The organism is Pseudoalteromonas sp. 68 DY56-GL68 (genome assembly GCF_041414825.1).
Classification (GTDB): Bacteria; Pseudomonadota; Gammaproteobacteria; order Enterobacterales; family Alteromonadaceae; genus Pseudoalteromonas.
The window spans coordinates 265,251-322,921 of record NZ_JAOCZL010000018.1; the positions used below are offsets into that span (position 1 = coordinate 265,251).

At 41.1% G+C, this 57,671-nt stretch carries 50 protein-coding genes (1 of these 50 only partly in view); 24 read left to right on the top strand and 26 right to left on the bottom strand.

Going from position 1 to position 57,671, the window contains the following annotated elements; translation table 11 throughout:
- Positions 1 to 83: 83 nt before the first annotated feature.
- Both pgeF and rluD read right to left on the bottom strand, forming a co-directional pair.
- Positions 84 to 806: a peptidoglycan editing factor PgeF gene (gene pgeF, locus NYF15_RS09690; RefSeq protein ID WP_371353422.1), complete on the bottom strand. Its 723-nt coding sequence runs from the start codon at positions 804 to 806 to the stop codon at positions 84 to 86.
- A gap of 5 nt (positions 807 to 811) precedes the next feature.
- Positions 812 to 1,789 carry a 23S rRNA pseudouridine(1911/1915/1917) synthase RluD gene (rluD, locus tag NYF15_RS09695; RefSeq protein WP_130151256.1) on the bottom strand — a complete coding sequence of 326 codons (978 nt, stop codon included), beginning with the start codon at positions 1,787 to 1,789 and terminating at the stop codon, positions 812 to 814.
- A 124-nt stretch (positions 1,790 to 1,913) separates the two neighbouring features.
- Between rluD and NYF15_RS09700 the strand changes: the two genes are divergently transcribed.
- Positions 1,914 to 2,672 (top strand): outer membrane protein assembly factor BamD, encoded by a 759-nt coding sequence (locus NYF15_RS09700; RefSeq protein WP_130151255.1) that lies wholly within the window; start codon positions 1,914 to 1,916, stop codon positions 2,670 to 2,672.
- Between the two features lie 325 nt (positions 2,673 to 2,997).
- Here the strand turns inward: NYF15_RS09700 and glnB are convergent, their stop codons facing one another.
- A complete protein-coding gene (gene glnB / locus NYF15_RS09705) occupies positions 2,998 to 3,336 on the bottom strand; it encodes a nitrogen regulatory protein P-II (protein ID WP_062570524.1) in 339 nt (112 codons plus the stop codon).
- Positions 3,337 to 3,475: 139 nt separating this feature from the next.
- Between glnB and NYF15_RS09710 the strand changes: the two genes are divergently transcribed.
- Together NYF15_RS09710 and NYF15_RS09715 are read left to right on the top strand one after the other, a co-directional pair.
- On the top strand, positions 3,476 to 4,021 hold the full coding sequence (locus NYF15_RS09710) for a GspH/FimT family pseudopilin (protein ID WP_371353423.1): 546 nt from the start codon (positions 3,476 to 3,478) through the stop codon (positions 4,019 to 4,021).
- 71 nt (positions 4,022 to 4,092) lie between these two features.
- Positions 4,093 to 4,626: a GspH/FimT family pseudopilin gene (locus NYF15_RS09715; protein ID WP_165381489.1), complete on the top strand. Its 534-nt coding sequence runs from the start codon at positions 4,093 to 4,095 to the stop codon at positions 4,624 to 4,626.
- A 7-nt stretch (positions 4,627 to 4,633) separates the two neighbouring features.
- Here NYF15_RS09715 and NYF15_RS09720 read toward each other — a convergent pair whose 3' ends face one another.
- From NYF15_RS09720 to murJ, 13 genes are all read right to left on the bottom strand, one after another.
- Complete coding sequence (locus NYF15_RS09720) at positions 4,634 to 5,056, bottom strand: type IV pilin protein (protein WP_237119460.1); 423 nt, start codon at positions 5,054 to 5,056, stop codon at positions 4,634 to 4,636.
- Complete coding sequence (locus NYF15_RS09725) at positions 5,040 to 8,225, bottom strand: pilus assembly protein (RefSeq protein ID WP_371353617.1); 3,186 nt, start codon at positions 8,223 to 8,225, stop codon at positions 5,040 to 5,042. Before NYF15_RS09725 ends, NYF15_RS09720 begins: the two co-directional genes overlap by 17 nt.
- Positions 8,226 to 8,238: 13 nt before the next feature.
- Positions 8,239 to 8,721: a pilus assembly protein PilX gene (locus NYF15_RS09730; RefSeq protein ID WP_371353424.1), complete on the bottom strand. Its 483-nt coding sequence runs from the start codon at positions 8,719 to 8,721 to the stop codon at positions 8,239 to 8,241.
- Complete coding sequence (locus tag NYF15_RS09735; protein WP_371353425.1) at positions 8,709 to 9,698, bottom strand: PilW family protein; 990 nt, start codon at positions 9,696 to 9,698, stop codon at positions 8,709 to 8,711. Before NYF15_RS09735 ends, NYF15_RS09730 begins: the two co-directional genes overlap by 13 nt.
- Before the next feature lies 1 nt (position 9,699).
- Positions 9,700 to 10,248 (bottom strand): type IV pilus modification protein PilV, encoded by a 549-nt coding sequence (gene pilV, locus NYF15_RS09740; RefSeq protein WP_130151248.1) that lies wholly within the window; start codon positions 10,246 to 10,248, stop codon positions 9,700 to 9,702.
- Positions 10,249 to 10,361: 113 nt separating this feature from the next.
- Entirely contained in the window at positions 10,362 to 11,069 is a 708-nt protein-coding gene (locus NYF15_RS09745) for a LytR/AlgR family response regulator transcription factor (protein ID WP_371353426.1), read from the bottom strand.
- Positions 11,066 to 12,094 (bottom strand): sensor histidine kinase, encoded by a 1,029-nt coding sequence (locus NYF15_RS09750; RefSeq protein ID WP_371353427.1) that lies wholly within the window; start codon positions 12,092 to 12,094, stop codon positions 11,066 to 11,068. The genes NYF15_RS09745 and NYF15_RS09750 overlap by 4 nt, the downstream gene beginning before the upstream one ends.
- Positions 12,095 to 12,132: 38 nt before the next feature.
- A complete protein-coding gene (gene ispH / locus NYF15_RS09755) occupies positions 12,133 to 13,062 on the bottom strand; it encodes a 4-hydroxy-3-methylbut-2-enyl diphosphate reductase (RefSeq protein WP_130151246.1) in 930 nt (309 codons plus the stop codon).
- Positions 13,062 to 13,502, bottom strand: coding sequence for an FKBP-type peptidyl-prolyl cis-trans isomerase (gene fkpB, locus NYF15_RS09760; protein WP_062570514.1), 441 nt, complete (start codon positions 13,500 to 13,502; stop codon positions 13,062 to 13,064). The genes ispH and fkpB overlap by 1 nt, the downstream gene beginning before the upstream one ends.
- Positions 13,499 to 13,999, bottom strand: a complete 501-nt coding sequence (gene lspA / locus NYF15_RS09765; protein WP_062570513.1) for a signal peptidase II — start codon at positions 13,997 to 13,999, stop codon at positions 13,499 to 13,501. Before lspA ends, fkpB begins: the two co-directional genes overlap by 4 nt.
- A 9-nt stretch (positions 14,000 to 14,008) precedes the next feature.
- Entirely contained in the window at positions 14,009 to 16,834 is a 2,826-nt protein-coding gene (gene ileS, locus NYF15_RS09770) for an isoleucine--tRNA ligase (RefSeq protein ID WP_371353428.1), read from the bottom strand.
- Positions 16,835 to 16,859: 25 nt separating this feature from the next.
- The gene (ribF, locus tag NYF15_RS09775) at positions 16,860 to 17,786 is read right to left on the bottom strand and encodes a bifunctional riboflavin kinase/FAD synthetase (RefSeq protein WP_130151244.1); all 927 of its coding nucleotides are present in this window, start codon (positions 17,784 to 17,786) and stop codon (positions 16,860 to 16,862) included.
- Positions 17,787 to 17,858: 72 nt separating this feature from the next.
- Positions 17,859 to 19,439: a murein biosynthesis integral membrane protein MurJ gene (gene murJ, locus NYF15_RS09780; RefSeq protein ID WP_346729903.1), complete on the bottom strand. Its 1,581-nt coding sequence runs from the start codon at positions 19,437 to 19,439 to the stop codon at positions 17,859 to 17,861.
- Positions 19,440 to 19,682: 243 nt separating this feature from the next.
- Between murJ and rpsT the strand changes: the two genes are divergently transcribed.
- The gene (gene rpsT / locus NYF15_RS09785) at positions 19,683 to 19,943 is read left to right on the top strand and encodes a 30S ribosomal protein S20 (RefSeq protein ID WP_036967030.1); all 261 of its coding nucleotides are present in this window, start codon (positions 19,683 to 19,685) and stop codon (positions 19,941 to 19,943) included.
- An 84-nt stretch (positions 19,944 to 20,027) separates the two neighbouring features.
- Here rpsT and NYF15_RS09790 read toward each other — a convergent pair whose 3' ends face one another.
- Positions 20,028 to 20,411, bottom strand: a complete 384-nt coding sequence (locus NYF15_RS09790) for a response regulator (RefSeq protein WP_130151243.1) — start codon at positions 20,409 to 20,411, stop codon at positions 20,028 to 20,030.
- A gap of 166 nt (positions 20,412 to 20,577) precedes the next feature.
- Here NYF15_RS09790 and NYF15_RS09795 point away from each other — a divergent pair, with 166 nt between their 5' ends.
- From NYF15_RS09795 to smrA, 3 genes are all read left to right on the top strand, one after another.
- Complete coding sequence (locus NYF15_RS09795) at positions 20,578 to 21,021, top strand: hypothetical protein (protein WP_341804083.1); 444 nt, start codon at positions 20,578 to 20,580, stop codon at positions 21,019 to 21,021.
- Between the two features lie 101 nt (positions 21,022 to 21,122).
- A complete protein-coding gene (locus NYF15_RS09800) occupies positions 21,123 to 21,368 on the top strand; it encodes a hypothetical protein (RefSeq protein ID WP_130151241.1) in 246 nt (81 codons plus the stop codon).
- Positions 21,369 to 21,516: 148 nt separating this feature from the next.
- Positions 21,517 to 22,098 (top strand): DNA endonuclease SmrA, encoded by a 582-nt coding sequence (gene smrA / locus NYF15_RS09805; RefSeq protein ID WP_371353429.1) that lies wholly within the window; start codon positions 21,517 to 21,519, stop codon positions 22,096 to 22,098.
- Positions 22,099 to 22,137: 39 nt separating this feature from the next.
- Here the strand turns inward: smrA and NYF15_RS09810 are convergent, their stop codons facing one another.
- Positions 22,138 to 22,272, bottom strand: coding sequence for a hypothetical protein (locus NYF15_RS09810; protein ID WP_267136365.1), 135 nt, complete (start codon positions 22,270 to 22,272; stop codon positions 22,138 to 22,140).
- Positions 22,273 to 22,364: 92 nt separating this feature from the next.
- A complete protein-coding gene (locus NYF15_RS09815; protein ID WP_371353430.1) occupies positions 22,365 to 23,285 on the bottom strand; it encodes a 2-hydroxyacid dehydrogenase in 921 nt (306 codons plus the stop codon).
- A gap of 125 nt (positions 23,286 to 23,410) precedes the next feature.
- On the opposite strand from NYF15_RS09815, the gene NYF15_RS09820 reads away from it, so the two are divergent.
- Positions 23,411 to 25,126, top strand: coding sequence for a lysophospholipid acyltransferase family protein (locus tag NYF15_RS09820; RefSeq protein WP_371353618.1), 1,716 nt, complete (start codon positions 23,411 to 23,413; stop codon positions 25,124 to 25,126).
- Positions 25,127 to 25,202: 76 nt separating this feature from the next.
- Here NYF15_RS09820 and dapE read toward each other — a convergent pair whose 3' ends face one another.
- Positions 25,203 to 26,369, bottom strand: coding sequence for a succinyl-diaminopimelate desuccinylase (gene dapE / locus NYF15_RS09825; protein WP_371353431.1), 1,167 nt, complete (start codon positions 26,367 to 26,369; stop codon positions 25,203 to 25,205).
- Positions 26,370 to 26,439: 70 nt separating this feature from the next.
- Positions 26,440 to 27,858, bottom strand: a complete 1,419-nt coding sequence (locus tag NYF15_RS09830; protein ID WP_371353432.1) for an MATE family efflux transporter — start codon at positions 27,856 to 27,858, stop codon at positions 26,440 to 26,442.
- Positions 27,859 to 28,090: 232 nt separating this feature from the next.
- On the opposite strand from NYF15_RS09830, the gene NYF15_RS09835 reads away from it, so the two are divergent.
- Complete coding sequence (locus NYF15_RS09835; RefSeq protein ID WP_130151236.1) at positions 28,091 to 28,744, top strand: OmpW family protein; 654 nt, start codon at positions 28,091 to 28,093, stop codon at positions 28,742 to 28,744.
- 54 nt (positions 28,745 to 28,798) lie between these two features.
- Here NYF15_RS09835 and NYF15_RS09840 read toward each other — a convergent pair whose 3' ends face one another.
- Positions 28,799 to 29,329 carry a thioesterase family protein gene (locus NYF15_RS09840; protein WP_062570502.1) on the bottom strand — a complete coding sequence of 177 codons (531 nt, stop codon included), beginning with the start codon at positions 29,327 to 29,329 and terminating at the stop codon, positions 28,799 to 28,801.
- 109 nt (positions 29,330 to 29,438) lie between these two features.
- On the opposite strand from NYF15_RS09840, the gene NYF15_RS09845 reads away from it, so the two are divergent.
- Positions 29,439 to 29,927: a hypothetical protein gene (locus tag NYF15_RS09845; RefSeq protein WP_371353433.1), complete on the top strand. Its 489-nt coding sequence runs from the start codon at positions 29,439 to 29,441 to the stop codon at positions 29,925 to 29,927.
- 80 nt (positions 29,928 to 30,007) lie between these two features.
- Here the strand turns inward: NYF15_RS09845 and tyrR are convergent, their stop codons facing one another.
- The 3 genes from tyrR to bcsE all read right to left on the bottom strand — a co-directional run bounded on the left by tyrR (position 30,008) and on the right by bcsE (position 35,046).
- Entirely contained in the window at positions 30,008 to 31,564 is a 1,557-nt protein-coding gene (gene tyrR, locus NYF15_RS09850; protein ID WP_062570500.1) for a transcriptional regulator TyrR, read from the bottom strand.
- Between the two features lie 103 nt (positions 31,565 to 31,667).
- On the bottom strand, positions 31,668 to 33,251 hold the full coding sequence (bcsG, locus tag NYF15_RS09855) for a cellulose biosynthesis protein BcsG (RefSeq protein ID WP_371353434.1): 1,584 nt from the start codon (positions 33,249 to 33,251) through the stop codon (positions 31,668 to 31,670).
- 169 nt (positions 33,252 to 33,420) lie between these two features.
- Positions 33,421 to 35,046: a cellulose biosynthesis protein BcsE gene (bcsE, locus tag NYF15_RS09860; RefSeq protein ID WP_371353435.1), complete on the bottom strand. Its 1,626-nt coding sequence runs from the start codon at positions 35,044 to 35,046 to the stop codon at positions 33,421 to 33,423.
- A 121-nt stretch (positions 35,047 to 35,167) separates the two neighbouring features.
- Between bcsE and bcsR the strand changes: the two genes are divergently transcribed.
- From bcsR to NYF15_RS09920, 12 genes are all read left to right on the top strand, one after another.
- Positions 35,168 to 35,383, top strand: coding sequence for a BcsR/BcsP family cellulose biosynthesis protein (gene bcsR / locus NYF15_RS09865; protein ID WP_130151233.1), 216 nt, complete (start codon positions 35,168 to 35,170; stop codon positions 35,381 to 35,383).
- Between the two features lie 3 nt (positions 35,384 to 35,386).
- Entirely contained in the window at positions 35,387 to 36,106 is a 720-nt protein-coding gene (bcsQ, locus tag NYF15_RS09870; RefSeq protein WP_371353436.1) for a cellulose biosynthesis protein BcsQ, read from the top strand.
- The gene (gene bcsA / locus NYF15_RS09875; protein WP_371353437.1) at positions 36,099 to 38,762 is read left to right on the top strand and encodes a UDP-forming cellulose synthase catalytic subunit; all 2,664 of its coding nucleotides are present in this window, start codon (positions 36,099 to 36,101) and stop codon (positions 38,760 to 38,762) included. Before bcsQ ends, bcsA begins: the two co-directional genes overlap by 8 nt.
- Complete coding sequence (gene bcsB / locus NYF15_RS09880; RefSeq protein WP_371353438.1) at positions 38,759 to 41,008, top strand: cellulose biosynthesis cyclic di-GMP-binding regulatory protein BcsB; 2,250 nt, start codon at positions 38,759 to 38,761, stop codon at positions 41,006 to 41,008. The genes bcsA and bcsB overlap by 4 nt, the downstream gene beginning before the upstream one ends.
- On the top strand, positions 41,008 to 42,123 hold the full coding sequence (gene bcsZ, locus NYF15_RS09885) for a cellulose synthase complex periplasmic endoglucanase BcsZ (RefSeq protein WP_371353439.1): 1,116 nt from the start codon (positions 41,008 to 41,010) through the stop codon (positions 42,121 to 42,123). Before bcsB ends, bcsZ begins: the two co-directional genes overlap by 1 nt.
- Positions 42,114 to 45,926, top strand: coding sequence for a cellulose synthase subunit BcsC-related outer membrane protein (locus NYF15_RS09890; protein ID WP_371353440.1), 3,813 nt, complete (start codon positions 42,114 to 42,116; stop codon positions 45,924 to 45,926). The genes bcsZ and NYF15_RS09890 overlap by 10 nt, the downstream gene beginning before the upstream one ends.
- A gap of 242 nt (positions 45,927 to 46,168) precedes the next feature.
- Positions 46,169 to 47,599, top strand: coding sequence for a peptide MFS transporter (locus NYF15_RS09895; RefSeq protein WP_130151228.1), 1,431 nt, complete (start codon positions 46,169 to 46,171; stop codon positions 47,597 to 47,599).
- Positions 47,600 to 47,714: 115 nt separating this feature from the next.
- Positions 47,715 to 50,438: a metallophosphoesterase gene (locus tag NYF15_RS09900; RefSeq protein ID WP_371353441.1), complete on the top strand. Its 2,724-nt coding sequence runs from the start codon at positions 47,715 to 47,717 to the stop codon at positions 50,436 to 50,438.
- 316 nt (positions 50,439 to 50,754) lie between these two features.
- Entirely contained in the window at positions 50,755 to 51,801 is a 1,047-nt protein-coding gene (gene hppD, locus NYF15_RS09905) for a 4-hydroxyphenylpyruvate dioxygenase (protein WP_055021474.1), read from the top strand.
- Positions 51,802 to 51,944: 143 nt separating this feature from the next.
- A complete protein-coding gene (gene fahA, locus NYF15_RS09910) occupies positions 51,945 to 53,258 on the top strand; it encodes a fumarylacetoacetase (protein ID WP_237119480.1) in 1,314 nt (437 codons plus the stop codon).
- Between the two features lie 131 nt (positions 53,259 to 53,389).
- Complete coding sequence (locus tag NYF15_RS09915) at positions 53,390 to 54,535, top strand: M23 family metallopeptidase (protein WP_371353442.1); 1,146 nt, start codon at positions 53,390 to 53,392, stop codon at positions 54,533 to 54,535.
- Positions 54,525 to 55,013: a polymer-forming cytoskeletal protein gene (locus NYF15_RS09920; protein ID WP_062570489.1), complete on the top strand. Its 489-nt coding sequence runs from the start codon at positions 54,525 to 54,527 to the stop codon at positions 55,011 to 55,013. Before NYF15_RS09915 ends, NYF15_RS09920 begins: the two co-directional genes overlap by 11 nt.
- On the opposite strand, the gene NYF15_RS09925 is transcribed toward NYF15_RS09920, so the two are convergent.
- Positions 55,010 to 55,486: a hotdog fold domain-containing protein gene (locus NYF15_RS09925; RefSeq protein WP_371353443.1), complete on the bottom strand. Its 477-nt coding sequence runs from the start codon at positions 55,484 to 55,486 to the stop codon at positions 55,010 to 55,012. The genes NYF15_RS09920 and NYF15_RS09925 overlap by 4 nt on opposite strands.
- 186 nt (positions 55,487 to 55,672) lie before the next feature.
- Between NYF15_RS09925 and NYF15_RS09930 the strand changes: the two genes are divergently transcribed.
- Together NYF15_RS09930 and NYF15_RS09935 are read left to right on the top strand one after the other, a co-directional pair.
- Complete coding sequence (locus NYF15_RS09930; protein WP_371353444.1) at positions 55,673 to 56,842, top strand: multidrug effflux MFS transporter; 1,170 nt, start codon at positions 55,673 to 55,675, stop codon at positions 56,840 to 56,842.
- 200 nt (positions 56,843 to 57,042) lie between these two features.
- Positions 57,043 to 57,671, top strand: partial view of a S8 family serine peptidase gene (locus NYF15_RS09935; protein WP_371353445.1) — the 5' portion only. The gene runs 1,210 nt beyond the window's last position; only the first 629 of its 1,839 coding nucleotides appear in the window; its start codon is at positions 57,043 to 57,045; its stop codon lies beyond the right edge, outside the window.

A 57,671-nucleotide genomic window follows, 5' to 3' on the forward strand; every position in this document is an offset into this window, starting at 1 on the left:
AAAAAATCTAATTGCTTAATTAATGGGTATGCTTAATGATTTGTTCAAGTAAGAGACGATAATTTAATCGCAAAAAAGTGGTATTAATTGCGCCAGATCAAACTTGCCATACGCCCTGTTTCGCCATCGCGGCGGTAAGAGAAAAACTGAGACTTATCACTAACAGTACAGTGCTCGCCACCGAAAATATTTACCACACCTAATTGCATTAATTGCTGGCGAGCAAGTAAATAAATATCAGCTAAATATTTATCACCTCTAGGCGTAAATGCATGTTGATGGTTAGCATTTAGCTCACAAAAGCACGCTTTTACTTCTTGCCCTACTTCAAACTCTGAAGGGCCAATGGCAGGGCCAAACCAAGCAATAATATCGTTTGGCAAGGCTTTAAAATGGGTAAGCGTATTGGCCAATATGCCTTGTGCTAAACCTCGCCAGCCGCCATGTATCGCGGCTATTTCATCACCAGAGGTTGAGCTAAGTAACACAGGTAAGCAATCCGCGGTCATTATCGCAAGCGGCTGTTTTGCTAAACGGGTGTAGAGCGCGTCAGCAGAGCGGACTTGGTTTAAGTCACTGCGTTCATCAATCACCACGACGTCACTGCTATGAATTTGATTTAACCACACAGCAGGATTTGGCAACTGATTTGTTAGCAGCTCTCGATTTGCAAGCACTGCTTGCTCATCATCACCAACATGTAACCCCACATTAAAACTATCAAAGGGTGCAACAGAAACACCGCCTTTGCGGGTGGTACTCAGTGCGCTAATTGTTTTTGGGGCAGTCCATGCTGGTGTGATCATAACGCTTAAAACTCGATATTTGGGTTTGCTTTGGTGTCTGCGCGTAAAGCTTCTGTCATCGCAGCCATATCATCAGGAATCGGTGCCTGCCATGTCATCATCTCGCCAGTGATCGGGTGAGCAATTGACAGCTTAACTGCATGCAATGCTTGGCGCTTAAACTCACGAAGCATTTGAAACAACTCTGGTGTTGCCCCTTTAGGTGGACGTGGACGGCCTCCGTATAATTGATCGCCTACTAGCGGGTGATTCAAATAAGCCATGTGTACACGAATTTGGTGAGTACGACCGGTTTCTAAGCGTAAACGTAAGCGTGTATGTGCTCTAAATTTTTCTGCAACCCGATAGTGAGTAACCGCGGGTTTACCCATCTCATGCACGGCCATATGAGTTCGTTTAGTTGCATGACGACCAATTGGTTTTTCAACCATGCCACCAGCTGTCATTGAACCATTACAAATTGCTTCATATTCACGGGTGAAGTTTTCACGCTTTTGTAAAGCGGATACCAGATGTGTTTGTGCAGGAATTGTCTTTGCTACCACCATTAAACCTGTGGTGTCTTTATCTAAACGGTGCACAATACCAGCACGAGGCACGTTAATGATATCAGGATAATGGTGTAACAATGCATTCAATACGGTGCCATCAGGATTACCCGCACCTGGGTGGACTACTAAACCCATTGGTTTATTGATCACTAAAATATCATCGTCTTCATAAACGATGTTTAATTTGATATTTTGTGCTTCGTACTCACGCGGAGCTTCGATGGTTGTTTCGACACTCACCGTTTCGCCACCGAGTAGTTTTTCACGCGGTGTGTTTAATATTTCACCGTTAACGGTTATTTTATCATCTAAAATCCACGTTTTTATACGTGAACGAGAATAATCAGGGAACAATTGTGCCAATACTTGGTCTAGACGTTTACCGCCAAGGTCTATTGGAACCTCGGCTTGGAGAGAAATTTGCTCTGACATTAGTAACTTTACCCAATTTACCAGTGCAAGCTTTGCTCGACTGGGTTAGAATCGCTTTAATACGTATAGTTTACTCGGTTTTCCTCACTTGGCCTAGCCGAAGACATCAAAGGTAATAAATAAAATGATAAATAAAATAGGGAAACGTGCGTTCGCCATAGTTTTTTCAGTTTCATTACTTGGCTTAGGTGCCTGTTCATCAGCGCCTGATCAAGAAGATATACAACGCGTTCCTAATAAATCTGCGCAAGCTTTATACGAGGATGCAAAAGAAACATTAGACTCAGGTCTTTATGCCCGTGCAATTGAACTTTTAAGCGCAATTGATTCACGCTATCCATTTGGACCTTTGTCAAAACAAGTGCAAATGGACTTAGTGTATGCACATTATCAATCAGGAAATACCGAGCAGGCACTGGCAACTATTGACCGCTTTATTCGCCTTAATCCAAATCACAAAGACTTAGATTACATGTATTACATGCGTGGCTTAGTTAATATTAAAGCGGATGAAAATGCATTTCAGGAATATTTTGGTGTAGACCGCGCTGACAGAGACGCAAATCGTACTCGTGTTGCATTTACTGACTTATCAACACTACTAAAACGCTTCCCTGATAGCGCTTATGCCCCAGAAGCTAAAAAACGTTTGGTATGGCTTTTAAATAAAATGGCTCGCTATGAATTAAAAGTAGCGCAATACTATTATGAACGCGAAGCTTACCTTGCGGCTGCAAACCGTGGTAAATATGTAGTTGAGCATTACTCACAAAGTAGCTACTTAGATCAAGCTCTTGAGATCATGGTAAAAAGCTACGATAAACTTGGCTTACCTGAACTAAGTGAACATGCTAAAGCAACGCGAGAAGCGAATAATCGTTAAAATTGATTGAAAACTAAAAAGGCGCCAAAGGCGCCTTTTTTAATGTTTGCGATCGAATATACCCAAACCACCTCAAGGTGCGAGTTTCAGTTGGAATTAAAAGCGATTTAGCCAAGGCATTGATTGCAAGTAATAGTGGTTCTATTGTTAAAATCAATAACGCAGTATAAATCGCTTTTAAACCAACCCTTTGGGCGCTCACAGGCACTTACTCTCATCGTTGTTACTTCTTAAAAGGGACTACCATTCTTGCAAAGTAACGCCTTGATATTAAGCACCTGTAAAACGCTGAATTCTGCATCTTGAGGTGGCTTGAGTATACTAATTAAATCGCGTCTTCATCTTCTTCAGCAGTACGAATACGAACTACACGCTCAACGTCAGTAACAAAGATTTTACCATCACCAATTTTACCTGTTTGTGACGTTTTAACGATAACGTCAATTGCTCTATCGACATCTTCATCGGCGAGCACGATATCTAATTTTACTTTCGGTAAAAAATCAACCATGTACTCAGCACCACGATAAAGCTCTGTGTGCCCCTTCTGACGACCAAAGCCTTTAACTTCGCTTACCGTCATCCCTGTAATACCCACTTCTGATAATGCTTCTCGAACATCATCAAGCTTAAATGGTTTTATGATTGCTTCAATTTTTTTCATTTTTTGGGTTACTTTTTATTTCTTAATTGCCTCGATTTTAGACAATACCGACTCTGATGGCAAACAAAGCTATGAATTTCGGTGATTAAATCAGCAATCATGATATTATTAAATGAGGCGTTTGATAATAGAGACAACAATGAAATCATCACAACAAGGTTTTACGCTTTTAGAGCTTATGGTCACTATCGCAATAGTGGGTATTATCGCTGTTATAGCATTGTGGGATAGTTCTGATCTACTCGAAAAAGATCGTGCTGAAAGCTATCTTCAAGAATTAAAACGTAATATTAGTTTCGCAAGAGCCAAAGCCACCAGCTCCGACTCTTTAGTTGTTGTGTGCGCAGGAAATACCACTAACATTGAAAATAATAGTCGCGTTACTTGTTCAAACTGGCAGGAAGGCACTGTATTTGTATTTTATGATGCTAACCAAAACGGTGTCTACAACCCTGCTCAAAACGATAAAATTCTCAGAGTAATGAAAGAGCTTCCAACTAGCAGTAGGCTCCAATTTACAGGTGGTAATTCATTAATCTTTGATACAAGCGGGATGATCACAACAACTGCTGGCGCTTTTATCTATTGCCCTTCAAAAGCAGACGGAGATAACAATAAAGAGCTTACCGTAACTCAATCAGGGACTGCTTTATATAATGGAAATACGACTAAAAGCTGTAATTAGGCAACTTATTTGACACCAATAAAGGTACGTGAATATAGTTGAAGAAACTATAATAAATGAGATCTTCACGGATGGAGACAAAAACGTATTGGTGGAAATTAAAAGGCACAACACTTATAGAAAGCTTAGTTGTGTTGTCTATTTTAGCTATTCTTCTTAATATAGCATTGTTTGAATATACCCCTTTGCTTGCCAAAAATCGCCTAGAAAACAAAATGCAAGAGATTAGGCGTGCGCTGGGGATAAGCCGTCATAATGCACAAACTAACGATGCATTCATAACATTTTGTGCTCTAAAAGATAATCACTGTAACAAGGACTACTGGCACAAATCACTCACCGTATTTGTAGATAATAATGAAATTGGTGTACTTGATAGTAACGATACAATCATCCTTGAGCTAGAGGCAGTTAACAGACTTGATCAACTCACCTACCCTCGACATGCTATTACTTTTAGGCCTAATGGTACCCCTATGGGCTTTAATAACGGCACTTTTATCTATTGCCCTGAGTACAAAAAAGCAAGCCTGAAAGGGCTTGCTATTTCGTTAAGTTTTACCGGCCGTACTCGTTTAAAAGATACTGATAAGTGCCAGTTATAGGCTCTTTTTATCGGCCCCAGCACTCTTTCGCATTTGCTGAGCCTTTCGAGGTCTTTAATCCGGTATCTGAGATTGATAAAGAAGTACATTCGGTATCTTGTAGCACAGGTCCCGATGCAGGTGTGGCGGTAAACTCAAATGTCCCCGCATCGTTATCAACAGTCACAGACACCGTATAGAAGTTATTCTCTGTTTTACTTGCAACACCTAAATTAGCCAGCACTGTTGTATATTCCCTATTATCAACAAAGAATTGCTCCTGCTTATTTGCAGCATCTAATAATGCCGTTATAGCTTCTGTCCTGGCTGTGCGTTTGACGTGCTGAAAATAACTAGGCAAGGCAATACTGGCGATAATTCCCAAAATAGCCACTGTTATCATGAGCTCTATCAGTGTAAAGCCAGCGTTCGCTTTATTGACTTTTATCATTTACTTCTCGCTTATAAATATAGGTTTGTTGTGTTTCGAAGCCAAAGCCAACAGGATCTGTATCGCTTACAAGCTTAATTTTACCATCTTCTTGAGTGAGATTTGGCCCGACTATTTTTTTAACTTTGAATGGGTTCTGCTGACCTTTAATACCAGGGCCTATGGTCATAAACTGGCTTTTTTCTTCCACTTTTATATTTGTATCTTTAATTACGTCAGGGTTTTCAGTATCAGATAAGTCATCACAAAAACCATTGTTGTTTCTATCAACACAACTATCACCAACACCAAAGTATAACTGTGGCGTATCTGGTACATCATTTGATGTAGTAAATTTTAATTCGTCATAAACCTTGGTGCCATAATGCAAATGAAATGCATACAGGCCACCTGCCCCACCAGTTAATGAGCACTGGTTTACCGTTTCAGTGGCAGAAGAAGGAGTATAACTTGTAAAATAAGCAACACCACCAATCACCGTGCTAGCAGCCAGTGACTTCTCACCGGCAGCAGGTAAGTTGTAGTACCAACCGTAATACTCAGACAACTCAACTTCAAGCTCTGTAAATTCATCGATATCGTCTAATGCATTACCAAATGGGTCTGAATCCATATTCATTAAGTCTGATTGCGTAATGGCGACGGGGACGTCACTACCTTGGAACGATTGTGTAGTTGTATTGATATCACGGATCATATAAAGCTGATCGTTCGCCGTGGTGGCTGTAGGCTTTGAGCGATTGCCGCTACCAATTAATACCGCATCATACGGAGTGTCCAGACGGGCAATTGTCGATTGGCCATTCACTGTTGTTTTTGTCACTTTGCTGAATACTGTTCTGGCCACTGACGGTTTATAGAAGAAACGACGATCTTGTGTCGATAAAGTATTGCCTAGACTTGCTAGTTTAAAATGAGTCCATGGCTGTTTCGAATCGTTAGGAGTGTTTGAAGGCATATCTACGCGCCAGACATTGCCACCGGTATCAGTGGCGTATAAACGGTCAACGTAGCCATCATAGTCAGAGTCCAGTGTCGTTATGTCAGAAGCTATGCTGTGATTTCCTTGAAAACCATTTTCAGCTGGCGTGAGTGCCCATACCTTTTTACCCGTTTGTGCATCGACAATATAAATACCTCGGCCTTTGCTATCAGCAGTCCGAATGACATTATCTTTATTGGTATCATAACCTGCTCCAAAAACCAGCAATGGACGATCTTCGTACCCTTCTAGATTTATATAGGTCACCGTCGGTTTAGACCAAGATTGGCCAAGCTCTTTAAAATCAGCAGAACCACCCACAATAGGCCCATTCCACATAAGGCTTGGTGAGTCAGGGTTAGTGATATCAAGACCATAATAGTAACTACCGCCGCGTCTAAAGCCAAAGAAGGCCCATACGCGGTCACTACCGTTAACGATCCCATCACCATTTTTATCATCAAAGAACACTGAAATAGGACCATCGACGCCGTACACTTTTGTGTTGGACTGATTGTCTCTTAACGGTTTCACTATTTTATATAAGCTACTTGGCATAAATGCCCAGCTTTCTTTTAGCACGTCATTTTTATCTTGGAAAAGATGCATAAAACCTGCGTTGGTGCCAATTAGAATACGTATATCGTCATTACCATAATCTATTGTCACAGGCTTTGAGTGCAGTGGATCACCGAAAATATCTTGGCGTTGATCAATTGAAGATGCATCTTCATCCTCATTATCAACATCGATTCCCCTTGCCCAATCAATCGTTTTTTGCAATTGAGACTTATCCACTCCAAATGCAGCTGCCGCTTTATCATCTCCGCCAAGTGCATTAGATACATTACTTTTCGTGAAGCTGATTAAAGCTGACGAGCCTGCATCAGTATAAAGTTTTCGACTTGCAAGACTACTCAACAGCAAGTTAACACCGCCACGTTGCACTGTGTTACCGTCAGCTTCTTCGTTATCTGGTAGCCAATATGTACGTGCTTTATTTGATATAAGACCGTCTTCATTTAAAGCTGGTTTACCTGTCGAATCAATAATTTGTTCACCAGACACTTTTAGTTTTTTTAGATTTCCTCGCCAACGAGCACCTGTTTCTGGATAAAACATCGCATAATATATATCTTCACGGCTACGAGTTTGATCAACGTTATTACTCGCGATGGACGGAGAGGTAAAACTATCGTTTACTTCACGAATTTGAGTTATGGTGTTTTTAAGTGCCTGCGATAGCTGCTCAGAGGTGTTGGCATGTAGGTATTGTCCGCCACCTAGCTTTGCAGTCTCTGATAGTAAGCGTTTACCATTATTACTCATACCGCTACCAAAGCCGATTGTGTATACTCGCCCTGTTTCATGAATATCCGGTGTTGAAGGAAATAAATCCACGTCAACATCCTCAGTACCGTGAATTATCTGAGCAAGCTTGTGTAGGTATACACCGGCTATTTTGTCTGTACTAGATAGATATTGATTAAAATGAGTGTTATACAAAGAGCTAATATTACTATTTTGCTCGCCATCTTGGTCAGCAGAAGGATCCCCATCGGTCATATAAATAACGTTAACTGAATTATCACAACGTTTGGCTTCTTCTGTAGTATCAAAAGGTGAGTTATAAGTATAGGTATACCTAGGTCGCCACCACGGTCCTGATTGAACCCTTGTTTCAATAGTTGTGTCACGCTGGGCTTCACTGACGTTTTGTCCATAAAATACGCTTTGCCCTGTAATATAGAGATATGCCTCCCATAATGTCTCCGTTAGGGGCGTACCGCCATCAGCAGGGAGAGCTGAAAGAGTTTGCTTTAAAAGTGATGTCGATGAGCCAATACCTGCGAGCACATAGCCCCCTTCTGTACCATTAAATCTCATCAAGCCAAAATCAATATCGTCATTATCATCAACCAAGCTGGTAATTGCACCCTGTGCAACCCCCAAGCGACTATCAGGACATACTACGTAGCCGGTATAATAGTTATAGCCACAACTGTTACCTGTGGCTGTTGAAAATGCCATACTTCCTGACGTATCAAACACAATCAGAACGCGTGGTCTCTCATCTAAATCTACATTATGGTTAACATAGAGCTCAATATCTTCTGCTTGCACCGACATACCAGATAGCGTTATGAAACCGAGCAGTATACTGCGAGTTAAACATTTAATTTTCATCATAAATCTCCAGTTAACCACCCGAATTCACGTTCGCCATCTCTTGGGCAACACCTGTGACAACGGTTAATGTGTGCTTGCTCTTGGAACCATAAGTAAGGCTTGTGTCAATTTGCACCATATTACAAACAATACCGGGGGTCGGATCAAACTTGCGAGGGCAAAGTAGTGCTGATGGCCCTTTGTTCATATTTTTAAGTGTGCTTGTCTCATTATCAACTTTCTTCATTTTAAAACCCTCAGCGGGTATTTTTGCGGGTTTCAATAAAAATGCACTTTTACCGTCTTCGAGCGCTTCTTTTGCAATAACCTCTTGAACAATACCGATTAGTTTGTTCTCTGCGGCATCCCGCTCTTGAGCCGCATTCGTAATTTTTATGTCAATGCTACTGCTACTCATTAAAGTAACCGCTATTCCAGTTACAGCTACAACCATAATCAAGGCAACAATCAGCACAACACCTTGCTGTTTTTTTATCGATACTAAATGCGCCATAGGTTTGCTCCAACATTATTTAAGCGGATCGTCGTGGTGAACAATGCACGCCTGAAATTATCATTAAATGTAAGCTCTCGCTTATTTGCATCTTCGCCCAACGTGTAGGTTTGATTTTGCAACTTTAGATTTGCATCAGGTATTAACGACCTTGTGAGTAAAAAGACTTGAACGGTTAAAATACTTTGACGATTTTCCCAATCAGAATTAGTCATGTTTTCAATGCTTTTGTAGGTATCAACTCGGCTGTTATTTGTTGTATCTAGGCCAAATACAAAACGTATGTCTTCGACCCCTTCCATAATGGTTTCAGTCACCATTCCTGAGCCAGGTCTTAATCGTTTGCGCATCAGTACAGGTACAGAGACTTGCTGTTCATTGATGGTGAATGTTTGTTCAGAAATATAGTAAACATGGTGACGATAACGCCATACAGTCGCATTACCACTTATGCTAGCAGCATCAACAGGACCCCGACGAAACTCACCTCTATCTTGTTCAGCAATAAAATAGTAAAAATTATTGTTTGTATCAGCAGGTGCTATCTCTAAGCCTTCTAAAAACTTTACTTGCAGAACATCGGTATCTTTTTTTGCATTATTAATGCAGCCTAATGCGGTATTGTCGGTTGTATTTACCGCATAAACAGAGCGAAAGTTAGTAACGGATGCCGCGTCAGGGAAACTGCCGTTATTGAGCCCCCCAAAACAATCGTTACCTGGATTGGTTAAAGTATCCGTATTTTCAGATGTCATTGATTTTTCGTAATATGTTCCCCAAAAACCTATTTGCTCAATGTCACGCTGCATTATATTGATTGCAAGGCGGCCTGTTTCTTGAAGCTCGCCTATTGTCATTGTGTCTCGGGTTGTGACTTTCATGCTCAAATAAGTAAACATGACTCCGCCCAACACAAGGCCACCTATAAACAGTGCAACCATCATTTCGACCAACGTAAAGCCAATATGCTTTTTCATATCAAGACCTTAGATATATATAACTTTCAAGTACAATTAAGCGTCGTTTATCATTCAATGCGCCGCAATCAACCGCTGCTGTATCGCTGTTTGCTTTGATCTCTTGACGTCCTTGCCAACTGATAACCACTTCAATATTAAATTCATTTGCTGTGCCCAGCGACGCTGCATTTATACACACGGTTGCATCGTCTAAAGCGCCGGTATTCTCACGCGCTTGAATAGCTCTCACCCACTGCTGTTTATCAAGTGCTGCCACTTGCTCTGCAGAGCAAGCGTTATTAAAGCACTGTAAATTAGTATTTAATGGTGTGTCACTGGTTAATGTTCCGTTGTAACGACCTGCAAATCCTGCCGTATCGTTTGCACGCATTCGCTGGATAATATCGTTACCCAATGCAATAGCCGCTGCACGCTGCATTGAGTCAAAACTCGCTTGCTTTGCCTTTGCTTGAAGTGCCACAGCCCCGAGTAAACCAAAACTCAAGATCACAAAAGCAATAAGCACTTCGATTAGCGTAAAGCCTTGGGCTTGTGATTTGTTTAACATGATGAATTCAACTCATACTTTTCCATAGATTTAGCATAAGATGGGGTCAGTAAATAGCAATATAAGAATGGATGAACGGTCGTTTTTATTGATAAGCGGTACATTGAGCCAAGCTATTTACCCATAATAGCCTTAACCGTCTTTACTTCACGCCGACTAATGACGAATTTTGTCGACGCACCATCTAGCATCAACGAGTGCACACCATCATCATGAGTCATACTGTAAATTCGGTTTTTATTCACCAATGTATTTCGGTGAATGCGCATTAATTGCGCTGGGTACTGCAGCTCTAGCTGCTTTAAACTTTGCTCGACTAGGGCCTCGCCTCCGTCAAAGGTTAAACGCGTATATTTTTGCTCAGCTGTACAACAAATTATATCTTCAATATGCACTCGCTTAATGACCCCTGCAAGTTGATAGCTAATATAAAGGTCATCACTTTTACTCACTTGGGCACGGTTTAATCTTCTCAGTTGAGACAGCGTTTTCGATAAAGCATCCGCTGTAACAGGTTTTACTAAATAACCATCAACAGCAAGCTCAAAAGCTTCGAGTGCGTGTTCAGGGTGTGCTGTTAAAAACACTACGGCAGGTGGAATAGTAAGCTGTTTCAACACAGCAGCAACGTCCATTCCTGAGCACTTTGGCATATTAATATCTAAGAGTACTAAATCAGGTTGTAACTGTCGGCATAACTTAACTGCCAACTCGCCATTCTCTGCATCGGCTATCACATCATATTGAGGATGTGCTGCGAGTAAGCGTTTTATACGGGCCCGTGCTAGCGGTTCATCATCAACAATTAATGTACTTATCATTGTATTTTTAGCCTTGGTAGCACAAGTTTCACTCTAAATTCCCCCTCTCTTTGAGTGGTCAGTAACTGGGCTTTATAGTTATAAAAAAGCCCTAAACGCTGGCGAATATTTTCAAGCGCCATACCGTTACCACTTGGCGAAGCACCCTTATTTTTGTAAAGAGGATTAGTAATTATAAACGTGTAACTTTTCTCTGAAACATGCATAGAAATATTAATCCTCGCTCCCTTATCTGCCGGCTCGACACCATAGCAAACAGCATTTTCAATCAGGGGCTGAATTGTTAAACAGGGAATACCCAATGCTGGTATTTCATCAGGTAATTGCCAACACACCACTAAGCGCTCACCATAACGCCATTTTTCTAAGCTAATATATTGCTGACATAAGCTTATTTCATCACTTAAACTAATTGCCTTACCGCTTCTCATTGCTGCCTGCGACAAGGCGGCTAGAGCTAAAATAGCCTGCTCAGCCGCATTAGCATCATGGTGGGTCAGTTCTGCCGCGGTATTTAAACTGTTAAATAAAAAATGCGGTCTAATACGTGCCTGTAAAGCATCCAGCTCTGCTTGGATTAACGCTTTTGTCTGCTGCTCTTTTTGATTATGAATAGAAATAAACTGTACAAAAAGCACTGTCACTAAAAAGATAATCAGCATATTGCTTGCTAAAAAATGAGCTAGGGAGTCAACCTGATAAAGCCCATCAAAAAGACTGAGTACAAGAAAGCTGTACAAGCTTGTTAGTAAAAGAAGTAAGGAACTTAAAACAATGACTTGCCATGCATTAGATAATCTAACGAGCTGCCCTCTCGATAAATAAAGCACGGCAACGCTAGTCAGAAAAACAAGGTGTAAAAAGAAACTAAAAACAGCTAGGCGAAGCCATACATCGCCATAACTGGCAGGCGAAAAAGCCAATAAAACAGCAATAGTTTGGCTAACAACAAGGGTTGCGAGTACCCCTCTGGATTGAAAAAGAGCCTCAATCAGCAAACCGTTTTTAGTTGGCTGTTTGCTCATGGGCTCTCCTATTTTTTGTTCACAGTTATCCGCTTAGATTAGCGTAGCTCAACAGGAACGGCAAATACTATATTTTCTTCTTCACCAGGGTTTTCAACAACTTGATTACCGCCTAATTCTTTCAGGCGCGCAATAACTTGCTGAACCAGAACCTCGGGTGCAGATGCGCCGGCAGTAACACCCACCGCATTGACATTGTCGAACCAATCCGCTTCAACGTTACTTGCATCATCAATCAAATGCGCCTTCGTGCCCATTTTATCAGCAAGCTCGCGTAGACGGTTTGAGTTAGAGCTATTTTTTGCTCCCACAACAAGTAATACATCCACTTTATCCGCTAAATCACGGACTGCGTCTTGGCGGTTTTGCGTTGCGTAACAAATATCATCTTTGCGTGGGCCATCAATGGCTGGAAACTTAGCACGTAGTGCATCAATCACATCAGCTGTATCATCTACAGATAATGTCGTTTGGCTACAGTAAAATAAGTTTTCAGGGTTTTTAACGCTCAGCTTTTCGACATCTTCAGGGGTTTCTACTAAGTAAATACCACCCGCTTCGTTGTCATACTGTCCCATGGTGCCTTCAACTTCAGGGTGCCCATGGTGGCCAATCAACACACACTCTATGCCTTTTTTACTCGCACGAGTTACTTCCATATGAACTTTAGTGACCAGCGGACAGGTTGCATCAAACACTTTTAATTCACGGCGTTTTGCTTCGTTGCGAACAGCTTGCGATACACCATGGGCACTAAAAATAACAATGCTATCGTCAGGCACTTGGTCAAGCTCTTCAACAAAAACAGCGCCACGATTTTTTAAACCATCAACCACATAACGATTATGCACAACTTCGTGGCGAACATAGATAGGCTTTTCGAAGATATCGAGTGCACGCTCAACAATACTAATTGCGCGGTCAACACCCGCGCAAAAACCGCGCGGATTGGCTAATAAAATATCCATCAGCCCGCTACCTCTAAAATCTCAACCTCAAAAGTCAAACGTTGACCTGCCAAAGGATGGTTAAAATCAATCGTTACAGACTCACCTTGTACTTCACGAACAAGACCAGGTAATTCAGTACCGTCTGGCTGAGTAAACGCGATTATATTGCCAACTTCAGCTGGCGTATCTGCGCCAAACTTACTGCGGTCAACATAATAAATGTTATCAGGATTAGGTTGACCAAATGCATCCTCTGGCTCAAGTTCAAAAGATTTATTGTCACCTGCCGCTAAACCTAACAAACATTTTTCAAAGTTCTCTGTTAGGCTTCCGTCACCCATTCGCAATTTAGCTGGTTTATTATGAACTTTAGTAGAATCGGCTGCTGAGCCATCTTCTAATTTAATTGAGAAATGAAAGATCACTTCAGAGTTATTACCAATTACTGCTTGGCTCATGCTTTTTGCTCCTTAGGACTTTCGCCTGTAAAGGCATCAAATAAAAGTAATGCGGCACCAATACAAATGGCACAATCAGCAATATTAAAAACAGGAAAGTGCCAGTTTTCATAATAGACGTGCAAGAAGTCAATGACATAACCATAAGCAATACGGTCGTATAAATTGCCAATAGCCCCTGCTAACACCAATGCATAAGCTGAGCACAATACCTTGTTTGTCGCTGGTAAGCGTTTAAGCCACCACACTAAAAGTACACTGATCGACACAGCAATCAGACTAAAAAACCAGCGCTGCCAACCTCCAGAGTCACTTAAAAAGCTGAAGGCTGCACCATAATTATGTACATAAGTGAAATTAAAAAAAGGCAGAATATCTATCGACTCTTTGTAGGCCATGGTATTAACGACAAGTGTTTTTGTCGCGTGGTCTACTACTAAAAGTAGTAGACTCAGCCATAACCAAACCAAGCCACTTTTTCCGGCTAGTTTGCTCACTAACAACTCCTATGCGAACTGACGCTGTTCACCATCGCCGTCAACATTGCTTACACAACGGCCACAGATTTCAGGATGAGCAGGGTTAGCACCTACATCATCACAGTAATGCCAACAACGCTCACATTTTTCAGCGGTTGTTGCAGCAACTTTAATGAATAGGCCATCAATCTCAGTCGCCTGAGTACCTTCAGGCTGCGCTGTTACAGTTTCAACGGTTACGCCTGACGTTAATAATACAAAGCGAAGTTCATCACCTAACGCAGCTAGTTTAGAGCTTAGCTCTTCACTTGCGTAGATGCTTACGTTTGCTTGTAAAGTTGCACCAATAACGTCTTCTTTACGAGCGGCCTCTAATACACGGTTAACTTCATCACGCACATTAAGGATTGTTAACCAATCATCGTTGCTGAACTTACCCTGCGAAGAGGCTTTTAAGCCATCGTACCACACTGAAGTGAATACAAACTTGTCACGCTCGCCTGGTAATGCTTCCCAAATTTCTTGCGCGGTGAAGCTTAAAATCGGCGCCATCCAACGCGTCATTGCCTCAGCAATATGGTAAAGCGCAGTTTGACATGAACGACGCGCATGGCTGTCGCTTTTCGCTGTGTACTGACGGTCTTTAATAACGTCTAGGTAGAACGAACCAAGCTCACCAGTACAGAAGTTCATTAGCTTTTGCGTTACAAGCAACATTTGATACTTATCGTAAGCTGCTAAAATTTCATCTTGAAGTTCAGCTGCACGGCCCACAATCCAACGGTCAAGCTCAACCATATCTTCAATAGCAACTTGATCCGTTTTAGGATCAAAACCATTTAAGTTCGCAAGTAAATAACGGCTCGTGTTACGAATACGGCGGTAACGATCAGCAGAACGTTTAAAGATTTCATCAGATACAGTCATTTCTGCTGTAAAGTCAGTTGATGCAACCCATAAACGTAAGATGTCAGCACCTAGTTTGTTCATCACGTTTTGTGGCGAAATTACGTTGCCTAGTGATTTAGACATCTTACGGCCGTTTTCATCAACCGTAAAACCATGTGTTAGTACTTGCTTGTAAGGCGCATGACCATTGATAGCAACCGATGTCATCATTGACGACATAAACCAACCACGGTGTTGGTCAGAACCTTCTAAGTAAAGATCAGCAGGACCGGTTAAATCTTCACGTGCATCAACCACACATGCGTGAGTCACACCAGAGTCGAACCATACATCTAGCGTATCTTGTACTTTCATGTACTGCTCAGCGTCATCGCCAAGTAAAGTAGCAGGGTCTAAGTCATACCAAGCTTGAATACCTGATTTTTCAACTAACTTCGCAGCTTCTTCGATCAGCTCTTGGGTATTTGGGTGAAGCGCACCTGTGTCTTTATCAACGAATAAAGCAATTGGTACACCCCATGTACGTTGACGTGAAATACACCAATCAGGACGGCCTTCAACCATATTTGCAATGCGGCTTTCGCCCCACTCTGGTAACCACTCAGTCTTTTTGATTTCGTTTAATGAATCTTGACGAAGGTTAGCTTGGTCCATACTTACGAACCACTGTGGCGTAGCACGGAAGATAATGGGTGTTTTATGACGCCAACAATGTGGGTAGCTGTGCGTAAGCGCATGGTGATGCAATAACGCATTGTTTTCAGTTAATACGTCAATGACACTCGCATTTGCTTTAAATACGTGCTGACCAGCAAACATTGGTGTGTCAGGTAAGTAAACACCGTTAGCACCAACAGGGTTAGCTACTTCTAAACCATAAGCAAGACCTGCCGCGAAATCTTCTTGACCGTGACCAGGCGCAGTATGAACAACACCCGTACCAGAATCAGTCGTTACGTGATCAGCAACAATAACTGGCACTGTGAAGTCATAAAATGGGTGAGCAACCTGTAAATTCTCAAGTGCAGCACCTTTCACATAGCCAAGTACGTGATAATGCTTAAATCCATAACGGTCCATGGCATCTTTAACTAGCTCAGAACCTAAAATTAGACGCTGCTGTGCACCTTCATCGTCAACTTGAACAAGGGCATACTCAAGTTTTTCATGAACCGCTACTGCACGGTTAGCAGGAAGTGTCCACGGTGTTGTTGTCCAGATTGCTGTGCTAACAGCACCAGTGCCTTGATGACCATCTGCTAATTCAAACGCATTAATAACTGCATCTTGATCAGCAAACTCAAAACGTACATCAATTGCTGGCGACTGTTTATCTTGATATTCAACTTCTGCTTCAGCAAGTGCTGAACCACAGTCTGTACACCAGTGAACAGGCTTAGCACCTTTGTGTAAATGACCATTTTTAATGATGCGACCAAGCACGCGAATCGCATTCGCTTCAAAGTCAAAGTTCATTGTTAAGTAAGGCTTGTCCCAGTCACCAAATACGCCTAAGCGTTTAAAGTCTGTTTTTTGACCTTCAACTTGCTTTTTTGCATATTCGCGACATTTTTCACGGAACTCAGCAGCAGACACTTTCACGCCAGGCTTACCGACTTTCTTTTCAACCATTAACTCAATTGGTAAACCGTGACAGTCCCAACCAGGCACATAAGGTGCATCAAAGTCAGACAGGGTTTTTGACTTAACAATAATATCTTTAAGAATTTTGTTTACCGAGTGGCCTAAATGGATATCACCGTTTGCATACGGAGGGCCGTCATGCAAAATGAAGGTTTTCTTACCTTTTTTAGCGCTGCGAATTTGACCGTAAAGGTCGTCTTCATACCATGTCTTAAGCATCTTTGGTTCACGTTGTGCCAAATTGCCGCGCATTGGAAACGCTGTTTCCGGTAAATTCAAAGTATGTTTGTAGTCGCTCATTAATCCTACTTTCCGTATCGGCTACCTAGTTTAAACCAAAACACTGCTTCGCGGCGGTTACATCATCTGCAATCTGCGCCGTCAGTTGTGTTAATGTCTCGAATTTTTTCTCATCGCGGAGCTTCTTAATCAGCTCCACGTGCATAAATTGTCCGTAAATATCTTGCGCAAAGTCGAAAAGATGAACTTCTAACAATGCGCGTGTTCCATTAAATGTGGGTTTGTTGCCAATATTTGCAACCCCAAATAATTCTTTATTGCCAACTATTGCACGTACCGCAAACACCCCGTTTACTGGGCATACTTGACGTTTTAATGCAATATTGGCTGTTCTAAAGCCTAGTTCACGACCTTTTGCCCAGCCATGAATCACACGCCCAGAAATCGCATAACCATGACCTAACATGGTTTTTGCGTCTTCTAATTGCCCTGCGGCAAGCGCATGGCGAATAAGGGTACTGCTTACTCTATCATTAAGTCTGCGAAAACTAGCCGTACTTTTCACATCCATGTTTAGCTCAGTGCCCATGCTTTTCAGTAGTGAAAAATCACCGCGGCGACGCTTACCAAAACAAAAATCATCACCCACAGTCAGTGCTTTAACACCTAATTTTTCAACTAAAACTTGGCTGACAAATTGCTCAGCTTCCATATTGGCAAACTGCTGATTAAAACTAATGCAAATCACCCGTTCAACACCCAGCTTTGCTAGTAAGCTGAGCTTATCACGAAGTCGTGTCAAACGTGCAGGCGCGTTGTCTTTAGCAAAAAACTCTTGTGGCTGAGGCTCAAATAACATCACAGTACTTGGCAATTGATGTTTCTGTGCGTCTTGTAGCAAGCCTTTTATCACTTCTGCATGACCTAAATGCACGCCATCAAAATTACCAATAGTCAACACACAACCAAAATGCTGCGCGCGTATATTGTGAATACCTCTAATTAACTCCATGCCACCTTTTTGCCTTTATCAGCGAGCCCAAACACAGATATCGGGCGTGAAACGCCGATTATAATCTTTTTTTTAGTTCGATTCAGTAGTTGCAACACTTTTTATCGTATTTAGTCGAATTCCCATTACAAACAAAGACGAAAAGTATACGAATGCGGCTAACACGAGTAACCCTGCAAGTAACGAAACTTGCTCCATAAAGTGCCAAGTTTGCCAAGCAACGAGCTGTCCAACATACCAAACTACCGCTGCCATAAACACACTAGAAAACAAACATTTAAAACTAAATTTAAGGCTCATGCCTGAAAACTGATAAACACCTTCTTTGTGCAACTGACGATACAGCAAATACGCATTACAGCTTGCCGACATAGACGTGGCAAGTGCCAACCCTAAATAACCAATAAACGGCGCTAGCATAATATTAAAGACCATATTAAGCACTAACGTTTTAATACCAATTTTAACAGGCGTTTTCGTGTCCTGACGCGAATAGAAACCAGGTGCTAACACCTTAATCAGCATAAAACTAACTAAACCAACCGAATAAGCCATTACGCCATAACTTACCGCTTGAACATGATCTATCTCACCATTTTGAAATGCGCCATGATCGAAAAGTACGGTGATGATTAATGGGCTTATAACCATCAAGCCAAACATGGCGGGTAAGCCTAAAAAGATGACAAAGCGCACTCCCCAATCTAGCGTGTGCTGAAAATCACGTGTGCTTTTCGTACTATGGAGTTTAGATAGTGCAGGTAAAATTACCGTCGCAATACCAATGCCGAATAGGCCAAGAGGAAACTCAATCAACCTGTCAGAATAGTAGAGCCACGCAATGGAACCCGTCATTAACATTGAAGCTATCATGGTATCAAGCAACAAGTTTATTTGACTAATCGAGACGCCAAATAACGCTGGCAGCATTAGTTTTCGTACTTTTTTTACGTTTTCATCTTGCCAAGCCCATTGAGGACGGCTCAGCATACGGGCACGATACAAAAACGGTAACTGAAACAATAACTGCACTACACCACCAACAAACACGCCTATAGCAAGTGCATATGCGCCCACTGAAAACTGATCATGCAGAAAAATAGCGCAAGTAATTATGGATATATTTAAAAGTACTGGGGTAAACGCAGCGACCGCAAAACGATTGTATACATTCATCACGGCACCGCTCAGAGCAACTAAACTAACAAAAAACAAATATGGAAAAGTTAGTTTAAGAAGCGCGCTTGCCAGCTCGAACTTTCCGGCATCTTCTCCCCCTTGCCACCAATCTATAAACCAGCCGGTGCCAAATAGTGCGGCAATCACTGGCGAGGCAATCACACCAAATAATGTTACAACGAGCAAAATTGTCCCTAGGGTGCCGGCTGCTTGAGCTACAAATAATCTTACTTTATCATCACCCTGCTGCTCTTTAATATCAGACAAAACAGGTACAAACGCTTGTGCAAATGCCCCTTCAGCAAATAGACGGCGCAAAAAGTTAGGAATTCGGTTAGCAAATAAAAACACATCAGCAGCTGCACTTGCCCCCAATAAATTGGCTACAACTGCATCACGTACTAGTCCTAAAATACGCGAGATCATCGTCATTGCACTGACAATCATCCCAGAACGAAATAATCCTTTTGCCACCTTAAACCCATTATCAAAAAACCTCTAAGATGGGCGATTATGCCTAAAATATCTTTAAAGCACTAGGCTCGAACCCGACCCTTTGTTACAATGGCGATATTAACTGCTAAAGCGGCAAATTGATGTTCGTTATAAGGAGCAGTTTTTCTTGAGATGTCAAAATTTCGTTGACATTCATGATAAAAACAGGCATATTCCACGGCCTTTAAATTAAGCTTATTTTAAGATTGTTAGGAGCAAACCTTGGCTAACATCAAGTCTGCAAAAAAACGCGCTATTACGAGCGAAAAAAATCGTCAACATAACGCAAGCCGTCGTTCAATGATGCGTACTTACTTCAAAAAAGTAGTTGCTGCAATTGAAGCGGGCGACAAAGAAGCTGCACAAGCGGCATTCGCTGTTGCAACACCTATCCTAGACCGTTACGCAACTAAAGGTCTAATCCACAAGAACAAAGCAGCTCGTCATAAGAGCCGTTTAGCAGCTAAAATCAAAGCGCTATAATTTGTTTTTGATGAATATAAAAAAACCGGCCTACGCCGGTTTTTTTTTGTCTAAATTTTAGTGCCTAGTGTAAATACTCAGCCACTAAACAATTTCTAGATCTGGGTAGAATTTTTTCAACATAGCCGCAATCTTTTTAGGGGTGAATGGCTTAACAACAAAACCCTTAGCGCCTTTCTCAATTGCTTCTTTTACATTTTCAACAGTAGAATGAGCTGACACCATCACTACATTCGCTTCGGGCGATATTTCATTAATTTGTGAAATAATCTCCTTGCCGTCACCATCGGGTAGCTCTATATCTAAGAAGATAATATTGAACTCTTTTTCTTTGCATGCACTCAAGCACTGTGCAGCTGTTGAAGCCTCTCGCACATTATCAATTCCTAAGTGCATTAGCGTTTGACTTAAAAAACTGCGGACAGTCCCCACATCGTCCACAATTAAAATTGAAAGCTGCGTATCCATACTATTCCTCTTAATATTTAAAGATAAACACTAATTGCATGTTGAAATGCACCTTTTACGCAAATTAGGACAATCAATGTTATATGATCTGAATTTAACTATTATATCAAAAACTTCGTTATAATCTCATTATAGAGACCTATAAATAAAAGGCCAGATAAGCTTTATGTCTAAAAATGTAAAAAAACAATCTTTACTTGGGCAGCAACCCGCTCGCAAGAAACCAGTCCCTAGCAAACGACCAAAAACAATAAGCAAGCCTCAGACACCCACGCAGCCAATACAACAAACAGTAGCAGAGCCGACCGCAAAGAAAAGTCCAGCCCGTTGGTACATATTAGCAGTCGTATTATTAATTTTGCTTATCACTCCTAAGCCAATTCTAATCACCTACGAAAAACTAGGCATGGTATCGCAAAGTGTCTTCTGGCCTGGCATATTTGGCTACGGAGCCAACGTGTTTGACTCTACACTAATCCCACGTGCAGACCTTAGCCGTAATACTATTTATCTATGCCAAGATAAACGCGACCCTAACAGCTGCCAGAAATACCGCATTACAGAAAAAAGTGGCTTTTTTGCTGCAATAAAAAAGCTAGCTATGGATTAAAAAATCTAATCTGAAAACAATAAAATTACTTGGTTGAAAACTGTGCAAAAGATCACCATAATGGCGCTCCTTTTTCAACACAGACACTATTAGATACGACCATGCTAAACGAGCTAGATTGGCTTTTAAACTTAACGTTACTTGCACTAGGATTAGGTGCTTTCTTCATTAACCAACTAAATTTACTGCGTTTTGCAGCAATTAGTGCGTGTAGTTTATTATTTTTATCGTTTAGTTTAGATCTGATGTCATCAAGTGTGATCTCAAATATGAGCTTAGTGTTGATCAATACATTTTATTTATTCAAGGTCTATACATTTGGCCAATTGAATGTAAACCAAGGTTAATCTTCTCCTAAGATAAATTGATAGAATAGGTTATCCTAGCTATCACTGTTTACGCCCAAACAGCCATCTGTTTGGGCTTTTTTTTACTTACAAAATAGCTGAACTGATATACCATATACAGCGTATATAAGTAATTTAGGGGTGCCTTATGTCACTAGACGACTTCGACTTATTTCTTATGTCAATGGAAGATGTTAAACCTCTTAAACACGACACTGTAGAACTCAAAAGCACCAAGCAAGGCCCGTCACTTGCTCAGCAAGAAAAGCGCAAAGCTGCCGAGTGCGATTTATCTGTGGATGAGAATTATCTACAGAGCGAGTATGTGGAGCTATTAGACCCTCATGCCGTTTTAAGCTTTAAAAATGAAGGTGTGCAAGCACAAGTTTTTAAATATCTGCGATTAGCTAAATACCAGCTAGATGCGACTCTAGATTTACATGGCCAACCTCTTCAACGCGCAAGAACGACACTTCTTACATTTATTGATGACTGTCATAAACGCAACATACGCGTAGTATTAGTTCGCCATGGTATTGGCATTAAAAACAAATCTAAACCCGGAATATTAAAAAGTTACACAAATAAATGGCTACAAGAAATTCCATCTGTACTTGCCTTTCACAGTGCACTCAAACACCATGGAGGAAATGGCGCAACTTATGTGTTGCTGAAAAAGTCGGACGAGAAAAAGCACGAAAACAGAGAGATCCACTCTAAAAGGAGCTAGGCAGTTGGTGCACATCCACTTTGTGCACCAATAACACGATTACTTTTGGTTACTTACTACTGGTTGAACATTCGTTTCACTTGCATTCGCTTGATTAAACCATGCAGAGACACCTAAAACGATGACAGACACAATGACTAGACTAAATTTCGCCCCATTTTGGTTAGATTTCATAACGCCTCTTCTTATTATTGTTTATCATGCACGTTCAGCATACCAAAGTTACAGATGTTAACAAGACGTTTAACGAATTAATTCACACTTTGTCAATAACCTTTTGTTCTATCAACCTTATTAATTAGCTCTTCCCCACAAACCAATCGTTTAACATTAGCTGAAATTTGTTCAACTACACTATTAATATCAGATAAAGCAGCGCAATGGGGCGTTAACGTAATCTTGTCATGAGACCAGTATGGATGGTCTTTATCTAGAGGTTCTTCAGTGAATACATCCAGTGTGGCTGCACGTATTTTATTGCTATCTAGCGCCGAAATTAAATCTGTATCAATAACATGCTTACCTCTTGCCACATTAATGACAACCGCATGAGGAGGTAACATCGTTAATAGCGCTTCATTAATAATACCCGCTGTGTGCTGACTCAATGGTAATAAACATACTAGATAATCAACCAAAGGAAGCATCTCATTAAGCCCTTGCTGTGTGTGATAGCAGCTAACCTCTGGATGCTGCTTTTCACTATTTGACCATGCACTCACTTTAAAGCCATTTGCTACTAACTTCATCGCTGCCGCCTTGCCTAGCTCGCCGAAGCCTAAAATACCCACATGTTGATGTGCATACGCGCGCTTTGGCTTCCAAGTGCAAGCTGATTGTTTTAAATAATATTCTTTGAGCCTAAGCTTGTGTGCCAATACATGAGTCAACACGTACTCTGCCATATCATTTGCAAGATTATCATCAACAATTCTAACAACGGGAACATGCGCGGCTATCGCTGACAAATCGATGCTATCGACACCTGCCCCAAATGAAGACACTGCTTTTAAATTTACCAGCTTAGGCCATAAATCAGCCGGTGCATTCCACGCCAGCACAAACTCTACTGCTTCATAGTTGGAACACTCAGACCAAAGCTGCACATCAACCTCAGGTAATAACGCTTGTAATCGAGCAATTAATTGGCTGCAATCTCGACCTGTTACAGCAACAAGTAAAATCATTGTATTCTCCATATTTTGAACCGCTCTCTAAGCGCTCTTTAAAAAGTCACACAACTGCAACCTAACTGTCACAGCGAACTCTTACTCTAACCTCATCGCTGAATGCGTTTATGTTTGAGGTTTGTATGATCAGTGTCGATAAAGTAATAGAAGCAAATTTACCACAGTTAGAAAATTCACCAAAAGTAAAAGGCTTAGTTAAAAAAGGCCTCGGTTACTTGCTACACGAGCAGGAATTTGTTGCCTTTGGTGATGCATACCCACACCTACAAGGACTTGAATTTGTTGAGCAGGTTCTTGATGAGCTAGACTTTGACACACGCTACAAGCCAAAGCAAATAGAACACATTCCCAGTGAGGGTAACGTCGTTATTGTGGCAAATCACCCTATTGGCTCACTCGATGCATTAGCATTAGTTAAGGTTTTATCTAGTGTGCGACCAGATTTAAAAGTGGTTGCCAACCGCATGCTGATGTCTATCACTCCCATGCACTCTTTACTACTCCCTGTTGATAACCTTTCTGGCACCAGTAAAAAGAAAGAACTGGCTAATATTCAACAGCATTTAAAGTCGGATGGAGCGCTATTAATTTTCCCAGCAGGCGAAGTGTCTCGCTTAAGCCCCACAGGAATTAAGGACTGTAAATGGAACAGTGGCTTTTTACGCATGGCCAAAAAAGCCAACGCTCCTATTTTGCCGATTTACATTAAAGCGAAAAATAGCCCTTTGTTTTACGGTACTTCAATGATCTATAAACCGTTAGCGAGTTTGTTGTTAGTAAAAGAAATGTTCAAGCAGCGTCAAAAATCATTAGAGTTTGAAATTGGTGCTTCAATTCCACCTGAATCATATTTAATTGAAAACTTAAAAGATAAAGAAATCGCGCAGCTAATAAGAAAGCAACTATATCGACTTGTCACTAAAAAACCGCTGCCTTTGAAAACTCAAACACCTATCGCAAGTCCAGAAGCAACAAAAGACTTAAAAAAAGCCATCGAAGAGTGTGAGCTATTAGGTGAAACATCAGATGGTATGAAAATTTACTTATATCAATACTGTGGTAGCTCGCCGATTTTCCGTGAACTAGGACGACTGCGCGAAATTGCTTTTCGGGCAGTTGGAGAAGGCAGTGGTAAACGTCGAGATATAGATAAATACGACATGGATTATCAGCATCTTGTTTTATGGGATGCAAAGCAGCTTGAATTAGTGGGTGCATATAGACTCGCCTGCGCACAAGACATCATTGAGAAACATGGCCGCAAAGGTCTATACACTGACAGCCTATTTAACTACAGCGATGACATGGCACCTTATTTTGAAAAAGGCATTGAACTTGGCCGTAGCTTCGTACAACCAAAATACTGGGGTAGAAAAAGCCTTGATTATTTATGGTTCGGCATTGGTGCATTTGTGAATCGCTACCCACAATACCGTTATTTATTTGGTGCAGTGAGTGTGTCAAACGCACTCCCCGAGCAAGCAAAATCGCTACTGGTTCATTATTACCAGTATTATTATGGTGCAGAGCAACTATTGGCGATTCCCAATAATGAATTTCGTCATACCGAACAACAAAAAGAGCAATGTGCTCAGCTATTTACGGGTAATGATATTAAAGAGGACTTTGTTGAGTTAAAACATGTGCTCGCCAATATTGGCGCACAAGTCCCGACCTTGTTCAAACAATACACCGAGCTTTGTGAAGCAGGTGGCGTACAGTTTCTAAGTTTTAGTATCGACCCTGAATTTAATAATTGTATTGATGGTTTAGTGCTCGTTGATTTAGACAAAGTAAAACCTAGTAAGGCCAAGCGATACTTAGGTCAATCACGCTAAAAGTAATGCCTACCATATTATAAAAACAAAGAAGTCGGCATTTATTGCCGACTTCTTTGTTTTAAAAAATGAGTCTTCAGCTAAAAATATTGCGAAGTGCTGCGTAATAAATTTTTTCAATACACAGTAAATCAGTGATGGGAACATGTTCATTGACTTGGTGGATTGTGTTGTTACAAACACCACACTCTATAACTTGGGTGTGCTCATTGGCAAAAAATCGACCATCCGATGTGCCACCACTGGTACTGAGGAATGGAAAGTTACCTGTGACTTCAAGCACAGCTTGTTCCAGTTTATTCAACAAGCAATCTTGTGATTGATAAGCGGTGTAATAAGACTCACAAGGACGCTCCCATTGAATTTTTATCGTATCGGCAAGATCTGCCAGCGCAAATTGGATTTCTTTTTTCACATCAGTGCTTTTATAACCATGACTATAGCGTACATTAAAAGTCAACTCACATCTGGCGGGAACTAAATTATCAACTACGTTCGCAATGTTGATACCGGTGACTTGGAGAGTGGTCGCCGAGCTAGCTTCATCTTTGTGCCAGCAAATTGCAGTTAATCGTTTGACGACTTCTGCGCTTAAGTGTGCAGCATTGACGGTATTATCTGGGTAAGCGACATGCCCTGCTTTACCTTGGATTGATAAACGTGCCGATAAAGCACCACGACGACCATTCTTAATCGTATCCCCAACATGAAGGTGACTTGTTGGCTCACCTACTAAGCAACCATCGAGCACAATGCCTTGTTTTGCTAATCGCTCAGCGATAAGCAACGATCCATATTCAGCTTCCCCTTCTTCATCAGAAGTAATTAGCCAATAGAAGGTTCCTTGCTTATCCTCGCTTTGAGTAACAAGCTTTTCTGTAGCGCATAGCATAGCCGCCACACCGCCTTTCATATCAGCAGCACCACGACCATACACAGCACCATCAACAACGTGACCAGAAAAAGGAGCAACTCGCCAATCTCCTTCGGCTGCGGGCACTACATCAATATGCCCTGAAAACGCCACCACAGGGCCGTTACCAAATGAAACTTTAGCAATTAAATTAGTGACTTGGTTGAAAGTAAACACCTCACACTCGAACCCAAGCTGAGTCAGCTTTGTTGCAATCCAATCAATCGCCCCTGCCTGTTGGGGAGTGACTGACTTAAATTGGATTAATGTTTGTAATGCTTTAACCACATCGCTGTGTGGCTGTAACTTTGGCGCGAGCTCTGTACTCATAATAACCCCAGTTTTTTCACTATATAGGATTATTACAACTCGAAATTATGACTACAGTGTGAAGATTAAATTAATGATTTCCTTCTTCTATTAAGGTCTCTTGCGTCACTTTAGCAATATCTTTGTCTTCTTTTGTTAATTTTGTACGTTGCCAACGTCCTGTTGAGAACCATGCATAGGTTATAAGTGCCACAAGTACATTCGTTAGAGCAAACGAGTACCAGATCCCTTGTGGACCAAGCGCAGTATGTTTTGATAAAATATACGCAGCTGGGAACTGAATAACACACTGCGCTAACAAAGAAACTATCATTGCATTGAGCATATTTCCTGATGCTCGAAAGGTTGCAACAACACAAAGTTGCACTCCGATCCCACCCCAAGTTAAACACATTTTACGAATGAACTCAGCGCCACCTTGAATGACAGACGGATCATCAGGAATGAAAAAGGCAACTAAATATTCAGCAAATAAATAAGCAATTCCTCCCACCAGCGACAAGCCAGTTAAGCCCCATATACAGGCAAGTCGAGTTATTTGCGCTGCTCGCTCTGGATTTCCAGCTCCCATGTTTTGACCTACCAAAGTAGACACCGCCATCGACAACCCCATTGCGGGTATCATCACCATTTGCAAAATATTTGAACCAACCCCATAAGTGGCCAATGTGTAGGTGCCAAAGCTGGCAACCAAAAATGACATGATTATCAGCCCAAATGCCCGTGCTGATAACTCAACGGAGCCTGGTGCCCCTAACAAGAAGGCTTGTTTCATATATTGCCAGTCAGGCTTAAAGCTCGACAGTTTTAATTGAATACCATGACGGCCCCGCAAAAAGACCCATACGCCAATTACTGCCGCAAGACTCTGGGTAATAAGTGTTGCTAATGCAGCCCCCATCACCCCAAATCCTGAAAAATGGCCCCAGCCAAAAATCAACAATGGATCAAGGGCAAAATTAAGTAATACAGTACCACTAACAATAATAAGCGGAATTTTAGTTTGACCAATTCCTCGCATTAACGCTTGAAACATTGCGTAAATGAATACAAAAACAACCCCAATAAAAGAAACATGCATAAACTTCAAGGCATCGCCATAAACAGCCTGTTCAACACCAAGTAACACTAAAAAATATGGGGACAGAACATAACCAATCAAACCTAACACTGTTGCAGTGACTGTGACCATCAACATTGTTTGTGCGGCAACGTGATTCACCTTATCCTGTAAGCCTGCTCCCATATATTGAGCGGATAAAATAGCGCCCGCCATTGCAAGGCCTGAACCGATGGCTATAACTAAAAATGTGACAGGCATGCTCACAGACACAGCGGCGACTTGATCGGCGCCAAGTCGTCCAACCCAAAAAGCATCTGTAAGCTGATAAGCAGATTGTAAAATATTGATTAAGATGATCGGGATACCCAATTTCAACAGTGCTTTTGCTATCGAACCATGAAGAAATAAATGTTGAGTATCTGTCATTAAACACACCTAGAATTTTATACGCATTTTATTGTAACAGACCTGCCTGAGTTTAAAGTGAACTCGAGTCAATCTTTTTTCTGTGTACCTAATTAAAAACTTAATCTAAATCAAAAAATAGCTTCACTTTATTCAAACATTTTTGAAACTTTGATCTAGAACAGGTTTTGTCTTGCCAAGCTCGGTAATAATAGCCTCAACCAAACAAGACAAGTAGTTCGTGGAGAACAGCATGAAAACTAAATTAAGCATTGCATTACTGACTTCATTATTAGCACTCTCTCCTGTTGCAAACGCAAATTTAAGCGTTAATGTGGGTGCGATTAATGTAAACCCAGATAACGACAGCTCAAAAATCAACGAAGCACCAACATTAGGTTTACGTGGCGATGATAATACACAATTAGGCCTTACCATCGACTATGCATTTGATGATAATTGGGTACTTGAATTAGTTGCTGCAACACCATTTAGTCACGACATCCAAGGTACTGGCGGTCTTGCTGGTAACAAAATTGCAGACATCAAGCAGCTACCACCTTCTTTAATTGCGCAGTACCACTTTTTGGACTCAACTTATAAGTTCCGCCCATTTATTGGTGTAGGTATTAACTATACGACTTTCTTTGATGAGCAACCATCAGCAGCTTTAAAAGCAACGCTAGGTACTGATGATGTTGAAGTGAAACTAGACGACTCATTTGGTTTTGCAGCTCAAGCGGGCTTCAACTACATGATGAGCGAGAATTGGGGTCTACATGGCATGGTTGCATTAATTGATATTGATACAGATGCAACTGTTTATGCTAATGGCGCAAAAGCCCTTACATCAACTGTCGAAATCGACCCTGTTGTAGCTATGTTTGGCGTTAAATACAAATTCTAACTTTCAATTGGTATAAAAGCCCATACGCACAAAAAAGGCCTTTACGGCCTTTTTTTATTTATTGGTTAACTTTTTCTGTTCTAGCATTTCTTTCCAGTGCATAACCTCGGCAGGCAAAATAGGTGCAACCCCTTTAAAGCCAGCAACTTCAAGCATTTCTTCAACACTGACTACACCTTTTTTTCGTTTAAAAACGCCGCGTACATAAGCAATTGCATGTAAACCTCTATCCGAATGAAACTTTTGTTCGATATAAAAGTATTTGTGATCCCAGCCAACTAAGCGAGTACTCACAGTGTACTTTTGCATTGGCTTAATATCACGAATGTATGTGATGGCTGTGGCATTAACGATTGGGAACCAACGGCGTTTCATTATGTGTTTTAATAAACCCACACGCTCAGTCATCCAAGTGCGAGCTATATCCATCATTGCCAAGTAACGTGAATTAGTTAGGTGAAAATTGATATCACAATCGCTCGGTAAAGCTTTGAAATCAATATCAATTGTATCGAGTAATTGTTGGTAATCACGATTACGTTTAATTTTAAAAAATAATAAGATAAGTCGAAAGTAGAGATTCACGGTAAAGGTCTAACCAGTTGATAATAACCAAAGTGTATCACAGCATATTGCTATGGCGAATATTCTGCTCTAATCTGTGCATAAATTAGTATAAAAAAAGAATAGTCTAATGAAATTGTTAAATTTAGTGTTCCTAATGGCGACAAGCTTATTCTCCCACTCAGCTTTTGCAGATTTTAGCTACAAAGGGCAAGGCGCATTAAGCTATCCAACCGGCGTAGAAAAAGCGTTTGAATTTGGCTTTGCATGGCAAAAAAATACTGAAAAGTTCACTATTGGCAACAAAACTTATGATATGCCACTCCCTGAATCTTACTCGGTAGCGATTACATTAAGTAAAGATGAAAAACAGATATGGGTTCAAGAGTTTAATAACGGCTTTTTTGAAGGGTTTAATTGGCAAGTTGGTGAGCACACACTGACGCTTAAAAAACGTGACTTTACTGATTCAGTGAAAGGAAACTATGTTATTAGTTTAGACAACCGCGACTATTTCTTCGCCCGTAATAACATCAGCATCGTCATTAAATTTGACGATAATGGCATCAGTAACCTTGTTCTTGATGGTGTAACCAAAGATATGGGCACAAAACAATAAGGCTTAAAAGCAAGCCGCAATTAATGCAGCTTGCTGATTTTCTCCATATACCAATTTATTAAATAATATTGAAATTGCTATTAGACCTTTACGGTTTTACGATTTATACCGTAATCTCTTAGCTTATTAGCAACCGCAGTATGACTCAGACCTAAACGTTTAGCCAACTGACGGGAGCTTGGATAAGCAGGGTATAACTTTCGCAATAATGTGGCCTCAAAGCGTTTAACAGCTTGGTCTAACGTACCTTCAAAGTCTGACTCCAAATAGCCTAGGTCGTGGGTGAATGTAGGCAGCTGCAAATGCTCAATTCTAAGTTCGTTATCATCTAACAACGAGACTGCACGATAAATCGCATTTTCTAACTGACGCACATTGCCAGGCCATGGGTAGTCTTGCAAAAAGCTTAAACAATCATCCGATAATACAGGCACTGAGTGGCCATTTTGCTGTGCATATTTTTGAATAAAGTGCTCAGCCAATGGTCCTACATCCGCCTTTCTATCACGAAGTGGCGCTATCTCAAGAGTTAGCACATTGATTCGGTAATAAAGATCTTCTCTAAATGTGCCCTCTTGTACCATGGCTGGTAAATCTTTTTGTGTCGCTGCAATAATACGCACGTTTACTTTTACTTCGTTCTCGTCGCCCACTTTGCGAAAAGTACCGTCTTGTAAAAAGCGAAGTAATTTCGTTTGTAGTTGCGTCGACATCTCGCCAACTTCATCTAAAAATACCGTGCCGCCATCAGCCTGTTCTAAAACACCACGCTTAGGGGCTGCATTTTCTTCATAGCCAGCGTAACCAAAGAGCTCAGACTCAGCGACATCATCTGGTAAAGATGCACAGGATAAAGCAATAAAAGGTTTAACAGAGCGATTAGATGCATAGTGACAAGCACGAGCCAGCAACTCTTTACCGGTACCTGTTTCACCGGTAATTAATATCGGCGCTTCAAGTTGTGCCATCTTGCGCGCTTCTCTAACCACACGACGCATAGCAGTACTAAAATTATGAATAGTCGCGAAGCTTTCTTGACCATAACGTCGAAACGCACTCACCTGCTGGCCTAAACGACTTTGAGACTTAATATTTATAACTGCACCAGCGAGTACATCACCCTCTGCTCCTTGTGGAACAGAAATAGGTAATATATCAGCAATAAAATCTTCACCTGCAACTTCTACACGCGTTGTTTGGCCAAGCACTTCTTTGCCCTCAAGCCAACGTGTAAAGTTAAATCCTTTCAATAAGTTATTGATGTTTGCGCCAATCACTTCATTTTCAGACAACTGTAAGTCACGACACGCAGCATCATTACATAAGCGCACCCACCCTTTGGCATCAATCGAAATGACGCCATCTGGCAAGGCTCTTAATAATGTGTTTAACTCGTTGTGCTCACGCTCAGAAGGCAAAAATGCGGTTGTTCGGACATCCTTCACACCATCAATTAATCGAATTGATGGCATAATCTTTTGAAATTGCTCAAACTCTATTGGCGGGAAACTGACGTACATTCGGCAATTAACCGAATCTACTTCGATACCTTTTAAATCAACCTGATAACTAACCAAAATATTGAGAATCTCTTGGGCGATACCAATTCGGTCGGCACAGTGAATATCTAAACGCATACATCCTCAAAGAACGGGAACCTATAGTAAGCGAATAATACGCTAACTCCCCATTCGTGGGTAGTCTATTGTAAAGATTTTTGGACAAATATACCCAAACGCATTAGTTGTTTGGGTATTTAGTCCACTCGGCGCCATCCAATTGAATGTATGGTTGGCCTTTAATATACATCATTACTGTGTCTTGATTCTCTGCGACTTTAGCTGCACTCGGTAAGCTATCAACCAAACGTTGAACATTCACAGCACCTGAAAAAGCATCCCACTTCATTGCATTACTGATTAATTCAGACAACGCAAAATAACTCACTGTTTTTTCTACTTCATATAATTCACTGTGCTTTATATCAGGGCCAATGAACTTAACAGCAGCCGGCACTGACACAATCGCAGGGCTGGGTATTTCTCGAAGCCCTGCAAACTGTAACTTATCTCCTTTGAGTGCCGCACCATGCTCAGGTACAACAACTAACATTACATTTCGACCTTCACGTTCAAGCTGTGAAATAAACTGAGCAATATCTGCGAACAACCTTTGCTGCCTAGCAGGATAACTTTCAAGGCTATTCATGCGTGAACGTCCAGCTAACTGATTACCATCATGTAAACTAATCGAATTATAATAGAGTGCTCTTGGTAGCGATTCTTCTGCTGCTTGTTCATTTAACCAAGCAGACAAAACCTCACCATCAGAGTAAATAGGCTTACCATCAAATCCATACTGTGCGGGACTAAACTGACTAAAATCGAGTTTAGGAACTGAGACCCCCCCATACTGTCTAATTAAGCCAATAAAATCATCAAAATGACCATCGTGGTTTAAAGCGACAGAGGTCTTAAACCCTAACTCAGCTAGATTACTGAACAACTTGCATTGTTTATCAACAGGTTCAAATAATTTATCTTGGCTGGTTTGGCCACAACTGGCTCGTAAGAGCCGAATAGCAGCAGGACCACTGTATGACGTAGCAGAGTTAAAATCACGGAACAAAATATCAAAATCACTAAAGAGATTACGCGGCTTAACACCAATTGCATTTAAATCAGCCGTAGCGAGGGAACATATGTTAAGCACCACAACATCAAAAGGACGACCATTGAAAGACGCTGGAAACTGAGTCTTTAGCTGTGCTTGCTGTTGATAAAAAGCCTGCAATTGTTGATCTGGCGTATCAGCTGTTGATGCACTAGATACGGCTGTGCTTTCTTCTCGTGGCGTTGACTGATTTTGCACAACTATGGGGGTAATTAAGCCATCGCTTGGTACTGACATACTTAACCAATAAGCATATGCAAACCCAATCACAGACAAGCTCGTGTACCTGAGCCATCTAGCGCTATACCAATACACTATACATAGCACAAATAACGCCAGAATCAGCTCAATATTCACCACCCGCGACACTATTTCAAAAAAGTAGCCTAAGCTAAAATCTTGGACATTCCCCGCCTGCTTTGTGAGTCGTGATATGGGGGGTAACCATGAATCGTGATAAAACAATGCAATACCGACAACAACACTCACAACATGCTTAATACGCATCAACCATTGCTGCTGAAAAGATAAGGCCAAAAAAGCAAAAAAGGCTAAATTAGCTAAAAAGTCAAACGAGATATCTGAGCGACTATAGAGAAAAAACTTTATAAGGAAATATAAGTTCCAAACACCTAAACCTGAAAGCCTCACTGGTTATCCTTTTTCTGTTTTTTGGGGGTATATGGGGTTAGCAGCACATGCCTGAATGTTAGTTTACGATAAACATGTACTATCTTTTTAAGTAGTACCTTGCCTATATTACTGAGTAAAACACCGAGTATTAAGGCGACTAAAAAGGTAATTAAAAACTGGTTTAAGCTCATCTCTCATCACTTTTAAATTCAACCGAAACAGGTGTTGATATCGGTCTGATGATTTTTTTAAATTCAGGGGTTTCAGTGTTTAAATTAGCAATATCGGCCACTTTGGCATCGAAAATATAACTAACATTTTCCTTTAATTGCTCTGTGTAGTCTGGTACTTCCTGTTGATTGCAGTCACGTTGAATTCGTCGACACTCTTGCTGAATGTAAAAGTGATCAGCAATAATATTTTTCGATGTAAAAAAATCACTCACTTGTAATTTAAACAAGTGTTTAATCGCACTTTCAACATCATGCTCACGGCACGCATGCAAATATAAATAGATATAGCCATCGGCATAACTAAATAGATCCCCCTCTCGCTTTACATGAAACAAATGTAATGGGTGAATCGCTTCAATGCGCGGTAAAAGCTGCAACATGACCAACACCCCACTAACCCCCAGGTTAGCTGCTGAATCACTGTGTTTTGACACTTGCTCTGCAAAACGCAGAATAGGTAAATACCCTTTGCTTAATGCGCTTTCACTGTATTTTAATACATCATCCATTGAATCGGGTAAGGGCCTTGAGAATTGAAACCCCTGAATCGACTGAATTTGAGATAACAGCCTAGATGGCTCCGAAAAACTATACAAAATCAGGTTCACACCCAAGGCTAAAAACAAGCATTCATCTTGATGACGAATAATGCCATCTACATTTTGAATAACTAATTTTAATTTGCGTCCGCATTGTTTACGAAGCAAAAAACATTCTTGTGCTAAAGCTGATAAGTCAGTGTAGCGTGTAACTGAAAAAACGAGCGTGGCAGCTTTTCGTGTCAGCGCAGTTTTATATAGCGCATCGTTGTCTTCAACCACCTTATAAAGAGCAGGAAGCTTAGTGCCTTGTGGTACCGCACTTCGTACCACCCAAACTTCATCTTCATCTAGCTCTTGGTGCATTGAACGTTTGTCAGTGTGTGCGTCTAAATCACTCTCAAATACCGACAATTGCTTATTAAGCAGCTGTAAATTAACACTTTTAGCAGCAATAACTCCTTCGCTGTGACTCCAATAATCATATTCTAAGGTACGAATTGAGGCTTCTTGGGTCATAAAAATCATGCCATCAAAAAGTGTATTAATACCTAAAAACTGTCGTCGCACACTATTTACTTCAGCACCCGAAATTAAAAAAATGACAGTTGCACTTTGAGATATTGCAAGTTCACGATAATAACTTATTTTTTTGGTTAACTGCACTTCGTCAAGCGATGAAATCCGTTCACTATGCAAATGCACAACAACGGTACTGTCTTTAAGTTCGTCATAATGTTTTAGCTCATTAATCACCCCGCGTGAAAAGTGTGACTTTTTTGCTAAAATTGAATCATAATGTAAACGAAATGGATATAAGCGACCTTGTTCAAATAGCTGATGAAAAACATCACCTTGCTCACCATTAAAGAACATATCAACCTGTTCTGAAAGTAAGAATACAGAGCCTTTGTTATTAGCAAAAACATGCCTAGCTAGCTCTAATAACTGATTGTCTAAAGGTGCCAGTAGTGCATAATTTGCACTGCGTTTTAACACCGAATAGGCCGTCATTAACCCTGTTATATTTAAATAAGGCACCAATAAACCCTTGAAAAAGATACTTTAGTACTAGTTTCAGGCGCTATTCTATATATAATGCAGCCCATGTCCACGTTTTATAAACACTTCAAATCTAGTTTTGTTGTAGCGGATACTTTAGATGAATGATTATGTAGTAAAAAAATCAACTATTTTAACTCAATATGACATTGATAATTTGCTCCATCAGTTTGGTGGAAAAAACCAAACATATATAGAAATAGTTGATGTAGAAAAAAATCGCCAAACAATCGAAAAATATCCTTTAATTAAAGATATCGCTTTATCCGTTAAAGATACACAACAAGTTAAAAATATTAACAAAAGTACATACTAAATAATGAACAGAGTTTTTGTAAAAGGTATTAAAGGTGGAACAGGTACAACATCCGTTGTCGCTAATCTTGCTTGCGCCTTAAGAAAATCTAACGAAAACGTATACGTTATTGACCTTGATCCCAAAGGCGATGTTGGCTTGCATCTAGGTTTATCGTGGGAGCACCAATTAGGATGGAGTGATTATTCCAGCTTTCATGCGGCCAGCTGCCAATTTCATCAAGATAATGATGGTATTAAGTTTTTACCTTATGGCAGTGCTAGCCTCACTGATTTAAACTTTACCTCAGTCATAGAAAGCTGCGAGCAATTAAAAGAATCTGAAAACGCGTGGTTTTTATTTGACTGCCCTGCTCATATTGATGTATCTGATTACCCAATTTCAGAAGACGATATTTTCCTAGAACTTGTAAACTGCGATGCTATTTGCCACAGTTTTATCTATAAGCGCTTAAATTCACTTAAACACGCTACTTCAAGTTGGCAACATTACTTTTTAATAAATCGATTTAACTCTGCCTCTGAGCTTGAATCTGATCTTCTGCAATTATGGCAATCCGAACTTCCTTTACTCGCACCACTGTATATCAACCAAGATGAAGTGATAAAAGAAGCAACAGCATTTCGTAATGTCGCCATTAATTGCGCTCCTTACAGTGTTGCCAATGACGACTTTGAAACATTAGCGGGCTGGCTGGTAAGTAGAGCGAGTAATAATGACTAGTAAGGTTCGGGTGAGTAACACTGAGCGTATTATGAAATTATGCTTAGGACTTATTTTTACAAAGAGAATTGTCCGCTTTGTATTTTTTAAATTTCATGGTTATTTCAATCAACATAAGATGAGTTTGCTTGGGGCATTCATGATGCCCTTTATAGTGTTATTTTTATCGCTATTTTTTAGGCTTGATAAAAACCGTAAAAACAACATAAAACAGACGATAAAATATTTCTATCCCCATGTTACACAGCCAATTTTAACGCCATCAAATTGCGTCAGAATCGTGCTACAAAGCTGTTACTTGGTTTTATTTAACACAACCACCACTTCTCAGGCACACATTGCCCAAGAACAGCGTAAAACATGGCGAAAGCTCATACGCTCAGCACGGATTGTTCGCGTGATAGACAGCAAGCTAGTGCGCTTTTTTAGGCGAGCTTGGCTTGTAACTAAAAAGCAACAGAAGTCAAAAGCGTATCAACAAATAAGTACTTCAAGTCTGTGGAAAAACAGCACCTTAAAAGTGACATTTTTCACACTCTTAATATTTGCTGTCGCCATTTTTGTCACTGTGCCTTTTAGTGTTGAAGCACAAGCCGTGTTTATTAGTCTTATTTTGTTGGTTGCCTACTCTTTGCGTCGTGTTGAAGGACAAATGGCAACAATTGCAATGATCACCCTGTCTGTCACCACCTCTACTCGCTATTTATGGTGGCGTTACACAGAAACACTCAACTGGGGAGATCCACTTGCATTAGGGTTAGGGTTTGGACTTTTATTAGCAGAAACCTACGCTTGGCTGGTGCTAATTTTAGGCTTTTTTCAAACAATTAACCCTTTAAGCAGAAAACCAATTCCACTTAATGAAGATACATCAACATGGCCAACCGTTGATATCTATATTCCGACCTACAATGAACCATTAAATGTTGTTAAACCAACAACCATTGCTGCACAAAGTATTGATTGGCCGGCTGACAAACTTAACATCTACATTCTGGATGACGGAAAACGTCCTGAGTTTGCTGAATTTGCAGAAGAAATAGGCGTTGGCTATTTAACTCGCCCAGATAATAATCACGCAAAAGCTGGCAATATGAACCATGCAATGCAGGTGACAAACGGCCAATACATCGCGATTTTTGATTGTGACCATATTCCTGCGCGGTCGTTTTTACAAATGACCATGGGCCAATTTATTAATGACAGCAAAGTGTGCTTAGTACAAACACCTCACCACTTTTTTTCTGCGGACCCCTTTGAACGTAATTTAAAAAACCATCGTAAAATCCCTAACGAAAACATGCTATTTTATGGCCTGATCCAAGATGGTAATGACATGTGGGATGCCACCTTCTTCTGTGGCTCTTGTGCAGTATTAAAACGCAGTGCCCTTGAAGAAATTGGCGGATTTGCGGTAGAAACTGTCACCGAAGATGCGCACACAGCACTTAGAATGCAGCGTGCAGGATATAAAACCACCTATATTAATATTCCACAAGCAGCAGGCCTTGCCACTGACAGTTTATCGGCTCATGTTGGTCAACGGATCCGTTGGGCTCGAGGGATGGCACAAATTTTTCGTTTAGATAATCCATTACTCGGCAAAGGCTTAAATATTGCTCAACGATTATGCTATCTCAATGCCATGCTGCACTTTTTATCAGGAATACCACGTATTGTGTTTTTAACTGCACCTTTGGCGCTAATTTACCTAAACGCACAAATCATTTACGCTCCTTTTATCGCTATTTTCTTATATATAGTACCCACCTTGCTGCAAGTGAAAATAACAAATTCACGGGTTCAGGGGAAATACCGTTACTCATTCTGGGGTGAAGTATATGAATCAGTTTTAGCCTGGTACATTTTAAAGCCAACCACAGTTGCACTTATAAACCCCAATAAAGGTAAGTTTAATGTCACTGAAAAAGGCGGATTAAATAGTACTGACCACTATGACTGGATGATCTCAAAGCCCTATATAATACTGTTATTAGTAAACGTTATCGGTATGGCGTATGGCATCATCAGATTATTATTCGGTGACACGTCTCATATAGGCGTATTGCTAATTAGTATGTTGTGGGCCAGCTACAATATAGTGATCTTAGGCGCAGCAGTCGCTGTCGCAGCCGAAGCAAAGCAAGTACGTAGCTCGCATAGAATAAAAGCTAACTTCCCTGCCGCAATTCGCCTTGCGAACGGGCGCACCATCAAAGTTAAAATAACGGATTATTCAGACAACGGAGTCGGTTTAGAAACCGAACACAGCCACTTATGTCGGGTCAACGATAAAGTTGAACTCCTTATGAGCCGTGGCTTTAAGCAGTTTTCATTTGCGACCTACATCTGTAACACCCGTGATAAGCAAATCGGCTTAACGCTTAGAGATTTAAGTTTAGAAAAACAAAAAGCATTTATTCAATGCACATTCTCACGCGCAGATGCTTGGCTTGATTGGCAAGAAAACTTTAAACACGATAAACCTTCATACAGTTTTTCGAAAGTGTTTTATACTAGCCTCAGAGGCTTTAAGAATTTGATTTTCCACGCACCAAGTGAGTTGAGACCGTTGATTAATTTTATAACGAAGGTACTACACTTTGTCGTGTCTTTATTACCTAAAAAACCAACAAAAGTATTTACACCATCATGATGAAACCACTACTAACACTATTACTCGCTGCAATATCACTGAGCCTGCCACACTGGGCTATGAGTGCTGAGCCGCTGTCTAATAAAGCTATTTTTGATGATGGTTATCCAGAACAAGCACCTGTTGAAAGCCTAACCTTAAGTTTTGAACGTTTAGGCTTAAAAAAGTTTAAACTAGATGGTGTTAGCAACAGCACTCGCGTCGACTTTACAAACCGACTAGACAAGCTCGGTAAACAGTTGATGCTTAACTTTTCGTACACGCCCTCTCCTTCATTAATTAGCCGCGTGTCGCATTTAAAAGTTTTCTTCAATGAAAACCTCGTAACCGTATTACCCATTGATGATAAAACTAATCCAATCAAGGTAAAAACCGAACATACCGTGTCGCTCAACCCAAAACTAATTAAAGATTTTAATCAAATACGTTTTGAGTTAGTTGGTTACTATGATTTGGCATGCCAAGATGATTTTAGTAAGGCTATTTGGGCTGAATTAGGTAAAAGCAGTACCATCACACTTGGTCGTCAATCACTTGCGCTCGAAAGTTTACTTGAATATTTCCCCGCGCCTTTTTTTGATAAACGGGATTATAGCCAACTTAATTTACCCTTTATTTTTGCCTCTGGGCCAAATGAAGAAACGCTTGAGGCAGCCGTTGCACTTTCAAGCTTTTTTGGTGCCCAAGCCAAATGGCGTAATGCTGAGTTTCCAGTGCAAATAAATGCAACGCCTGTTGAACATAGCGTGGTGTTTGCAACCAATACAAACAAACCAGATTTCTTATTAAATTACCCTAATGTTGAAAAGCCAACGGTTGAGATTATCAGTAGCCCAACACATAGATACGCCAAAGTGTTACTGATCCTAGGTAAAGACGCAGCACAACTAAAAGAAGCTGTGGTCGGCTTAATGTTTGGCCATAAAGTGATGACAGGACGCAGTGCAACCATTGATGCAATTGATAGTTTACCGCTTCGAAAAGCATACGATGCGCCACTGTGGGTCCGTTCTGACCGTGCTGTTACATTTGATGAATTTATAGAATACCCAACACAGCTCCAATCAGAGGGTTATCGAGGTCAACCTGTTAATTTAGATCTTCGCTTTGCACCCGATCTATTCACGTGGCGTGAGAATGGTATCCCATTAACGTTAAATTACCGCAATACCCCTGTTGAACAGGGCATGCTGTCGCGCCTAAACATGCTTATCAATGGCAAATTTGTTGACGGTTTCACGCTTAATAATAAACGCAATGAGAATGTAACCACACAGACGCTACTGCCGCTACTTTCAACAAGTACACCAAGTCAAACGCGCCAAGACTTCGAATTAACAGGGCTTGATTTAACAACTAACAACCAACTGACTTATGACTTTAACTTTGCACTAGTTAAAACAGGTGAATGTAGTGCGATTCCAGCAGGCGGCGAGTTCGGTGTTATTGATGGCAGCTCTAGCATTGATGTGAGTAGTTTTCATCATTACATTTCATTGCCTAATTTGCGTGCTTTTGCCAATAGCGGTTTCCCTTATACCAAATACGCAGATCTTCACCAAAGCGTGTTAATAATGCAAAGCAACGCACCTGTTGAGGCAATCAGCTTATTACTCAACTTTGCAGGCCGTTTGGGTGCAATGACAGGCTATCCAGCCCATCGTTTGGATATTCAATTTCCTAATTCAAAGAACGAACTTGCTGATAAAGATATCATCATCATTGGCAAGCCTGATTCACTTTTAGCTGAGCTTTCACAGAATAGCTCTTTAAGTGCTGTGCTCAATAACAATCAGCGTGTTGTTAATCAAGCCATTTACAACGGTGCATATGACACTCCAAATTCTGAAAAAATTAAAATAAATATCAGTAGCCTAGGCCGCTTAGCTATCATTTCTGGCTTCCAATCTCCATTGGACTCAAAGCGCTCAGTTGTCTCTATGATCGCCTCAGACAATAGTGCATATAGTTTATTGAGCGACGTACTTCTGAGCGCCGAGAAAACAGCTCAAATCATGGGTAGCTCAGCGATAATAAACCGTCAGGGAATCAAAACCATAAAAACGGATGAGCAATACTTTGTTGGCCATCTTCCTATTCACACGTTGATTTGGTTTCACTTTTCTGATCAACCCATTTTACTCGCCATATTATCGATTATTACACTACTGCTGATTTCATACATGCTATGGCGACTACTTATGTTACTGACACAAAAGCGTTTGTCTGAAGGAGATAAAGCATAATGAAATTTATGACTTATTTAGCTATTAGTATCTTACTAATAAGTAAAGCTTTTGCAGCGCAAACTTGTGCAGCGTGGCCGCAATGGAATACGTTTAAAACACACTTCATTTCACCACAAGGGCGGGTTATTGATTTAGGCAGCCAGTTCGATATCACCACCTCTGAAGGTCAGTCATATGCATTATTTTTTGCCTTGGTGGCAAATGATAAAAGCACCTTTGATTCACTGTTAGATTGGACAGAAATTCACCTCTCTGAAGGCGATCTAAGCACTCGTCTGCCTGCATGGCAATGGGGTGTGAAAAAAGGGGAAGGCAAAATATTAGACTCTAACCCTGCTGCTGACTCTGATTTATGGATAGCTTACAGCCTGTCGCAAGCCGCAAAGCTCTGGCAAGAAAGACGCTATGCAGTTTTAAGCTCGGTACTTGCAGAGCGAATTATTCGCGAAGAAACAGCCCGCTTACCTAACTTAGGCTTAACACTTCTGCCAGCCCCCAGTGGCTTTGAAAAGCAGGGCTCATGGAAATTAAACCCAAGCTATGCACCGTTATTTATTTTAAAGCAATTTGCTGAGCTTTATCCGCATTCACCTTGGCAAGAGTTACATGAAAACTCAGCTAAAATGCTGATTAATACAGCACCAAAAGGCTTTAGCCCTGATTGGGTCAATTACAGTGTTGAAAAAGGCTTTTACCATGACAAACAAAGCCCTGCTGTAGGCAGTTTCAATGCTATTCGTGTGTATCTTTGGGCAAGTATGATGGCCGATTATGCCGCTTACAAAAAAGAACTTATCCAGCAGTTCACGCCTATGGCCGAGCATATTATCGAATCAAGAAAAGTACCGTTAGAAGCAAATGCTCTTTCAGGGAAAACATCAGGCACAGGTCCAAGTGGTTTTACTGGGGCTTTACTCCCTCTGCTCAAAACCATGCAAGCATCACAATTAGTCACCGCACTGCAACAACAATTAATGATGGATACCCGTTTCACAACGACTCGCTACTATGACAGTGTATTGTACTTGTTTGGCACCAGCAGTCTAAACGAACGCTTTAAGATTGATAAAGAAGGAAACTTGATAACGAATTGGAGCGCTGAATGCCAATAAAGTGGCTCCTTGCTGTCATTATCGCAAGCCCTAGTGCCTTTGCGCTTGCAAATAACGATATTGATACTCAGTCAATTGATTGGTTAATTAGCCAAGTACAATTAGGCGAAATTGAGCAAGATACACAGCTGATGACTGACAGTTTAGAAAAACTGTTAAGTATCGCCCCCCAAAACACCCAAGTTCAATGTGCGCAGGTGCGTGTTTTGTATGCACAAAAAGAAACTGAACAAGCGCGTAACTTATTGGCAAAGCTAACTCAAAAAGCACACCCTTGTGTGGAGAGCTTAACACTACTGGAAAAAGTCAGTAATGAAGAAAAAGCAACGATTGCACAGGCCCGTTTACGTGCACGCGCAGGGCAATACAATGACGCTGTAAAAATTTACAATCGCTTGTTCAAATCAAACTACCCTAATATTGAATTTGAACTTGAACATATAAACTGGCTTGCCCAAGACGAAAATCAATACCAACAGGCCTTACGAGGATACCGCTCATTAATGAACCGCTACCCAAACAGCGGTCGTTTTGAGCTTGCTTACGCCCGTCATCTGTTAAAGCAAAATCCTGCAAACAAAGAAGCACTGGCACTTTTGAGCCATTATGCTCATAGTAATCAATACAGTGTTGAGGCTGAATTTGCATGGTTAAATGCACTTGAAGATATGCCTCTGAACAAAAGTACTGAACATGCTTATGAACGTTATTTTGCTGCTTACCCTAAAAGCAGTAAAGGGCACGTGCAATTTAGCGACTTTAAAAAGGCATATAAAGCCGAACGCGAAAAGCTGGCTGACCCTGCTTACCAAACATGGTTAAAAGGCAATGTAGAGCTTGAAAAACGCCGTTTTGAAAAAGCTGAAGCATTGTTCAATCAAGCCTTAAAAGGCCGACCCACAGATCCTGAAATATACAACAGCCTAGGACTACTCAATCTTAGACAAGGCAATAATGCTCAAGCGTATCATTTTTTTAAAAAAGCTGAAAAATACAGTATTGATACAAATCGCATTACAGTACTTAAAGGCCTAGCAAACACGGCGCGTTTTTGGCAATACATAGACGAAGCGAAATCAGCGATGTCTATGAAAGAGTTCAAACGCGCAACATTAAAGCTTGATTTAGCTGATACCCTAAATGAGGATCCGAACACGGTCGTGTTTTACCGTGCGCAACTTGCCGAAGCCGCCGGCCATTACCAAACAGCAATGAAGCTGTACAAACACGTGCTAAAAAGTGATCCATTACAGCAATCAACCCTAAGAGCTATGCTTATCTTAAGCGCTGCAGATGGAAACTATGCACGTAGCCATCAATTTTATAATAGCTTAAGTAAACAGCAGCAAGCGCTTATTGCCGCTGACTATACGCTCCTTGAAACCCAGCAATTGCGCGCACGTGCCGATGATTTAACAACGAAAGGCCGACTGGATGAAGCTGTAGATATGTTACTTATGGCGATAAAACAAAGCCCTCGCCAAAGCTGGTTATATTATGATCTCGCTAATTTATACCAACAACAGGGTTTGGTTGAACACGCAAAAGCGCTTTATAAGAAAACCTTGTGGCAGTTTCCGCTGGATGCAGAACTCAGATACAGCCATGCATTATTTTTACGTTCGCTCAATGATTATCAGGGCGCGCTGGCGACACTGGATTACATTCCAACTAACGCACGCTCTGATGACATTAACGTTCTTGCTGAGCAACTGAGTATTAATACCAAGCTCGAGAAGCTTGCAGAAAATAATACTGCCACCAATAAAGCAACTATTATTTATAAGCTCACGGAGTTAGAAGCTCAGCCATTAACACCATTAATGCAAGCAGAGCTTGCCACTCAATGGCTCCAAATTAATGAGCAACAGTACGCAATAAGGCAACTTAAAAAAGCGCTTGAACGCGATTCTAGCCTCAGCCCATATTGGCATATGACGTATGCTGACCTGCTTATTAATAACGATGATCAAGCAGGTATAGATACGTGGTTTAGTCATTACCAGCTGCCCAGCAGTGCAACAAGCTCAGAACAGTCGCAATGGCTTGCGCTACAAATAAACTACATTAATCGTTTTTACCAAGGCCAAACGCGAATAACAAAACTAACAGCGCTTGATAATCAGTACAGCGAAAACCCACAGCTTAATGAAGCACTAATTAATGCCTATATAGAGCAAGGTGATACTCGTTTCGCTATTTCTCGCTACCAGCAACACACCGCAATGGGACACACAGTCACCACCGATACTGCACTGACGATTGCAGCACTTAGTCGTGAAATGCAAAATAACACCTTGGCTGATCGAATTGTTGCAGAGCAAATCAACCAAGTAACGTATCAGGAAAGCTATCGACAACAACAGCTAATGGCAGCACTTAGCCAATTTGAAGATCAAACAACGGCTCTCAATCTAGCCAAACAGTTGTTAGCAAAATCTAATAATAATCAAGAGCTTTACTATCAGGCAGCAGCTGTAGCAGAGGCTAAGCAACAAACACAGCTTGCAAAAAACTGGTATCAAGCGGCAATCACACCAAATACCATCAATAGTCGTTTAGCTGATGAGCAGTATTACAGCCTGTATACACTTGATGATGACGCTCCATGGTATGTCAATAATGCAAAACGCCAATTACAGCGTATTGAACAACAAGAACAAGCCTATATTACAGCCGCTGTCAACTTAAGTAGCCAAACAAGCACGCAAAATGAGTCAACTCTAGGCGCTGGTGCAACGCCTATCGAGGCCGGTTTTCCTCTTTGGGGTGGCACTGGGATTGTGAAATTAGACCCAATGACGATATCGAGCCAAGAAACCCGTTTTGATGAAACCTTTGCGGGCAGCCGCTATGGTCAAGGAGCGCTCTGTATTTTTGACTGTCCACTGTTAAACATTGAACCCGAACAGCAAGGCATGGATATTGGTTTTGCTTGGCAAAACGAGCAATGGCGCTTTGATGTTGGTACCACTCCACTTGGCTTTCTAGTCGAAGATATCGTGTGGGGCGTTAATTACAAAGGAAGCTTTGGCGATTTCGGTTATGGAGTAACCTTCAATAAACGCCCTATTACTAGCTCCGTTTTATCTTACGCAGGACTTGAAGATGTCTTTACTAATCAAGTGTGGGGCGGCGTTCGAGCAACACAATTGCAACTAAGCTTATCTCATGATCTAGGGCTAGATTGGGGCTTTTGGGGAAGCACCAATTACCAGCTTTTAACCGGTAAAAACGTCAAAGATAATCAAAGCTACAGTTTAATGGGAGGAAGTTACTATCGGTATATTCGACAAAGAAATAAAGAGCTGAGCATTGGTTTAAACCTATTACATTGGTCATACAAGCACAATTTAAGTGAAGAAACCTGGGGACATGGTGGCTATTACAGTCCACAAAACTATTTAGGCGCTTCACTGCCAGTCATTTATGATCAACGCATTGGCCATAATTTTGTTTATCGTTTACGTGGCGGCGTATCTTGGTCAACCACAACCACCGATGAAATTGAGTTTTTCCCTAATGATCCTGTTTTGCAAGCACAAGCTGAAGCACAAACAGCTATAACGGGGGTTGTACCTTATTTTGAAGACGACACTAGTAGCGGTATTTCTTACAACTTAGGAGCCAGTTTTGAGTATCGTTTCACGCCACATTGGTTTTTTGGTGGCTATTTTAATCTTGATAGAGCTGATTTCTACGAACCAAATTATGCACAACTTTATTTTAGATACTACTTTAAGCCTGTTTATAGTGAGCTAATCTTCCCTGGAAAACCTATCATCCCTTATGCAAGCTACTAAATACAGGGCCTCTGGCTTGTACCCACCGCAAGCACTTCCCCTGACTAGAAGGTCTATGTATACTGTAGCGCACTTGTAGCTAGGATAAGGGTGTGTCTCTTACCTTCAAGTTCAAAACTTGAGCAACAAACCATTATCTTAGCTGCATCTAAAACATGGCCACCCGTTCATTTAATAAAAACTAGAACGACCAAAGCAAAAATAATAAGGCCTCAATAAAAACTTAGAGTTAGGAAGTAAATATGAGTTCATTACCTAAAGCAGGTGACTTTTTAGGGCATCCTAAAGGGCTGTTCCTGTTGTTCGGCACAGAAATGTGGGAACGATTCGGTTATTATGGCATGCGCGCTATTCTAGTATTGTACTTAGTTGCACTTGTTCAAGAAGGTGGTTTCGGCTGGTCAAATGCCGACGCATTAAGCCTTTACGGTACTTTTACAATGGCTGTTTATATCACACCACTATTGGGTGGTTGGTTAGCAGATAACGTTTTAGGACAACGTAAAGCTATTATCCTTGGTGGTTTACTAATGGCTGCCGGCCATTTCACAATGGGTATTCCGCACAGTTACCTTGCAGGTCAACAAGAGAATGTTTTCTATATTGGTTTAACCTTACTTTGTTTGGGTAATGGTCTGTTTAAGCCAAATATCTCTACTATGGTGGGTGACTTATATAAAGAAGGTGATCAACGTCGTGATGGCGCATTCACTATCTTCTATATGGGTATCAACCTAGGTGGTGCATTAGGTCCACTTGTTGCGGGTTATGCTGCCGCTGCAATGGGCTGGCAATGGGGCTTCATCGTAGCCGGTGTTGGTATGGTGATCTCTGTACTTATGCAACTTGCATTAAGTAACAAATACCTAGGTGATATTGGTGTCGTTCCATCAGCTAAGCTTTCACAAGCTCAGTCTGAATCAAACACTAAAGAGCCTCTTACTAAAGTTGAAACTGACCGTATTAAAGTTATTTTCACCATGAGTGTATTCAGTATCATTTTCTGGATGGGCTTTGAGCAAGCGGGTGGTTTAATGAACCTATTCGCTAACGATTACACTGACCGTATGCTATTAGGCTTTGAAGTCCCTGCTTCATGGTTCCAATCATTAAACTCAATTTTCATCATCGTTTTTGCACCGTTAGTTGCTATCGTTTGGTTGAAGCTGGATAAGCGTGAGCCAAACTCACCTGTTAAGTTCGCTATTGCACTTATTTTCTTAGCACTTGGCTTCATCACAATGATTTTTGCTCTAATGACGCAAGGCCAAGGTGACAATCTGCAAATTAGCATGATGTGGCTGGTTCTTTTCTACCTTTTCCATACCTTAGGTGAGTTATGTTTATCACCGATTGGTTTATCAATGGTGAGTAAACTTGCGCCATTACGTTTAGCATCAATGCTTATGGGTATTTGGTTCTTATGTACAGCTGTTGCTAATAAGATTGCTGGTTTCGTAGGTTCATTCCTAGGTGAAGGCGAAGAAGCTGTTGATAATGCAATGGGTATTTTCATCGGCTTAGGTGCTACAGCAATCCTATCTGCTGTCATTATGTACTTACTGAGCGACAAGCTAGTTAAGTGGATGCATGGTGCCGAAGGCCATCATGAGCCGCAAACAACTGAACACATTCTAGCTGAAGAGCTAGAAGTAACTGCCGAAAAGCAGTAAAAAATGTTCCCCCGCAGCGCTCGCTGTGGGGTTTTTCTTTATTAATGCTATATCGCTGTCCGCAATACTGATACTATAATTTGATAATAGTTTGTATAGGTTTGGAAGTGATACATTGCGCTTTTTCAATCAACTCTTAATCATTTTTTTTACCACATTACTGCTTGTAGCCTGTGGCGGCGATAAAACAACGAAAGAGGTTGCCACCACCCCAAGTCAGTCTGGTTTAATTATTTCAGTCAGTTCAGGTTTTTCCGAACAATTTGCTAATGGTAGTGTACACCTAAATGCAGATAGTAATACCGTTTCTACCGATACGACTTTTACCTATACAGAAACAACTGCAACTACAGCAGATATTGAGCAAAACATTGTCTCTGCAAGACATACTTTTAGACCCAATAATTTAGTATTCTCTAAATCGTTAACCCTTTCTATAAAGCTCCCCCAGCAACAAACTAACCTCGCATTTAGTATTGTTATGCTACAAGATGAGCAGTGGCAACCTCTGACAACCAGTTTCAACGAAGAGGGCTTTGCGGTAAGTGAAATTACCACTTTTGGTACCTACGCGTTAATGTCGCGCAGCATTCCTGCAGTCAGTAAAACAATTGGCGAACAATGTGTTGATACAGCAAGTTCACAAACAGTGCGCTTTATTCATGTTGCTGATTTACACGCGCGCTTTGGTTTTAAAGAGCAATTATTCAGCCGTATTCGCAGTTACTACGATAATGCCAAACTGGAAAACCCAAACACTTTGTTCACCAATGGTGGCGATGATTATGAAAAAGGCACCGTAGCCGAGCAAACTTCACAAGGCTTAGCCACGGTCGAGGCAATAAAAGCCATGGCCTTTGACGTACGCGTGATTGGTAACCACGACTATGCATGGGGACCAGAGCAATTACTTGACTTTGCCGATGACGATAATGCCATCGTGCTTTCAAGCAATACTGACTATGAGGGTAACAGTGATACGCCGTTTGCCGGTGTCGATTTTTCAGTTGTGCAAGTAGGTTGCCTTCGAATCGGCTTTTTTGGCATGACCTCCGTGCCTTGGAATGAACTCGATGAACCTATTGAAGACGAGCCAATTCCTGATTTTATTGCTAATTTCAAAATGAATTGGCAATGGCAAGAAGTGGCTGAGCAAATTGTTAATCAGTACCGCCAAGATGTTGATTACATGGTAATGGTGAGTCATTTAGGTGAAGGCACTGACACTCGCATTGCGCAAAATGTTACGGGGATTGATTTAGTACTGGGTGGCCACACCCATGGTGGTGAAAGCTATCAAACTTTAGATAATGGCAGCATTGTTATTCAGCCAAACTTTTTTGCACAAGGCCTAACTGATCTCACGTTAACCTTTAACCTTGAAGACAAAACACTCGCTGATGTTGATTACAATACCGTACCAACAACCAGCATTACCAGTTTAGATGAGCGCACAAAAGCCGCCATCGATGAAATCATGGGCCGCTACGCCCCTGATGCAAACACTGAAATTGCCGTTTCAGAAAATTACCCAAGTGCAGAAGAGCTCATTAGTATTACAGCCAAAGCCACTATGCAGCAATTCCCTGCTATTGATGCCGCACTGCTAGATGCAAGCCAAGTACAAGATCGCTGGCTTCCAGGCACCTTAACCCAAGAAGACTTTCATGCGGCGTATAAGGTTGAGCGCCAGCCATCGAATACCCCAGGCTTTAACTCTATTTATCAAGTCTCTGTTACTGGCAGCCAATTAAAAACCATGCTCGCAAGCCAGCCTGAATGGGTTGCTTTAGTGCCTGATAACATCAGTGATGCAACCACATACCAAGTTGCTCTATTTAAAGGCCCTGCACTTAATAGCGAGTTGTTCTTCCCTGCTCTGCCAAACTTAGACGCGCAATTAGTCGCTGAAAGTTGGTGGCTGCTTGATAACTACGCACGAGCACGCACTAGCCAATGTTTATACATCGACACTGATAACACACTTAACGCCTGTAAAACTGACGATGCAGTCACGGTATGGAATTTTAATAATCCTGAGCAAGGTTTTAGCAGTGACTTTGGCCCTGCAACACTCAGCTTTTTCGACCCTGAAGAAGAAAATTGGGGGCCAGAGAATAGCCAATTTGCGACCACAAGTGAGCTTGCAGTTGCTGATTTACCAAATGGTGCCTCAGGTGTATTGGCGTTTTCTCGCCACAGCCCAACACAAGGCTTAACCTTAACGGCCAATAGCCCTGCAAATGGTGACTACCAAACTGACGGATTTATTTCAGATTACACGCTGGTGATGGACGTGCTTTGGCCAGAGCAAAGCACCAATGAATGGCGTGCATTACTACAAACAGATCTCACTAATAGCAATGATGCAGACCTTTACGTCAGCCGAGATAATGCCATCGGTATCGCCACTCGTGACAGTGGTTACTTTGGCGAGCTTTTGGCAAACAGCTGGCACCGTATTGCTTTTGTGTTTTATGCTGCTCCAAACAATGGCGCACTAAAAATTTACCTTGATGGCGAGCTAATTGGTATTAAAGATGAAGGCGAAATCAATGAACGCTGGGCAATCAACAGTGCAACGCTACTTTTAACCGATAATGATTACGAAACTAAACCTGGGTATTTAAATGCACTCCTCTTTGCAGGTCGCGCTATGACAGACGCAGAAATTGCAAACATGGGTAGTGCACAACAGCAACTCAACTTCACGCAGTCTACTCGCACCTTAAACCAAGTCATTGAGCGACATTACCAAGCTGCACCTCAAATTATGAATAACCCTTGGTTACAACAACGCAGCAAGTTTTTTAACAAAGCACGCCAAACTGTAAACTAATCGATACATTAAACTTAATAAAAAAGGCCATCCAAGGCCTTTTTTTACACCTAGAAAACCTATTAATTTTCCTTTAAATACATATAGATAAATTAAAATCAACGTACCAAACACTTGCCTAAATGATGACCCATTCACCGCCTCAGATAGTGCAATAGCTGAAATTAAAATCATTGTCCCATTTAATTTACAAAGGAGGCGCTAGCTAAATAACACCGAGATCTTCCCCTTATCGGTTTTCTGGTTAATCATCCGCTCATTACAGAACAATAATTCTTTTTTTAGCGCAGTGCTTATAATTGCGGGAGTAATGACAATGAGCGAAGTAAATAATCCGTTAGGCCTAATGGGCATTGAATTCACTGAATATGCAACACCGGATGCAGATTACATGGACAAAGTGTTTACTGATTTTGGCTTTTCTAAGCTAAAAAAATTCAAGGGTAAAGACATTGTTTACTACAACCAACATGACATTCATTTCTTACTAAATAATGAGCGTGAAGGTTTTTCTGCTGAATTTGCTAAAAGCCACGGCCCAGCAATCTGTTCTATGGGTTGGCGTGTAGAGAATGCACAAAAAGCATTCGAGGTTGCTGTTGAGCGCGGTGCAAAACCAGCAACAGACTCAACACATAAAAATTTACCATACCCTGCTATTTACGGTATCGGCGACAGCTTAATCTACTTCATCGAACAGTTTGGTGATAAAGGCTCTATCTATGAGTCAGACTTTGAAGATTTAAGCGAGCAAAACATTGTTGAAGACAAAGGCTTCATCCGTATCGACCATTTAACCAATAACGTATATAAAGGCACGATGGAAACATGGGCTAACTTCTATAAAGACGTATTTGGCTTTACTGAAGTTCGTTACTTCGACATTAAAGGTCAAAAAACAGCGTTATTATCTTACGCACTTAAATCTCCGTGCGGCACTTTCTCGATTCCAATCAATGAAGGTAAAGATAACAACAACAACCAAATCGATGAGTACTTAAATGAATACAATGGTCCGGGTGTGCAGCATTTAGCATTCCTAACTAACGACCTAGTAAGCTCACTTGATAAGCTTGACCAATCAACAATTGCCACGCTTGATATCATTCCTGAATACTACGACACCATTTTTGACCGTGTGCCTTGGGTAAAAGAAGACAAAGAGAAGATCCGTAAGCATCAAATCCTTGTAGATAGCCAAAGCGAAAACTGTTACTTACTGCAAATCTTCTCGAAGAACCTATTTGGTCCTATCTTTATCGAGATGATCCAACGTGTAGATGACGGCGGTTTCGGTGAAGGTAACTTCCAAGCACTTTTCGAATCAATCGAACGTGATCAAGAGCGTCGTGGTGTAATCTAAATCATCATATTGTCTAAAAAGCAGCGTTATTCACACGCTGCTTTTTGTCGTTTTAAATTCTGTTTTAAACTAACTGTTTAAATTGCGTTGATTGCCTCCATATAGATAACTAATAAATCAGCGCGAACCAATAAGGAAAGAGTATGAGCCTAATTAACGAAACCCACGATATTAATCTAAAAAGCTGGGTTGCATCTGCTAACGAAGCGAACTGTGACTTCCCAATTCAAAACCTTCCTTTTGCAGAAGTACGTCGTAAAAATTCAGACGAAGCGTTCCGCGGCGCTGTAGCAATTGGTGACCAAGTTATCGATTTAGCAAAAGTAAACGAACTTGGTTTATTCTCTGGTGATGCACAGGTTGCCGTTAAAGCAGCAAGCCAAGCTACACTCAATGAATTCATGGGTCTTGGTCAGCAATATTGGTCTGCCCTTCGTCTTGCGCTATCAAAAGCACTCCGCGAAGGTGCCAGTGAGCAAGCACAATTAAGCGAAGCGCTTATCGCTCAAGCAGACATCGAATTTGCGCTGCCGTGTCGCATTGGTGATTACACTGACTTTTATACTTCTATTTACCACGCAACAGCGGTAGGTAGTTTATTCCGTCCTGATAACCCACTTCTACCTAACTACAAATGGGTACCAATTGGTTATCATGGTCGTTCATCATCAATTGACGTATCTGGTCAAACGTTCCACCGCCCTAACGGTCAAACCAAAGCGCCAGATGCAGAAGTACCATCATTCGGCCCTTGTAAACGCCTAGACTACGAACTTGAGTTAGGTATTTACCTTGGTAAAGGTAATGAATTAGGCGATGCAATTGCCATTGAAAATGCTGAAAACCACGTATTTGGTTTCTGTGTATTTAATGACTGGTCTGCACGTGATTTACAAGCGTGGGAATATCAGCCTCTTGGCCCATTCCTTGCGAAAAACTTCGCATCGACTGTCTCACCTTGGATTGTTACGACAGAAGCACTTGCGCCATTTAGAACAAACTGGACACGTGACGAAAACGATCCACAACCAATGGACTACTTAGAGTCAGCACATAACCGTGAGTTTGGTGCATTCGATATCAAAATGGATGTGCAACTAGAAACTGAAAAGATGCGTGCAGCTGGCGAAGCGCCAACACAGGTATCTAAATCTAGCTTTAAACATTCATACTGGACAGTGGCGCAAATGGTCACTCACCACACAGTAAATGGCTGTAACTTCCAACCAGGTGACATGTTAGGTTCGGGTACACAATCGGGCCCTGAACATGAAGAAGCTGGTTCATTACTAGAGCTATCGCGCGGCGGCAAAGAAAAAATCACTCTTGCTAATGGCGAGCAACGTGCTTTCTTAGAAGACGGCGATAACGTGATTATGCGTGGCTGGTGCGAGAAAGAAGGCTTTGCACGCATCGGTTTTGGTTCTGTTGAAGGAACGGTACTTCCTGCAAAATAACGATATAGCAGCATACTTAAGGGCCATTTGTGCCCTTTTTTGCTGCTTTTTTTCTTGAGTTACAATTTTTTTCTGGCTTTTTTAGTTCAGATTGTTATCTTAGCTCGGTATTTATCCAATTTTTGCACGCCATGTTTGTTAATATTAAGTCCTTTTATCGTACGTTTTTTCCAGCTAGACAGCTGCTGATCCGTCAAAATGGCGAAGTAAAACACCTAGTATTAGCGCCTTGGGTTCAACTAACTGCATTACTTGCTTTATTAACAGCTGTGACGTGGTTAAGTGTTTCTACTCTGCAAATTATCTCCCAAGCCGATAAAATTACAGATATAAAGCAAAGCCAGCTTAGCGAACAACAAGCATGGCAAAAACAGCATCAACAACAACAAAACGAATACACTAAGCAGCTTGAGCAGCTAGCGGTACTTGAGCAAAAACAAGCTTTACTGCAAAGTATGCTTGAATCTTTGCCTGAATCGATGAGCACAGATACGACAACTGATGACTCAGCATCTCCTATATTGCCAACCGAGCAGCATACTGAAGAATTTCATGCACCATTGGAAGATGAGCCAAATCAGGCCAATAGCTTTAACGCTGTTACAGAGCGCTTTGCACGTCTTGATGCTAACTACAACCGCAGCTTTACCTTACTCGATGAACAGATAACACAACGCCATGCGGCGATTATTGCCATGTTAGAAGGAGCTGGTTTAAACGAAACGTTTGCCTCAGAAGCGCTACATGAGCAAGCAGATACAGCACAAGGTGGACCACTTGATTTATTTGATGAATCAAAAATTCCCGCTGAATTTTTAGCCGTTGCAGATAAACTCCTCACTCTAAATAACTTAGAGAACCTGTTAAGTGAGTTACCACAAACACTTCCAGCAGCTGATTACTATATTTCAAGTAGTTTCGGGCTTCGTAAAGATCCGATGAACGGTCGTCGTGCATTCCATAAAGGTGTCGACTTAGCAGGCTGGCATAAAACAGAGATTTTCGCCCCTGCAGATGGTACTGTACTTCGTGCTGGCCGCAATGGTGGTTACGGTAACTTTATTGAATTACAACATAAAAATGGTTTCGTAACCCGCTTTGGCCATTTAAATAAAATTAAAGTAAAAAAGGGCCAAGCCGTTACTAAAGATGATGTGATTGGTTTGATGGGAAGTACTGGTCGTAGCACAAGTACGCATCTACATTACGAAGTTCTAGTTAATGGCAAACATGTCAACCCTGTAAAAATAACAAAGGCGCTTACTCGTGTTCGGTAAAAAAAAACAAACAACAACTAGCTCAACAAACTCATCGTTAAAAAGAACAAACCTTACCCCTTCAATTATCGCAGAAGACATGCGTCTAACTGGCTCTATCACCAGCCAAGGTGAAGTACAACTTGATGGTCGCATTGATGGTGATCTGCGTGTTAAGCATCTTGTAATAGGCAGCTCAGGTATGGTTGAAGGTGTTGTTGAAGCTGATAGTGTCGTTGTTAAAGGCAAAATTATCGGCTCATTAATCGCAAATAAAGTCGTTATAGAAAGTACTGCTGAGGTTCATGGTGATGTGTTTCACGACACATTGAGCATCGAAGCAGGTGCAATTATTGAAGGTAGCCTTAAGCACCGTCACGAAGAAGATAACATTGCGCCTATCAAGCCAGAAAGCGAAGAGGGATCTCCCTCTTCAATCCTTGCTGATGATGACAATGATCTCTCATTTGTAAATAAACAAGCCGCCGATAAATCCTAACTCTTCTTAGCTGTTACATACATAGTGATATCCGCGGTGAATACTAATTCATCGTGGTTATTGTAGACCTTCACCGGTACAATCAAATCTTGCTTTTCTAGCCATTCTCGTGGCACTTCTATCTTTGCGACAGCACGCATATCGGTGTCAATTTTTGCTAAATAGTTAACCGTCATCCCTTTTGGTATCCAGCGATGCGTTTTTGCAGGCACGGTTGCATCAACCATCAAGCCAGCGCATAGCTCTGCCACATTGCACTGTGCGATTGCATGGATAGTTCCTATGTGATTATGGATTGCTCGGCGATTTTTGACGGTTGCACTGCAATACCCTGCTGTTAAATCTGTGATTAATGGCTTTATTGAGCCAAAATAAGGAGCTTTAAAACACACAGCCTTACTAAACAGCCAGTTACCTTTTGGCAATGACTGACATCTAGACCAAATTTTTAATAATGATGATTGTGAACTCACGACGTTTATCCATTATTTTTATGATGTAAGTGAAAAATTAACACATCAGACCAGATAGCGAAATGGAAATTTTATGTTAGCAAATCTCCTTTTCCTTAATGACTACGTATGTACCTCAGATAAATAGATATCAACGCTTTTCTTTTCTTTAACGGGCACATAAAATATTGCTTTAAAGGAGAGCTAATGCAGTCACAGCACAGAAATCTGAGTTTATTATTCATCCTTGGCCTATTGGTCGTTTTTTGCCCTCTAGGTATTGATATTTATCTTCCAGCATTCCCTACCATTGCTGAACAACTCAATGCATCAGAAAAGCAGCTTCAGCAAACAGTGGCTATTTTTATGCTAACAGTGGGTCTTGGTCAGCTAATTGCGGGGCCACTTGCCGATAAGTTTGGCCGTAAACCTGTGGCCATTACCGGTGTTACAATTTATGGTCTAGCTGCATTTGGGGCCTATTTGGCTCCAGACTTTACCACGTTGATGATCGCAAGAGCATTACAAGGCTTAGGAGCATGCGCAACTTTTGTCGTCGCTTTTGCAATAGTCAGAGATAAATTTGGTAGCGAACGTAGCGGTCAGATCATTACTTACTTAAATGGTATAGTGTGCTTTATTCCTGCCCTTGCCCCTATTCTAGGCGCATGGTTAACCGTGCAATTTGGTTGGCGAATGAACTTTTTATTTATGGCTGGATTTGCGCTTGTCAGCTTGTGTATCGTTTTATTTCTCTTCAAAGAAACACGCCCATCAGATAGTGTTTACAGTGGCCATATTCTCGACCTAAGACGCTTTGTACCAATTATTTCTACACCGCTATTTTTATTTCATAGCTTAATTTGTTTAGTCACTATGTCGGCTATTTTAGTTTTTGTGACCCTCGCACCAGGTTGGCTAATCACTGAACTTGATGGCAGTGTAGCTGACTTCACATTTTGGTTTACCTGTAATGCCGCTCTGAGCATTCTTGCCAGCTTTATTATGCCCATTTATATAAAAAGACAGCCCAAACGTGCTTTAAAAGCTGGACTTATATTATTAGTGTTATCTGGGTGTATTATGCTTGCTCTTAGCCAACAACGCTCAGCCTTAGCTTTAATGTTTCCTATGTTCATTGCCGCCTTTGGCTATGCGCTAACACTTGGCTCATCTGCTGGGCGAGCGCTAAGTTTATTCCCAAAACAAGCTGGAACAGCGTCGGCATTAGTGGGACTTATGCAAATGAGTGGCGCAAGCTTTTTGGTATTTTTAACCCAATTACTGGATCTAGCAACGCCAGTATTGATTGGCGTGCATTTTTTAATGCTCATCCCATTTGCCTACTTACTATTTAAATACAAACAATTATCATAACAAGATGGGTAAATAAGAATTATTATACTCTATTTACCCATTTAGACTTCCCGTTATAACTAAATGCTATTAAAGAACTGTTTCTAGAACATTTTATTCCATTTTTCAGTACAATTAAACTTGTACCTACGGATGTATTAAATTATCGTTTACTCAAGTTAACAAAAAGTTAACCTCAATACACGTTTGGGATACAAAATATGAAAAAGAATAAACTAGCTTTAGCGTTAATCATCAGCGGATTGTGTGCAGCAGGAACAGCCAACGCAGCAGACGATCGTTACATCATCCAAGTAGACAATAACAAAAAAGGTGTTGTGAAAGCACTCGCAAAAAAACTGGGCGGTGATATCAAAGTCGATGGTAATGGTTTTATTGCAGCACAATTCTCCGGTCACGACCTAGCAAGTATAAAAGGCTTGCTTAATAACCCTCACATTAAACTAATTGAAGAAGATCAAAAACGTATACCTATGGCAGTATACAATGACGATGCTGGTAACCCTATGCAGCAACAGTTAACACCTTACGCAGTTTATCAATCACAGGCTGATCAGGTGACGTTTGATGCGAATGCGGGTATGAAAGTGTGTGTAATTGACTCAGGCCTAGATGCAACAAACCCAGACTTCATTTGGGGTAATATCACAGGTGATAACGACAGTGGTACTGGCAACTGGTACGATAATGGCGGCCCGCATGGTACTCACGTAGCGGGTACTATTGGTGCAGCAGATAACAACATTGGTGTTGTAGGTATGGCACCAGGTGTAGCAATGCATATCATCAAAGTATTCAATGCTGAAGGTTGGAGCTACTCATCAGACTT

Bases quoted from the DNA above. Each gene is read 5' to 3' on its own strand.
- pgeF (WP_371353422.1), bottom strand. From the start codon at position 806: ATGATCACACCAGCATGGACTGCCCCAAAAACAATTAGCGCACTGAGT.
- rluD (WP_130151256.1), bottom strand. From the start codon at position 1,789: ATGTCAGAGCAAATTTCTCTCCAAGCCGAGGTTCCAATAGACCTTGGC.
- NYF15_RS09700 (WP_130151255.1), top strand. From the start codon at position 1,914: ATGATAAATAAAATAGGGAAACGTGCGTTCGCCATAGTTTTTTCAGTT.
- glnB (WP_062570524.1), bottom strand. From the start codon at position 3,336: ATGAAAAAAATTGAAGCAATCATAAAACCATTTAAGCTTGATGATGTT.
- NYF15_RS09710 (WP_371353423.1), top strand. From the start codon at position 3,476: ATGAAATCATCACAACAAGGTTTTACGCTTTTAGAGCTTATGGTCACT.
- NYF15_RS09715 (WP_165381489.1), top strand. From the start codon at position 4,093: ATGGAGACAAAAACGTATTGGTGGAAATTAAAAGGCACAACACTTATA.
- NYF15_RS09720 (WP_237119460.1), bottom strand. From the start codon at position 5,056: ATGATAAAAGTCAATAAAGCGAACGCTGGCTTTACACTGATAGAGCTC.
- NYF15_RS09725 (WP_371353617.1), bottom strand. From the start codon at position 8,225: ATGAAAATTAAATGTTTAACTCGCAGTATACTGCTCGGTTTCATAACG.
- NYF15_RS09730 (WP_371353424.1), bottom strand. From the start codon at position 8,721: ATGGCGCATTTAGTATCGATAAAAAAACAGCAAGGTGTTGTGCTGATT.
- NYF15_RS09735 (WP_371353425.1), bottom strand. From the start codon at position 9,698: ATGAAAAAGCATATTGGCTTTACGTTGGTCGAAATGATGGTTGCACTG.
- pilV (WP_130151248.1), bottom strand. From the start codon at position 10,248: ATGTTAAACAAATCACAAGCCCAAGGCTTTACGCTAATCGAAGTGCTT.
- NYF15_RS09745 (WP_371353426.1), bottom strand. From the start codon at position 11,069: ATGATAAGTACATTAATTGTTGATGATGAACCGCTAGCACGGGCCCGT.
- NYF15_RS09750 (WP_371353427.1), bottom strand. From the start codon at position 12,094: ATGAGCAAACAGCCAACTAAAAACGGTTTGCTGATTGAGGCTCTTTTT.
- ispH (WP_130151246.1), bottom strand. From the start codon at position 13,062: ATGGATATTTTATTAGCCAATCCGCGCGGTTTTTGCGCGGGTGTTGAC.
- fkpB (WP_062570514.1), bottom strand. From the start codon at position 13,502: ATGAGCCAAGCAGTAATTGGTAATAACTCTGAAGTGATCTTTCATTTC.
- ileS (WP_371353428.1), bottom strand. From the start codon at position 16,834: ATGAGCGACTACAAACATACTTTGAATTTACCGGAAACAGCGTTTCCA.
- ribF (WP_130151244.1), bottom strand. From the start codon at position 17,786: ATGGAGTTAATTAGAGGTATTCACAATATACGCGCGCAGCATTTTGGT.
- NYF15_RS09790 (WP_130151243.1), bottom strand. From the start codon at position 20,411: ATGGATACGCAGCTTTCAATTTTAATTGTGGACGATGTGGGGACTGTC.
- NYF15_RS09795 (WP_341804083.1), top strand. From the start codon at position 20,578: ATGTCTAAAAATGTAAAAAAACAATCTTTACTTGGGCAGCAACCCGCT.
- NYF15_RS09800 (WP_130151241.1), top strand. From the start codon at position 21,123: ATGCTAAACGAGCTAGATTGGCTTTTAAACTTAACGTTACTTGCACTA.
- smrA (WP_371353429.1), top strand. From the start codon at position 21,517: ATGTCACTAGACGACTTCGACTTATTTCTTATGTCAATGGAAGATGTT.
- NYF15_RS09810 (WP_267136365.1), bottom strand. From the start codon at position 22,272: ATGAAATCTAACCAAAATGGGGCGAAATTTAGTCTAGTCATTGTGTCT.
- NYF15_RS09815 (WP_371353430.1), bottom strand. From the start codon at position 23,285: ATGATTTTACTTGTTGCTGTAACAGGTCGAGATTGCAGCCAATTAATT.
- NYF15_RS09820 (WP_371353618.1), top strand. From the start codon at position 23,411: ATGATCAGTGTCGATAAAGTAATAGAAGCAAATTTACCACAGTTAGAA.
- dapE (WP_371353431.1), bottom strand. From the start codon at position 26,369: ATGAGTACAGAGCTCGCGCCAAAGTTACAGCCACACAGCGATGTGGTT.
- NYF15_RS09830 (WP_371353432.1), bottom strand. From the start codon at position 27,858: ATGACAGATACTCAACATTTATTTCTTCATGGTTCGATAGCAAAAGCA.
- NYF15_RS09835 (WP_130151236.1), top strand. From the start codon at position 28,091: ATGAAAACTAAATTAAGCATTGCATTACTGACTTCATTATTAGCACTC.
- NYF15_RS09845 (WP_371353433.1), top strand. From the start codon at position 29,439: ATGAAATTGTTAAATTTAGTGTTCCTAATGGCGACAAGCTTATTCTCC.
- tyrR (WP_062570500.1), bottom strand. From the start codon at position 31,564: ATGCGTTTAGATATTCACTGTGCCGACCGAATTGGTATCGCCCAAGAG.
- bcsR (WP_130151233.1), top strand. From the start codon at position 35,168: ATGAATGATTATGTAGTAAAAAAATCAACTATTTTAACTCAATATGAC.
- bcsQ (WP_371353436.1), top strand. From the start codon at position 35,387: ATGAACAGAGTTTTTGTAAAAGGTATTAAAGGTGGAACAGGTACAACA.
- bcsA (WP_371353437.1), top strand. From the start codon at position 36,099: ATGACTAGTAAGGTTCGGGTGAGTAACACTGAGCGTATTATGAAATTA.
- bcsB (WP_371353438.1), top strand. From the start codon at position 38,759: ATGATGAAACCACTACTAACACTATTACTCGCTGCAATATCACTGAGC.
- bcsZ (WP_371353439.1), top strand. From the start codon at position 41,008: ATGAAATTTATGACTTATTTAGCTATTAGTATCTTACTAATAAGTAAA.
- NYF15_RS09890 (WP_371353440.1), top strand. From the start codon at position 42,114: ATGCCAATAAAGTGGCTCCTTGCTGTCATTATCGCAAGCCCTAGTGCC.
- NYF15_RS09895 (WP_130151228.1), top strand. From the start codon at position 46,169: ATGAGTTCATTACCTAAAGCAGGTGACTTTTTAGGGCATCCTAAAGGG.
- hppD (WP_055021474.1), top strand. From the start codon at position 50,755: ATGAGCGAAGTAAATAATCCGTTAGGCCTAATGGGCATTGAATTCACT.
- fahA (WP_237119480.1), top strand. From the start codon at position 51,945: ATGAGCCTAATTAACGAAACCCACGATATTAATCTAAAAAGCTGGGTT.
- NYF15_RS09915 (WP_371353442.1), top strand. From the start codon at position 53,390: ATGTTTGTTAATATTAAGTCCTTTTATCGTACGTTTTTTCCAGCTAGA.
- NYF15_RS09930 (WP_371353444.1), top strand. From the start codon at position 55,673: ATGCAGTCACAGCACAGAAATCTGAGTTTATTATTCATCCTTGGCCTA.